At 72.0% G+C, this 56,758-nt stretch carries 47 protein-coding genes and 1 riboswitch (1 of these 48 cut by a window edge); of the genes, 23 read left to right on the top strand and 24 right to left on the bottom strand.

Translation table 11 applies throughout. From position 1 onward, the window contains the following. The 8 genes from HV824_RS01600 to HV824_RS01565 form a co-directional block, all read left to right on the top strand. Window positions 1-8,524, top strand: the 3' portion of a protein-coding gene (locus HV824_RS01600) for a flagellar hook-length control protein FliK (RefSeq protein ID WP_176422502.1). Its footprint begins 1,025 nt before the window's first position; the window shows 8,524 of its 9,549 coding nt (coding positions 1,026-9,549); the start codon falls outside the window, past its left edge; the stop codon is at window positions 8,522-8,524. A 20-nt stretch (window positions 8,525-8,544) separates the two neighbouring features. After that, complete coding sequence (locus HV824_RS01595; RefSeq protein ID WP_176408769.1) at window positions 8,545-9,150, top strand: hypothetical protein; 606 nt, start codon at window positions 8,545-8,547, stop codon at window positions 9,148-9,150. Then, complete coding sequence (queC, locus tag HV824_RS01590; protein ID WP_176418471.1) at window positions 9,150-9,842, top strand: 7-cyano-7-deazaguanine synthase QueC; 693 nt, start codon at window positions 9,150-9,152, stop codon at window positions 9,840-9,842. The genes HV824_RS01595 and queC overlap by 1 nt, the downstream gene beginning before the upstream one ends. Next, window positions 9,839-10,495, top strand: a complete 657-nt coding sequence (ddpX, locus tag HV824_RS01585; RefSeq protein ID WP_176422501.1) for a D-alanyl-D-alanine dipeptidase — start codon at window positions 9,839-9,841, stop codon at window positions 10,493-10,495. Before queC ends, ddpX begins: the two co-directional genes overlap by 4 nt. A 98-nt stretch (window positions 10,496-10,593) precedes the next feature. Continuing rightward, complete coding sequence (locus tag HV824_RS01580; RefSeq protein ID WP_255207669.1) at window positions 10,594-11,925, top strand: von Willebrand factor type A domain-containing protein; 1,332 nt, start codon at window positions 10,594-10,596, stop codon at window positions 11,923-11,925. A gap of 9 nt (window positions 11,926-11,934) precedes the next feature. After that, window positions 11,935-13,758, top strand: coding sequence for a HAMP domain-containing sensor histidine kinase (locus tag HV824_RS01575; protein ID WP_176418474.1), 1,824 nt, complete (start codon window positions 11,935-11,937; stop codon window positions 13,756-13,758). Then, window positions 13,755-14,456, top strand: a complete 702-nt coding sequence (locus HV824_RS01570) for a response regulator transcription factor (protein ID WP_176418475.1) — start codon at window positions 13,755-13,757, stop codon at window positions 14,454-14,456. Before HV824_RS01575 ends, HV824_RS01570 begins: the two co-directional genes overlap by 4 nt. Window positions 14,457-14,665: 209 nt before the next feature. Then, a complete protein-coding gene (locus tag HV824_RS01565; RefSeq protein WP_368738004.1) occupies window positions 14,666-16,159 on the top strand; it encodes a DUF1800 domain-containing protein in 1,494 nt (497 codons plus the stop codon). A gap of 65 nt (window positions 16,160-16,224) precedes the next feature. Here the strand turns inward: HV824_RS01565 and HV824_RS01560 are convergent, their stop codons facing one another. Genes HV824_RS01560 through HV824_RS01525 form a run of 8 tightly spaced genes read right to left on the bottom strand, consistent with a single transcriptional unit; the run spans window position 16,225 to window position 24,255 of the window. Beyond that, on the bottom strand, window positions 16,225-16,680 hold the full coding sequence (locus HV824_RS01560) for an acyl-CoA thioesterase (protein ID WP_176418477.1): 456 nt from the start codon (window positions 16,678-16,680) through the stop codon (window positions 16,225-16,227). A gap of 15 nt (window positions 16,681-16,695) precedes the next feature. Beyond that, window positions 16,696-17,031, bottom strand: a complete 336-nt coding sequence (locus tag HV824_RS01555) for a hypothetical protein (RefSeq protein ID WP_176422498.1) — start codon at window positions 17,029-17,031, stop codon at window positions 16,696-16,698. Further along, window positions 17,028-18,230 (bottom strand): thiolase family protein, encoded by a 1,203-nt coding sequence (locus HV824_RS01550; RefSeq protein ID WP_176422497.1) that lies wholly within the window; start codon window positions 18,228-18,230, stop codon window positions 17,028-17,030. The genes HV824_RS01555 and HV824_RS01550 overlap by 4 nt, the downstream gene beginning before the upstream one ends. A gap of 21 nt (window positions 18,231-18,251) precedes the next feature. Continuing rightward, entirely contained in the window at window positions 18,252-19,025 is a 774-nt protein-coding gene (locus HV824_RS01545) for a CoA-transferase subunit beta (RefSeq protein WP_255207668.1), read from the bottom strand. Beyond that, window positions 19,015-19,923, bottom strand: coding sequence for a CoA transferase subunit A (locus HV824_RS01540; RefSeq protein ID WP_176418480.1), 909 nt, complete (start codon window positions 19,921-19,923; stop codon window positions 19,015-19,017). Before HV824_RS01540 ends, HV824_RS01545 begins: the two co-directional genes overlap by 11 nt. Before the next feature lie 10 nt (window positions 19,924-19,933). Continuing rightward, on the bottom strand, window positions 19,934-21,313 hold the full coding sequence (locus HV824_RS01535) for an acetyl ornithine aminotransferase family protein (protein WP_176418481.1): 1,380 nt from the start codon (window positions 21,311-21,313) through the stop codon (window positions 19,934-19,936). Between the two features lie 21 nt (window positions 21,314-21,334). After that, complete coding sequence (locus tag HV824_RS01530; RefSeq protein WP_176418482.1) at window positions 21,335-22,894, bottom strand: aldehyde dehydrogenase family protein; 1,560 nt, start codon at window positions 22,892-22,894, stop codon at window positions 21,335-21,337. Beyond that, a complete protein-coding gene (locus HV824_RS01525; RefSeq protein ID WP_176422496.1) occupies window positions 22,891-24,255 on the bottom strand; it encodes an aspartate aminotransferase family protein in 1,365 nt (454 codons plus the stop codon). The genes HV824_RS01530 and HV824_RS01525 overlap by 4 nt, the downstream gene beginning before the upstream one ends. A 265-nt stretch (window positions 24,256-24,520) precedes the next feature. Then, window positions 24,521-24,732, bottom strand: a riboswitch (cobalamin riboswitch). A 255-nt stretch (window positions 24,733-24,987) separates the two neighbouring features. Between HV824_RS01525 and HV824_RS01520 the strand changes: the two genes are divergently transcribed. Then, a complete protein-coding gene (locus HV824_RS01520) occupies window positions 24,988-26,223 on the top strand; it encodes a DUF1501 domain-containing protein (RefSeq protein ID WP_176422495.1) in 1,236 nt (411 codons plus the stop codon). Window positions 26,224-26,369: 146 nt separating this feature from the next. Here HV824_RS01520 and HV824_RS01515 read toward each other — a convergent pair whose 3' ends face one another. Together HV824_RS01515 and HV824_RS01510 are read right to left on the bottom strand one after the other, a co-directional pair. Then, a complete protein-coding gene (locus tag HV824_RS01515; protein ID WP_176418485.1) occupies window positions 26,370-26,612 on the bottom strand; it encodes a mersacidin/lichenicidin family type 2 lantibiotic in 243 nt (80 codons plus the stop codon). Between the two features lie 85 nt (window positions 26,613-26,697). After that, complete coding sequence (locus HV824_RS01510) at window positions 26,698-29,895, bottom strand: type 2 lanthipeptide synthetase LanM family protein (RefSeq protein WP_368738003.1); 3,198 nt, start codon at window positions 29,893-29,895, stop codon at window positions 26,698-26,700. A 208-nt stretch (window positions 29,896-30,103) separates the two neighbouring features. Between HV824_RS01510 and HV824_RS01505 the strand changes: the two genes are divergently transcribed. From HV824_RS01505 to HV824_RS01485, 5 genes are all read left to right on the top strand, one after another. Continuing rightward, the gene (locus HV824_RS01505; protein ID WP_176422493.1) at window positions 30,104-30,913 is read left to right on the top strand and encodes an alpha/beta hydrolase; all 810 of its coding nucleotides are present in this window, start codon (window positions 30,104-30,106) and stop codon (window positions 30,911-30,913) included. Window positions 30,914-31,051: 138 nt separating this feature from the next. After that, the gene (locus HV824_RS01500; RefSeq protein ID WP_176408756.1) at window positions 31,052-31,306 is read left to right on the top strand and encodes a hypothetical protein; all 255 of its coding nucleotides are present in this window, start codon (window positions 31,052-31,054) and stop codon (window positions 31,304-31,306) included. A 96-nt stretch (window positions 31,307-31,402) separates the two neighbouring features. Further along, a complete protein-coding gene (locus HV824_RS01495) occupies window positions 31,403-32,287 on the top strand; it encodes an S-methyl-5'-thioadenosine phosphorylase (RefSeq protein ID WP_176418488.1) in 885 nt (294 codons plus the stop codon). Beyond that, window positions 32,284-33,390 (top strand): S-methyl-5-thioribose-1-phosphate isomerase, encoded by a 1,107-nt coding sequence (gene mtnA, locus HV824_RS01490; protein ID WP_176422492.1) that lies wholly within the window; start codon window positions 32,284-32,286, stop codon window positions 33,388-33,390. Before HV824_RS01495 ends, mtnA begins: the two co-directional genes overlap by 4 nt. After that, complete coding sequence (locus tag HV824_RS01485; protein WP_176422491.1) at window positions 33,387-34,058, top strand: class II aldolase/adducin family protein; 672 nt, start codon at window positions 33,387-33,389, stop codon at window positions 34,056-34,058. Before mtnA ends, HV824_RS01485 begins: the two co-directional genes overlap by 4 nt. On the opposite strand, the gene HV824_RS01480 is transcribed toward HV824_RS01485, so the two are convergent. Further along, window positions 34,012-34,872: a metallophosphoesterase gene (locus HV824_RS01480; RefSeq protein WP_255207666.1), complete on the bottom strand. Its 861-nt coding sequence runs from the start codon at window positions 34,870-34,872 to the stop codon at window positions 34,012-34,014. The genes HV824_RS01485 and HV824_RS01480 overlap by 47 nt on opposite strands. A 469-nt stretch (window positions 34,873-35,341) precedes the next feature. Then, the gene (locus HV824_RS01475; RefSeq protein ID WP_176418492.1) at window positions 35,342-35,875 is read right to left on the bottom strand and encodes an FHA domain-containing protein; all 534 of its coding nucleotides are present in this window, start codon (window positions 35,873-35,875) and stop codon (window positions 35,342-35,344) included. 63 nt (window positions 35,876-35,938) lie between these two features. Here HV824_RS01475 and HV824_RS01470 point away from each other — a divergent pair, with 63 nt between their 5' ends. Continuing rightward, the gene (locus HV824_RS01470) at window positions 35,939-36,121 is read left to right on the top strand and encodes a hypothetical protein (RefSeq protein WP_176418468.1); all 183 of its coding nucleotides are present in this window, start codon (window positions 35,939-35,941) and stop codon (window positions 36,119-36,121) included. A gap of 51 nt (window positions 36,122-36,172) precedes the next feature. On the opposite strand, the gene HV824_RS01465 is transcribed toward HV824_RS01470, so the two are convergent. The 3 genes from HV824_RS01465 to HV824_RS01455 form a co-directional block, all read right to left on the bottom strand. Beyond that, window positions 36,173-37,816 carry a long-chain fatty acid--CoA ligase gene (locus tag HV824_RS01465; RefSeq protein WP_176422490.1) on the bottom strand — a complete coding sequence of 548 codons (1,644 nt, stop codon included), beginning with the start codon at window positions 37,814-37,816 and terminating at the stop codon, window positions 36,173-36,175. 92 nt (window positions 37,817-37,908) lie between these two features. After that, the gene (locus HV824_RS01460) at window positions 37,909-38,946 is read right to left on the bottom strand and encodes a 6-phosphofructokinase (protein ID WP_176418494.1); all 1,038 of its coding nucleotides are present in this window, start codon (window positions 38,944-38,946) and stop codon (window positions 37,909-37,911) included. A gap of 78 nt (window positions 38,947-39,024) precedes the next feature. Then, window positions 39,025-40,452, bottom strand: a complete 1,428-nt coding sequence (locus HV824_RS01455; RefSeq protein WP_176422489.1) for an amidase — start codon at window positions 40,450-40,452, stop codon at window positions 39,025-39,027. 67 nt (window positions 40,453-40,519) lie between these two features. On the opposite strand from HV824_RS01455, the gene HV824_RS01450 reads away from it, so the two are divergent. The 3 genes from HV824_RS01450 to HV824_RS01440 all read left to right on the top strand — a co-directional run bounded on the left by HV824_RS01450 (window position 40,520) and on the right by HV824_RS01440 (window position 43,526). Beyond that, window positions 40,520-41,251, top strand: coding sequence for a glucosamine-6-phosphate deaminase (locus HV824_RS01450; RefSeq protein ID WP_176418496.1), 732 nt, complete (start codon window positions 40,520-40,522; stop codon window positions 41,249-41,251). 86 nt (window positions 41,252-41,337) lie between these two features. Further along, window positions 41,338-42,852, top strand: a complete 1,515-nt coding sequence (locus tag HV824_RS01445) for a M91 family zinc metallopeptidase (RefSeq protein ID WP_176418497.1) — start codon at window positions 41,338-41,340, stop codon at window positions 42,850-42,852. A gap of 119 nt (window positions 42,853-42,971) precedes the next feature. Continuing rightward, window positions 42,972-43,526 carry a hypothetical protein gene (locus HV824_RS01440; protein ID WP_176418498.1) on the top strand — a complete coding sequence of 185 codons (555 nt, stop codon included), beginning with the start codon at window positions 42,972-42,974 and terminating at the stop codon, window positions 43,524-43,526. Window positions 43,527-43,599: 73 nt separating this feature from the next. Here the strand turns inward: HV824_RS01440 and HV824_RS01435 are convergent, their stop codons facing one another. Continuing rightward, window positions 43,600-44,286, bottom strand: coding sequence for a lytic transglycosylase domain-containing protein (locus HV824_RS01435; RefSeq protein WP_217917010.1), 687 nt, complete (start codon window positions 44,284-44,286; stop codon window positions 43,600-43,602). Between the two features lie 43 nt (window positions 44,287-44,329). Beyond that, window positions 44,330-45,058 carry a TetR/AcrR family transcriptional regulator gene (locus HV824_RS01430; protein WP_176422487.1) on the bottom strand — a complete coding sequence of 243 codons (729 nt, stop codon included), beginning with the start codon at window positions 45,056-45,058 and terminating at the stop codon, window positions 44,330-44,332. 97 nt (window positions 45,059-45,155) lie between these two features. Here HV824_RS01430 and HV824_RS01425 point away from each other — a divergent pair, with 97 nt between their 5' ends. Beyond that, window positions 45,156-45,716 carry a hypothetical protein gene (locus tag HV824_RS01425; RefSeq protein WP_176418501.1) on the top strand — a complete coding sequence of 187 codons (561 nt, stop codon included), beginning with the start codon at window positions 45,156-45,158 and terminating at the stop codon, window positions 45,714-45,716. A 12-nt stretch (window positions 45,717-45,728) separates the two neighbouring features. Here HV824_RS01425 and HV824_RS01420 read toward each other — a convergent pair whose 3' ends face one another. From HV824_RS01420 to HV824_RS01410, 3 genes are all read right to left on the bottom strand, one after another. After that, on the bottom strand, window positions 45,729-46,274 hold the full coding sequence (locus HV824_RS01420; protein ID WP_176418502.1) for a hypothetical protein: 546 nt from the start codon (window positions 46,272-46,274) through the stop codon (window positions 45,729-45,731). 18 nt (window positions 46,275-46,292) lie between these two features. After that, on the bottom strand, window positions 46,293-46,922 hold the full coding sequence (locus tag HV824_RS01415; protein ID WP_176422486.1) for a hypothetical protein: 630 nt from the start codon (window positions 46,920-46,922) through the stop codon (window positions 46,293-46,295). Between the two features lie 142 nt (window positions 46,923-47,064). After that, window positions 47,065-48,444: a M28 family metallopeptidase gene (locus tag HV824_RS01410; protein ID WP_176418504.1), complete on the bottom strand. Its 1,380-nt coding sequence runs from the start codon at window positions 48,442-48,444 to the stop codon at window positions 47,065-47,067. Between the two features lie 233 nt (window positions 48,445-48,677). On the opposite strand from HV824_RS01410, the gene HV824_RS01405 reads away from it, so the two are divergent. From HV824_RS01405 to HV824_RS01395, 3 genes are all read left to right on the top strand, one after another. Beyond that, entirely contained in the window at window positions 48,678-49,373 is a 696-nt protein-coding gene (locus tag HV824_RS01405; RefSeq protein ID WP_255207665.1) for a carboxypeptidase-like regulatory domain-containing protein, read from the top strand. A gap of 1 nt (window position 49,374) precedes the next feature. After that, a complete protein-coding gene (locus tag HV824_RS01400; RefSeq protein WP_176422485.1) occupies window positions 49,375-49,827 on the top strand; it encodes a hypothetical protein in 453 nt (150 codons plus the stop codon). Between the two features lie 114 nt (window positions 49,828-49,941). Then, complete coding sequence (locus HV824_RS01395) at window positions 49,942-51,033, top strand: hypothetical protein (protein WP_176422484.1); 1,092 nt, start codon at window positions 49,942-49,944, stop codon at window positions 51,031-51,033. Window positions 51,034-51,043: 10 nt separating this feature from the next. On the opposite strand, the gene HV824_RS01390 is transcribed toward HV824_RS01395, so the two are convergent. From HV824_RS01390 to HV824_RS01380, 3 genes are all read right to left on the bottom strand, one after another. Then, window positions 51,044-51,502, bottom strand: coding sequence for an STAS/SEC14 domain-containing protein (locus HV824_RS01390; RefSeq protein ID WP_176418508.1), 459 nt, complete (start codon window positions 51,500-51,502; stop codon window positions 51,044-51,046). Window positions 51,503-51,656: 154 nt separating this feature from the next. After that, complete coding sequence (locus tag HV824_RS01385) at window positions 51,657-53,444, bottom strand: hypothetical protein (RefSeq protein WP_176422483.1); 1,788 nt, start codon at window positions 53,442-53,444, stop codon at window positions 51,657-51,659. 37 nt (window positions 53,445-53,481) lie between these two features. Next, window positions 53,482-53,847: a hypothetical protein gene (locus tag HV824_RS01380; protein WP_176418510.1), complete on the bottom strand. Its 366-nt coding sequence runs from the start codon at window positions 53,845-53,847 to the stop codon at window positions 53,482-53,484. Window positions 53,848-54,037: 190 nt separating this feature from the next. On the opposite strand from HV824_RS01380, the gene HV824_RS01375 reads away from it, so the two are divergent. Continuing rightward, entirely contained in the window at window positions 54,038-55,444 is a 1,407-nt protein-coding gene (locus HV824_RS01375; RefSeq protein WP_176422482.1) for an FAD-binding oxidoreductase, read from the top strand. Between the two features lie 12 nt (window positions 55,445-55,456). On the opposite strand, the gene serA is transcribed toward HV824_RS01375, so the two are convergent. Continuing rightward, window positions 55,457-56,710, bottom strand: a complete 1,254-nt coding sequence (gene serA, locus HV824_RS01370; protein WP_176418512.1) for a phosphoglycerate dehydrogenase — start codon at window positions 56,708-56,710, stop codon at window positions 55,457-55,459. Window positions 56,711-56,758: the final 48 nt, after the last annotated feature.

Below are 56,758 nucleotides of genomic sequence, written 5' to 3'. Positions count from 1 at the left end.
GCTGTGCGCGCTCGCGCGCCGGACCTCGGAGGAGGCCGCCGCCTTCTTCGCCGCCGAGGCCGCCGCTCGCTGCTCGCGCGACACCGCGCCGCAGGTGGCGGTGAAGGCGCTGCATGAATTGCTGGGGCTCAAGCCCGACCACCTGCCGTCCCTCAAGGCGCTGGCGCGTGCGTCGGACCAGGCCCGCGACAGGGCCGGCGCGGTGCGCGCCTATCGCCGGTTGGCGGCGCTCGCGCGCGACCCGGCCGAGGCCGCCGATGCGCACGTGCACCTGGCCCGGCTGTGCGCGCAGACGGAGGACGACATCGCCGGCGCGCGCCTGCACTGCGAGGCCGCGCTGCGGCTGGCGCCGGACCACCCGGACGCGCTGCTGCTGCTGGGCGAGCTGTGCCACCGCGGCGGTGAGCACCTGCGCGCGCTGAAGGCCCTGGACCGCCTGCGCGAGGTGGCCATGGGCCGCCACGAACTGGACCGGGTGGGGAATGCCGACCTGATGGCCGGCCGCGTGTGGGACGAAGGCCTGAAGCAGCCGGAGAACGCGCTGCTGCGCTTCCGCGAGGCGGTGTCGTTGCTTCCCGGTGAGCCGGAGCCGCTGTTCGCCGCCGCCCGCGTGGCGGAGGGGCTGGGCCGGTTGCAGGAGGCGCTGGCGGGCTACCAGCAGGCGCTGGAGCTGGCGGGGCCGGCGCCGCGCTCGGAGGAGGTGCGGCACGCCGCGCACGCCAGCCACCACGCCCTGGCGCGGCTGTACCGTACGCGGCTGGGTGACCCGGCGCGCGCTCGGGAGCACCTGGAGTCCGCGCTGGCGTTGGACCCGCGCGACGCGGTGGCGCTGGAGGAGCTGATTCCGTACTTCCGCGCCACCGGCCGCTCGCAGGAGCTGGCGGAGGCGCTGGAGAAGGCCGCGGCGCTCCAGGACGCGCCCGGCAAGCGCGCGGCGGCCTGGGCCGAGGCGGGCGAGCTGCACCGGGGCAAGCTGCAACAGCCGGAGAAGGCGGAGCGGCTGCTCCTGCTGGCGCTGGAGGCGGATGGCGACCACCGGCCCGCGCTGGAGTCGCTGCTGGCGCTGGCCGAGGCCCGGCGCGACGGCGCGCTGCTGACGCGGTGCCTGTCTTCGCTGGCGCGGCTCGCCACGGACCTGAAGGAGCGCGCGCAGAAGTACCGCCGCCTCGCGGTGGCCGCGCGCGACCTGGCCTTCGATTTGGACCTGGCCGTCCACGCGCTCCAGGAAGTGCTGCGCGCCGAGCCGGATGACCTGCCCGCGCTGGGTGAGCTGTGCGCCTTGCAGCGCAAGCGCGCCGACATGGCCGGACTGGCCGACGCGCTGGAGGTGCGCGCGCGGGTGGCCGAGGCCCAGGGCGACAAGCGGCTGGCGGCGGCGGCGCTGCGTGAGCTGGCTGGCGTGCTGGAGGCCCGGCTGGGCCGCGTGGGTGACGCGCTGGTGGCGCTGGAGAAGGCCGCGCGGCTGGCGCCGGACGCCGCGGTGCTGCTGGACCTGGCGGACCTGTCGCTGCGCTGCGAGCGCCCCGAGCATGCCCGTCGCGCGCTGGAGAGCTTGCTGTCCACGCTGCCGCGCACGGCGGCGCCGGAGAAGCTGGCGGACGTGCGCTCCCGGCTGGGCCGCGCGTGCGAGATGCTGGGCGATCGCGAAGGCGCCATCGCCGCCTACGCGCAGGCCTTCCCGCTGCGCCGGCTGGATGATGGCCTGGCCGCGCGCCTGGAGGCGCTCTACACGGAGGCCGGGGAGTCGCAGGCCCTGGCCGAGCTGTGGGCCAACCGTGCCCAGGCGCTGATGGGCGCCGACCGCGCCGAGGAGGCCGCGCCGCTGTTCCTCCAGAGCGCCCGCGCGCTGCTGGAGCGAGGGGAGAACGCCGCCGCGCTGATGCGCCTGACGGCCGCGCTGGAGGCGAGCCCCGAGGGCCCGCTGGCCGCCGAGGTGCTGGAGTCGCTGGCCGAGCTGGAGCTGGAGCGCGGCGAGAAGCTGGAGGCCGCGCGCCTGTACGCGCGCCGCGCCGCGCTGATGCCCGAGGCTCGCGCGGGCGCGAAGCTGCTGTTCCGCGCCTCGCTGCTCGCCGCGGGGACCAGCCGCGAGGAGGCCTTCCTCGCCGACGCGCTGGAGCGTGACGCGAGCTACGCGCCCGCGCGGCAGCGCCGGGGCGAGCTGCGCCTGCCCACCGATGCCCGCGCCGCGTTGGAGGACTTCGAGGCGGTGCTGGCCTTGCCGCCCGCGGACAGCGACGCGCCGCGTGAGAGCGAGCGCGTGGCCCTGACGCGCAAGGCCGCCACCGCCGCGGTGCGCGCGAGCCGCACGGATGCCGCCCGCCGCCTGCTGGCCGAGTACAGCGCGCGCGCGCCGGAAGACCTGGACGCCCGGGTGGAGCTGGCGTCGCTGCACCGCAAGGCGGGTGCGCGCGAGGCCCTGGCGGACCTGCTGGTGGAGCTGTGGCCGCGCCTGTCCGGCGAGCTCCGTCGCGCTGCTCGCCGCGAGCTGGCGGAGCTGTCGCTGGGCCTGGGGCGCGCCACCACCGCGGTGGACGCGCTGCGCAGCCTGCGCCTGGAGGAGCCGCACGACACCTGGGCGGCGCAGTCGTTGCTGGACCTGTTGCCGCCGCCCGGCACCGGCACGCCGGAGGAGGAGACGGAGCGGCTGGAGCTGCTGAGCACGCTGGTGGCCGCCGCCTCGGGCGAAGCGCGCGCGGAGCTGCTGGCCCGTCGCGCCGTGCTTCACCGCGCCGCGGGCCGGGCGTCCGCCGCGCGTGATGACTTCTCGGAAGCCGCGAAGGGCGCTCGTCGTCCCGCGGCGTTGCTGCTCGCGCTGACGGAGCTGGCGCGCGAGTCGGGCGACGAGGCCGCGGAGCTGGACGTGTGGCGCCGCGCGGTGTCCGTCGACGCCAACCTCGCCACCCGCGCTCGCGAGCGCCTGCTGGCCCTGTCCGCCACGCTGGTGGAGAAGGACGAGCGCGTCCTGGCGCGCGAGGCCCTGGGCGCGGCCATCGGGCTGGAGCTGTCCGCGGCGGAGCGGTGTGACGCCTTCTTCGCCCTCGCCGAGCTGGCGCGCCGTGAGGGCAAGCCGGAGGAGGAGGCCGCAGCGCTCGCCGAGGCGGCCCTGCAGGGCCCCGTGCCTCGCCGCGTGGAGGCGCTGCTGGCGCGCGCCGCGCTGCTGGAGTCCGGCGGCCGGATGGCGGACGCGGGGCAGAGCCTGGAGGCGGCGCTCGCGCTGGCACCCCGGCACTCGGGGGCCACCGCCGCGCTCCAGCGCGTGCTGCGGACCCGGGAGGACTGGGCCGCGCTGGCCGAGCTGCTCTCCACCGAGGCACCACATGTGGCGCCCGCCGAGGCGGCCGCGCTGTACGCCGAGCTGGCCAGCCTCTACCTGGACCGGCTGTCGCAGCCGGTGCCCGCCGAGGCCGCGCTGCGGCAGGCGCTGCGCCTGTCTCCATCCGACGCCGCTGTCCGCCGTCGCCTGGTCTCGCTGGTGGCGGAGCGTGGCGAGCTGCGTGAGGCCGCGGCGCTGCTGGAGACCGCGGCGGAGAGCGCCACCGCGCAGGACGCCGCGCTGCTGCTGCGCGAGGGCGCGGGTTACGCGCACGGCGCGCACGACCTGGACAAGGCGCTGAAGCTGGCGCGCAAGGCCCACTCGCTGGTCCCCGCGCAGGGGGCGGAGCTGGCGTCGCTGGCGGAGCTGCTCTACCTGCGCGGCGCGGTCATCGAGGCGCTGCCGCTGCAGGACGCACTGGCCGCCGCCGCGGACTTCCGGAGCGCGCCCGAGGCCGCGGAGTCCACGTGGCTGCGGCTGGCGGAGCTGGCCGAGCAGACCGGAGAGACGAAGCGCGCGGTGTCCGCGTACCGGAAGCTCCTCTCCGAGCGGCCGCTGTGCGAGCCTGCGGTGCTGCGCCTGGCCGCGTTGCTGGAGAAGGACGACCCGCGCGGCGCCTTCGAGGTGCGCGTCACCCACGCGCACGCCTTGGCGCCATCCGAGGACACCGTGCAGCGGCTCGTCGAGCTGTCGGCGCGGGCCCGCGAGGTGCTCGCGGACGCGGGCGTGGCGGCCTCGCTGCTGGCGCGCGCCGCGTCGCTGGCCACGGAGCCGCTGCCGCTGCGTCGCCGGCTGGCGGCGCTGCACCGGGAGACCGGCCGCACCTTGGAGCTGCTCGCCGAGCTGCGCGAGGTGGCCACCCTCAGCCTGGAGGCGGGGGACCCGGACGCGGCGCTCGAGGCCTATCAGGAAGAGGCCCGGCTCGCGGTCGACCTGGGCCGCGCGGACGACGCGCTGCGGGCGCTGGCGGATGCACGCGACCTGCTGGAGGCGCGGGGGCAGCCGTCCGAGGCCGCCGCGTGTGAGCGCTACCGGGCGAAGCTGCTGCGTGACGTGAAGCTGGACCCGGCCGGCGCCGAGGTCGCACTGGAGCGCGCCTTCGCCCTGGCCGTGGACCTGGGCACCGCGAAGCTGGGCGCGGCGCTGGCCGAGCGTCGCGATGACGCGGCGGCCGAGGCGCGTTGGCTGGAGCGCGCGCTGCCGCTGCTGGATGACGCGGGCGAGGCGGCGGCCATGTTGCTGCGGCTGGCGCGGCTGAACCTGGACGTGCTGTCGGACGTGGCGAAGGCCGAGGAGTTGCTGCGCTCGGCGCTGCGCAAGGACCGGGCGCTGACGGAGGCCGAGGGCCTGCTGGAGAAGCTCCTGGAGAGCGACGGCCGGCTGGCGGAGCTGGCGGCCTGGTACGAGGAGTGCGCGGAAGGCGAGCCCGACGCGGCCCGCCGCGCGGACCTGTTCCTGCGCGCCGCCGTGCTGTACCGCGACCGGGCAGGGCGCCCGGAGGCCGCCGCCGCGGCCTTCATCGCGGCGCGTGGCGCGCGCCCGGACGACCTGGAGCTCACCGCGCAGGCGGCGGAGCTGCTGCACGAGGTGAAGCGCCACGCGGACGCCGCGGAGTTCGACGCGGTGCTGCTGGAGGCGGACCCTTTCCGCGAGCCCGTCTTCGCCCGGCACCTCGCCTTCCTGGAGGAGGACGAGGACCATCAGGCGCTCGCGGAGCTGATGCTGCGCAGGGCGCAGCGCCAGGAGGCCGCGGGCGCCGCGGAGAGCTACCTGGCCGCCGCTCGGGCCTTCCGCGCCGCCGGTGCCCGCGAGCGGGCGCTGCTGTGCGAGGACCAGGCCTTCGAGCTGAGCCCCGCGAGCGCGGAGGCCTTCGAGCGCGTGCGTGAGCGCGCGTCCGGGGACGTGCGCCGGCTGGCGGACCTGCTGTCCCAGCGCGCCGCGGCCCTGTCCACGCCGGAGGCCTTGCCGCTGCTGCGCGAGCGCGCCTCGCGGCTGCTGGACGCGGGCGAGGCGCTGCTGGCCGCGGAGGCCTTCGACGAATACCTCTCCCTGGCGGGGGACGACGTGGACGCCCTGTCCGCGCGCGCCGAGCTGGCCGCGAAGGGCGGAGGTCCCGTCGCCGCGCGCCCCTACGACCGCCGCCTGCTGGACGTGGGCGGAGACGCGCTGCCGGTGCCGGTGCGCACGCGGACCTGGCTGCGGCTGGGCCATGCCTCGCTCGGCGCGGGCGCGTTCCACGACGCGGCGGATGCCTTCGAGGCCGTGGTGGCGCTGGAGCCGGAAGGCGAGCGCGGCCGTGAGGCCCTGTCGCTCCTGGCCGAGGTGCACTCGCGCACGGGCAACGCGCCGGGCCTCTACCGGGCGTCGCTCCAACTGGCGCGCCACGCGGAGGACGCCGCCACCGCCGAGGTGCTCTACCGCCGCGCGGCGGACCTCTTCGACGACCCGAAGGACGCCATCGACGCGCTGCTGCCGCTGGCGCGCCTGCGGCCCGCGGATGCGTCCGTCATCGACCGGGCCGTGGCGGGCCTGCACGCCCTGGGGCGTCATGGCGACCTGCTGGACGTGTACGCCTGGGGCGCGGAGGCGGCGGGTGGCCGTCGCGCCGCGGAGCTGCTGCTGGCCGCCGCGTCGGTGGCCTCCAGCTCGCTGGCGGATGAAGACGCGGCCTGGACGCTGACCCAGCGCGCCGCGGAGGCCGCGCCGGAGGACCTCACCGCCCTCCAGGCCCTGGCGACGGGCCTGCGTCAGCGGAGCGAGTCCACGCGGCTGCTGGAGGCGCTGGAGCGGCTGGTGCCGCGCGTCGAGGACGCCGACGAGGCCGCGGTGCTGCGGCTGGAGCTGGCCGCGCTCGCGCGTGACGCGGGCCGCGAGGACGTGGCGCGCGAGGCGCTGGAGGAAGTGGCCACGCGTGGCGCCTCGGGCGCGGGTTACGCGGACGCGCTGGAGGCCCTGGAGCCGCTGCTGAAGGACGCCCCCGCGCGCCGCGCCGAGGTGCAGGTGGCGCGCGCGGAGCTGGCCTCCGGCCGCGAGCGGCAGGTGCTGCTCATGGCCGCCGCGCGAGCCTTCGAATCCGCTGGCCAGCTGCCGGAGGCCCTGAAGGCGGCCAAGGCCGCGGCCTCGGTGGAGCCGGACGTCGACGCCGCCCTGCGGGTGGCCCACCTGTACCGCGCGTCGGGCGAGGCCCCTCGCGCGGCGCGGGCGCTGCTGCAGGCCGCGCGGCTGGCGGCGCCGGAGGAGCGCCCCCCGCTGCTGCTGGAGGCCGCGGGCCTCTGGGAGAAGGCGGGCGAGCACGGCGAGGCGCTGGAGGTGTTCGAGCGCATCGCCACCGAGGCGCCGGACATGCTCGCGCCCTCGGAGCTGGCCGAGCGCTTCGGCCGGCTGGGCGCCTTCGCCCGCGCGCTGGAAGTGGGCTTCGCGCCCGCCATGGCCTCGGGCGACCTGACCGACGCGCTGGCCATGGCCGCGCAGGCGGGCGACCCGGCGCGCACGCGTGAGGCGCTGTGGGCCCTGGCCGCGCTGCCGGACGCGGACCCCGCGCATGCTTCGGCCCTGGCGGATGGCCTGCGCGCGGAAGGCGACGCGGAGGGGTTGTTGGAGCTGGCGGGCCTGTCCGCCGCGCGTGACGCCGTGTTCGCGGTGGCGCTGCGCGACGAGGTGCTCCGCTCGGCGGCGGCCCCGGTGCTGCCTCGGCTGCGCGCGCTGGAAGAGCTGGCGCCCGAGCCGGGCTTCGCGGCCCGGCTGACGCTGTTGCTGCCCACCCTGGAGAAGCTCCCGGAGGCCTTGGCGGAGGCGGTGCTGGCGCAGGTGCATGCGCAGCCGGGCACGGCGCGGGTGGAAGCGCTGGCCATGGCGGCGGACGGCTGGCCCTCGCGGCGCAAGACGCTCTTGCGTGAGCGTTGCGCGCTGGAGCTGGAGCTGGGCCGCTACGAGGCCTGCGTGCGCACGCTGTCGCAGCTGGCCGGCGAAGAGCCGGACGCGGTGGCGCGGGCCGTCCTGCACCTGGAGCGCGGTGAGCTGCTCCTCAGCCCGCTGGAGCAGCTGCTCGAGGCGCGCGAGGCCTTCGAGCAGGCCCTGAAGGACGACCCCGCGCAGCTCCATTCCCTGCGGCACCTGCTGTCGCTGGTGGACCTGGGCGAGGAGCCCGCGGTCTTCGTGGCGCTGGTGGAGCGCCTGGAGCAGGCCGCGGGCGTGGAGTCCGGCAACACCTACCGCGAGCGGCTGGCGGACGCCTACGAGGCCCTGGGCATGGTGGCGGACGCGGCCGCGCAGCTCGAGCGGCTGCCGGCGACGGACGAGCGGCTGGCCCGCCGCGCGAGGCTGGCGGAGGAGCGCGGCCTCACCGGCGAGGCCCTGCGCCTGCGCGAGCGGCTCACCGACGAGCCCGCGGTGCTGGAGGCCATCCTCCGCGGCTACCTGGACGCGCAGCTGGTGTCGCCCGGAGCCCGGCTCGCCGCGCGCCTCTTCGACGCCGGCAAGCTGTCCCCCGAAGTCACCCGCATGGCCGCCGAGCACCTCTCCTCGGTGCCCGAGGGGGTGTCCCTGGCCGTCCGCATCTGGCCGCACCTGCTCCGGGAGCGCCCGCTGGACGTGGATGGGTGGACGCTCTACGCGGAGGCCCTGCGGGCCCTGGGCCGGACGGAGGACTCGCAGCGCGCGGACGGCGTGGGCGCGGCCCTGTCCTCCAGCGACGCGGCGGCGCCTCAGACCCCGGTGTCCTCGCTGACAGTGCCGTCGGGCTTCGAGCACCCGGTGCCCGTCGGCGCGGTGCCGGTGACGGCCGAGCGCCTGCCCCGGCTCGCCGCGGCGCTTCGTCCCGTCCTGGCTTCGCTGGGCGCGGGCGCGTTGCAGCTCATGGTGGACCCGGTGGGCGGGGTGGAGGCGTACCTGGCCAGCGGCGACGTGCTGGTGCTGGGCGCGGGCGCGCTGTCCTGCTTCGGCGCCTCCGAGCTGAGCTACCTGTGCGCGCTGGCGCTGGCGCTGGGTGAGGACGGCGTCAAGCTGGCCCGCCCTGGCCCGGTGCCGGGCATGGAAGCGGCGGCGGTGGAGGCCTTCCTCTCCGTGCCGGCCTCGCTGGCGGCGGGGCGCGTCCTGGCGCTGCTGGACCCGGAGGTGCGCGGAGGGGACCCGGCGCAGGTGGATGTAGGCGCCGTGCTTGCTCGCGGCGACACCTTCCGGGCGCTGGCCCTTTGCGTGCTGGACGTCGCCTAGCCGTGTAGCGTGGCGTCGCCATGCACGTGAAGCGTCTTGCTCTCGCCGCCCTGCCCGTCACGGCCGTCGCCGTGGCGATGGCCTGCTATTCCGAACCCGTGTACCCGGGTGACCAGGTGCTCGGTTCGTTCCAGTTCGAGGCCCGGCTGGACGCCGCGCGCACCACGTGTGACGCCTCGGTGCCGGACTTCGCGCAAACCAACGACGCCGGCGTGTTCCTCTTCGAGGGCACCTTCTCGCGCGACACGGACGCGGGCACGGGCTACTTCACCGTGCAGGGCTACTCGCGCGACGCGGGCTATGAGGGGCAGGTGGCCACGTCCACGCTGAAGGCCGTCGCGCCCCGCGCGTCCTGTGGCACGGGCTGCGAGGACTCCGCCATCGAGGAGACGCTGCGGGTGACGCTCTTCAGCGACAGCCAGGCGCGGAGCCTCAGCCGTGACTGCCGCCAGTTCGACGGCGGCATCCCCGACGGCTCGGTGCCGGGCCCCACGGAGAATGGCTACGACGTGTCGCTGGCGTGCGGCTCCCTCACGGACATCTTCTTGCCGGGGACCCGCAACTGCAATTGCCAGCCGTCCACCTGCACCACGGTGTACACCGTGCAGGGAGCGCGGAGGGATTGATGGTGAAGCGTGCGGTGGTGTTGATTTCGGGCGGGCTGGATTCGACGACGTGCCTGGCCATGGCCAAGGCGAAGGGGTTCGAGCCCGTCTGCCTGGCGGTGGCCTACGGACAGCGGCACGCGGTGGAGCTGGAGCAGGCGAAGAAGGTCGCCGCCGCCATGGGCGTGACGGACTTCCGGGTGGTGTCCATCGACCTGCGGCAGGTGGGCGGCTCCGCGCTGACAGCGGACATCGAGGTGCCCAAGGACCGGCCCGCCGATGAGCTGAGCCACGGCATCCCCGTGACGTACGTGCCGGCGCGCAACGCGCTGTTCCTCTCGCTGGCGCTGGGGCTGGCGGAGGTGGTGGGCAGCACGGACATCTATATCGGCGTCAACGCGGTGGACTACAGCGGCTATCCGGACTGCCGCCCGGAGTTCATCCAGTCCTTTGAGTCAATGGCCAACCTGGCCACCAAGGCGGGCGTGGAGGGGGCGCGCTTCACCGTGCACGCGCCGCTGTCCGGCCTGACGAAGGCGGACATCATCCGCGAAGGCGTGAAGCTGGGCGTGGACTACGGCCTGACGCACTCCTGCTACGACCCGGACACCCAGGGCCGCGCCTGCGGGCGCTGTGACAGCTGCGTGCTGCGCAAGAAGGGCTTCGAGGAAGCCGGCGTGCCGGACCCCACGCGCTACACGGAGGCCGCGTGACGCCGCGCCTGGGCTGGGGCGTGGTGGTGGCGCTGGGCCTGTCGTCCGGGCCCGCGCTGGCCAACGACGCGGGGACGTCGAAGGCCACGGCGACGCCGAAGGCCGCGGCCTCCCTGGTGGACGCCACCACGGTGGTGCCGGACCTGGTCGTGGACCTGCGCTACGCGACGGCGGACAACTTCATGAAGCGGAAGGTGTACCCGGACACGGCGCGCTGCCTGCTGCTGCCCGAGTCGGCCGAGCGCCTGAGGAAGGCCGCGGACGTGCTGCGTGCCCAGGGCTACCGGCTGAAGGTGTACGACTGCTACCGGCCGCGCGCGGTGCAGTACCAGATGTGGGAAATCATGCCGGTGCCCGGCTACGTCGCCAACCCGCGCACCGGCTCCAACCACAACCGGGGCGGGGCGGTGGACCTCACGCTGACGACGCTGGAGGGCCAGGAGGTGGAGATGCCTACTCCCTTCGACACCTTCAGCCGCGCCGCGCACCACGGATACGAGGGCGGCACCCAGGCGTCGCGCAAGCACCGCGAAGTCCTGCGCGAGGCCATGGAAGGCGCGGGCTTCAAGCGCAACCGCATGGAGTGGTGGCACTACGATTTGCCGGACGCGAAGAAGCGCCCCGTGCTGGACGTGCCCTTCTCCTCGCCATGACATGATGAAACCATGATGAACGGAGGGCCCGCCTGCGGCACGCTGCAGGCACCTCCCCAGGGTGAGCACGGCGTGCGTGGCCCGGGATGGCACCCACGATGAAGCCCACCCTCTTCGATGCCCTCTGTGTCGTCCTCCTGCTGCTGTCCGCGCCAGCGCTGGCGGCCGGAGGACTCTCCGGCACCGTCGTGCGTGCCAGCGACAAAAGCCCCATCCCGGAGGTGCGCGTCATCGCGACCTCGCCCGCGCTGACGGAGGCCCGCTCCACGGTGACGGACGCGCAGGGCGGCTTCCGCTTTCCCCAACTGGCGGAGGGCGTCTACTCACTCCGCTTCGAGAAAGAGTCCTTCCAGGAGCTCAGCCGGACGGACCTCGCGGTGAAGGCCGGGCAGGAGGCCCGCGTGGACGTGGCGCTCCTGGCGGCGATGCGGACGCGCCCCGCCGTGCTGGCTCCCGCGCAGCCGGACGATGACCGCGAGCGCGCACCCGGTTGGACGTTGCAACACCTGCCCGTGCTCGTGCCGGACGGGGCGCGGCAGAGCGTCTATCGCGCGTCGCCAGGCAAGCCGGGCTCCGGCGTCGAGACGCGGGGCTTCGGGGTGAACCCCACCATCGACACGGAGGAGTCGCGCGTCTCGGAGTTCCCCGTGGCCGTGGACACCCGCGCCTATGCGGTGGCGCGTGACTACCTGTCTCGTGACGTCTTCCCCGCGGAAGGCGTGGTGCGGACGGAGGCCTTCATCAACAGCTTCAACTCGGGGGACGAAGGCGAGCCGTACGGCCCCTTCCTGCTCTACGTCGAAGGCTTCCCTTCGCCGGGCCGCAAGGGCTACCACGTGGTGCGAATCACCGTGAAGGCCCGCGAGCCGGTCCGCGAGGTCGGCGTCCAGGTGGAGTTCAATCGGCAGGCCGTCGCCCGCTACCGCCTGCTGGGCTACGAGTACCTGTCTCCGAACCCGGAGCCGCGCGACCCAGGCGACGAGGTGGAGCTCTTCCCACTGGCCGCCGGCCAGGCCGTCACCGTCATCCACGAGGTGAAGCTGCACGGGCCCTCCATCGCCTTCGGGATGCTCCGGGTGCGCTACGAGCAGGGCGATTCCAGCAACTGGCGCCGGGTGCAGATGATGATGCCCTCCAGCACGTTGCGCTCTGACTACGCCCGGGCCGCGGCGTCCACGCGCCTGGCCTACGTGGCCTCCGCGTTCGCGGAGAAGCTGCGAGCCTCCTTCTGGACGCGCGCCCTGGACTGGCCCCGGCTGCTGGCGCTGTGGGAAGGCCTCGGTGAGCCGCTGCGAGCCCGCGAGGACGTGGCGCGGCTGGGGGCGCTCATCCGCAAGGCCCAGGCGCTGGACACGCGCAAGGAGCGCTTCGAGCGCCTCATGCCCGGCGGAAGCTCGGACTTCGACGACGTGCCCTCCCTGGGAAACTGAGCCGCTCCGATGCTCCGCCGGTTGCTGCCCACCCTCATCGCGCTCCTGCTGGGCTTCGCCGGGCTGGCCTGGGGCCTGGGCTCGCTCCAGCGCATCTTCGCCACCGAGCGGGATGACGCGCAGGCCTCGCTCGACTCCCGCCGGGAGGCCCTGGAGCAGTACGCGCGTGCCTCCCTGGCGCAGTTCCTGCGAGACAGGCTGGAAGCGGCGCGCCCCGCGCTGGAGGCCGCCGCGTTGGATCCGCTCGCCCCGGCAACCGGGCTCTATCTGCGCGAGCGCGGCACGCAGTTGCTGCCCCGGCTGGCCCTCCACGACGGCGGCGAGGACACGCCCGCGAAAGGGCGTTACGCGGGCCTGCGCGCGGGTACGGAGCGGGCGGACGAGGCGGAGGACCCCTGGGCGGAGCGGCTCGCGCTGATTCGCGAGGTGGACCGGGCGCTGGCACGCGGCGACCGCCGTGCGTCCACCGTGGCGTTGATGGCGCTGCTCCAGCACCGCTCGCAGTACGTGCTGGCCTCCACGCGCGACGTGCCGGGCTTGCTGGTGGTGCTGGAGTCACTGGCGGAGCGAGGCGACCCCGTGCCCCAGTTGATGCACGCGCTGGTGCGTGACGGACTGGCGGACGGACGCAGCGGGCGCCTGGATGGATTGCAGCGGCTGCTCCTGCTGCGCCGCGCGCGCTTCACGAAGGAGGACTTCGACTTCCTGCGCGAGCGCATCGTGGCGCTCTCCACGAAGGCGGGCGTGCCGGTGGCGGACTTCGAGGCCCGCGCCGCCGAGCTCGCGTCCGAACCGCTGCCGTTGCCCAAGACGCTTCCAGGCCCCGCGCTGGTGCGCGCGGGGTGGTACCTGGAGCCTCGCGGCGGCAACCACGTCCGGGGCGTGGCGGTGGACTCGGGCGCGCTGCTCCAGTCGCTGACGCGGGAGATGCGCGAGCGCGGGTTGCTGGAGGCGGACGGCCAGGTGCGGCTGTTGGCGGACGCGGAGGTGCTGCCGCTGGCTGCCCTGCCGTTGTCGGTGGACACGCCGGAGTGGGCGCGGGCCCAGGGCGCGCTGGCGCGGCGCTACCGCTTGAAGACAGGCATGGTGGCCGCGTGCGCGGTGCTGGCGCTGGGCATCGCCGCGCTGGCCTTCGTGGCCCAGCACCGCAAGCTGCGCTTCGTGGAGCTGAAGAGCGACTTCGTGGCCACCGTGTCGCACGAGCTGCGCACGCCGCTGGCCTCCATCCGGCTGCTGGCGGAGACGCTGGAGTGGCGGCTGGCGGAGGGCACGGACGCGCGCGACTACCCGGCGCGCATCGTCCGCGAGGCGGACGGCCTGGGCTTCCTGGTGGAGAACCTGCTGTCCTTCAACCGCATCGACAAGGGGCGCTGGGTGCCGAAGCTGGAGCCGGTGCGCCTGGATGAGTTGGTGGGCCTGCTGCGGCGGGATTTGGAGTCCTGGTCCAAGGTGCCCGTGGAGCTGGACGCGGACGTGGGGGAGCGCTCCCTGCGCGCGGACGGACAGCTCCTGCGACTGCTGCTCTCCAATCTGGCGCGCAATGCCTGTGCCTACAACACCCGCAGCCCGGTGCGCCTGCGCATCGAGGCGCTGGAAGACGGCCGCGTGCGCTTCTCCGACAACGGCGTGGGCATTCCCCAGGCGCAGTGGGAGCGCGCCTTCGAGGAGTTCGTGCGCCTGCCCGGCCAGGGACACGATGCGCCCGGCAGTGGCCTGGGGCTGGCCCTGTGCCGCCGCATCATGCGCGTGCACGGCGGCACCCTGCGCGTGGCGGCCTCCAGCCCGGAAGGCACCACCTTCGAGCTTCGCTTTCCTCATCCGGTGACGACATGACCTCATCCGTTCCGGCGCTCCTCCTGGTGGAGGACGACGCCAACCTGCGGCTCGCGCTGCGCGACAACCTGGAGAACCAGGGGGGCTACGCGGTGGAGGAGGCCACCTGCGTGCGCGAGGCGCGCGAGCACCTGGGCCGGCGCGACTTCCAGCTCATCCTCCTGGACGTCATGCTGCCGGATGGTGACGGCTACACGCTGTGCCGCGCGCTGCGCGAAGAAGGCGTGACGACGCCCGTCCTGATGCTCACCGCGCGCACCCTGGAGGATGACGTGGTGCGGGGCTTCGAGTCGGGCGCGCAGGACTACCTGGGCAAGCCCTACCGGCTCCGAGAGCTGCTGGCGCGCGTGGGCGCGCTGGTGCGCCGCTCCGGCGCGGCCCCGGTGAAGGGCCTGCGCTTCGCGGGCTATCGGATGGACCTGGACCGCCGGAAGGTGGAGACGCCGGCGGGAGCCCCGGTGGAGCTGACGCGGACGGAGTTCGACCTGCTCGCGCTCCTGGTGCGCGAGCGTGAGCGCGTCCTGCGACGCGACGAAATCCTGGACGCGGTGTGGGGCAGGGAAGTCGTCGTGGACCCGCACACCGTGGACAACTTCGTCTCCAGCCTGAAGAAGAAGCTGGGCTGGAACAGCACGTCCCGCTTCGCCATCCAGACGGTGCGAGGCGTGGGGTACCGGATGGAAGTCGAAGCGGCCTGACGTCAGCGCAGCGGGCTGTGGCGCACAGCGCGTTTGGCGCCAGGAAAGCGTCATTTGACTTCGCGCCCACTGCTCACCGCGTAACTTGTGGCGCCATGCGGGGTTCTTCCTTCGTCATGCGTCGATTGCCTGTCGGATTCCTGGCGGCCGTCCTGCTCTCATGTGCGAGCGGTCCGCACTCCAATGCTTCGGCGGCGCCGGGGCCCGTCGTGGCCAGCCCTGCCTTCGACGAGGCGCGCGCGGTTCATGTCCTGCGACGGATGGCCTTTGGACCTTCGCCACAGTCCCTGGCGGACCTGCGGCGCCTGGGCGTGGAGGGCTGGATGGAGACGCAGCTCTCCCGTCCCGGAGCGCCGCTGCCACCCCGTCTGGAGGCGAAGCTCCAGACGCTGCCCACATTGACGATGTCCATGGCGGACCTGGTGCGGGAGTACCCGCCGAAGCGCCAGCGGGAGGCGGCCTTGAAGGACGGGCGTACGCCGCTGCGCCCCGCCCTCATCGGCCTGGAGCAATCCGCGGCGAAGCTGCTGCGGGCGGTGGAGAGCCCCAACCAGCTCGAAGAGGTGCTGGTGGACTTCTGGTTCAACCACTTCAACGTGTCCGCGGACAAAGGCGCGACGCGGTGGATGGTGACGGCCTACGAGCGCGATGCCATCCGCCCGAACGTCTTCGGCAACTTCCGGGACCTGCTGGGCGCCACGGCCCGCCATCCGGCGATGCTCTTCTACCTGGACAACTGGCGCAGCGTCCGTGACGGCATGCCCGCGCGCCTGACGCGAGAGCCCGAAGCGTCGAAGCCGGGCCTCAACGAGAACTACGCGCGCGAGCTGCTGGAGCTGCACACGTTGGGCGTGGAGGGCGGCTACACGCAGCAGGACGTGCGTGAGGTGGCCCGCTGCTTCACGGGCTGGAGCATCCGAGCGCCGCGCAAGGCCCCTGCGTTCTTCTTCCGGCGCCGGGCGCATGACGCGGACGACAAGCAGGTGCTGGGGCAGCGCATCCCCGGACGGCGGAGCCTGGCGGACGGGGAGCAGGTGTTGGACCTGCTGGCGAGGCACCCCGCCACCGCGCGTCACCTCGCCAGCAAGCTGGCGCGGCGCTTCGTCTCGGACACGCCGCCGCCGGCGCTGGTGGAGCGGGTGGCGAAGGTGTTCCTCGACTCGGACGGGGACCTGCCCACCGTGTACCGCGCGCTCTTCCAGTCCCCGGAGTTCTGGGCCCCCGAGGCGCGGGCCGTGAAGGTGAAGACGCCCTTCGAGTTCGTGGTGTCCGCGCTGCGCGCCACCGAAGCGGAGGTGACGGTGCGCCCCCGGCTGGTGCAGTCCCTGGCGAAGATGGGCGAGCCGCTCTTCCGGGCGCCAGCGCCCACGGGCTTTCCGGAAGGGGCCGCGCCGTGGGTGAACAGCGGCTCCCTGGTGGCCCGGCTCAACTTCAGCCTGGAGTTGGTGTCCGGGCGGATGCCGGGGACGGAGGTGGCGCTGAAGACCTTGGCCACGCCGCCCGAGCCCACCGAGCGCGCCTGGGTGGACGCGCTGGGCCAGGCGCTGCTGGGCGCGCCACCGTCCGAGGAGACGCGGGCGACCATCCTCGACGCGCTGTCGAAGCGCGCCGAGGCCGCCAGCGCCGTGGGAGAGAAGCGCCCCGTGGACGTCCCGCTCATCGCCGGGTTGTTGCTGGGCTCGCCGGAGTTCCAGAAGCAGTAGCGGAGGCGCTCCACGCCGTGACACACCGCTGGAGCGCGCCCGCTCCGCCACCGGGGCCGCCAGCGTCACGGAGCGGGCGCGGCGTGCTCCAGCGCCGCGGTCGCCGGAGGCAGCAACGGCGGCACGCCCGTGGGCTTCCCGTGCGCGTCGAGCGCGACGAGCACGAAGCGGCCCCGCGTCCCGAGCTGCCGGTCCCCGGTGAGCAGGTCCTCCGCGTAGAGGTCCACCTCCACCGTCATCGACGTGCGGCCCGTGGCGACGATGCGGGTCTCCAGCTCCACGAGCTGGCCCTGCCGCACGGGGACGTGGAAGTCGACCCGCTCGCTGCTGGCGGTGACGACGGTGCGCCGTGCGTAGCGAGAAGCCCCGATGAAGGCGGCCTTGTCCATGAGGGCCAGGGCCTGACCGCCGAAGAGGGTGCCGTAGTGGTTCGTCTGCTCCGGGAAGACCATCTCGATGAGGCTGACCTCGGTGATGCGGCCCGCTTCGATGCGCTGCTTGGGGGAGGGTTCGGCTGTCATTCAGGGTCCTGGGGTTCAGCGGGAAGGAAGGTGGCGGCGTGGGCCATCCGGACTGTCTCGTGGAATGAGCCGCAGCAGGCCGGGGCGCGTGCCCACGAGCAGCCGCCGCGCATCCCAGCTCCACACGTCCGTGGTGTGGGGCGGCGGTGGCCCGCCGAAGGTCGGCAGCTCGGTCCAGGGCAGGTCCGTCAGCAGCTCGCCATGACGTGACAGCACGTCGGCGAGCGCGTCCAGCGAGTCGATGACGCCCGCTTCGGGGCCGGGGCCCGTGAGGTGGTAGCCCCAGGCGCGGGGCGTGGCCTCCGTGTCGAGGAAGATGCGGAGCGCGCCGCTCGAGGCGTGCGCGCTCATGAGCCACGCTCCAGCGTCATCGCGAGCCCCTGGCCCACGCCCACGCAGAGCGTCGCCAGTCCACGCCGGGCATCCTGTCGCTTCATCGCATGCACCAGCGTGGTGACGATGCGCGCGCCGCTGGCGCCCAGTGGGTGCCCCAGGGCGATGCCGCCGCCATGGACGTTGACGCACTCCGGTGGCAACGCCAGTTCCTGGAGGCAGGCGAGCGCCTGCGCGGCGAACGCCTCGTTCAGCTCCACCAGGTCCACGGCCTCCACGGCCCAACCCGCGCGCTCCAGCGCCTTGCGCGACGCGGGCACGGGCCCGATGCCCATGGCGCGAGGGTCCACGCCCGCGCTCGCGCTGCTCACGTAGCGCGCCAGCGGCGTGGCCCTGGCGGCGCGCAGGGCCTTCCCGCTCATCAGCAGCACCGCGGACGCGCCGTCATTGAAAGTGGAGGCGTTGCCCGCCGTCACGCTGCCGCCCTGACGGAACGCCGGCTTCAGCGCGGTCAGCCGCTCCAGGGAGGTGTCCGCGCGGGGCCCTTCATCCGTGTCCACGCGCAGGGCCGCGCCCTTGCCTTGTGGCGCCTCCACGGGGACGAGCTCGTTCGCGAAGCAGCCCGCCGCCTGGGCCGCCACGGCCTTGCGGTGGGAGGCGAGCGCGAAGCCGTCCTGCGCCTCGCGGGAGATGCCGTACTGCGCCGCCACGTTCTCCGCCGTCTCGCCCATCTGCTCCAGCGGGAAGCGGGCCGCCAGACGCGGGTTGGGGTAGCGCCAGCCCAGCGCGGTGTCCCACGCCTCCCACTTGCCGGACGGGAAGCCCTCCTCGGGCTTGGGCATGGACCACGGCGCGCGCGTCATGGACTCCACGCCGCCCGCGAGCACGAGGTCGGCCTCGCCCACCTGAATCATGCGGCAGCCCTGGATGATGGCCTCCAGGCCGCTGGCGCACAGCCGGTTGACGGTGACGCCGGGGACCGCGTCGGGCAGCCCGGCCAAGAGCAGCGCCATCCGCGCCACGTTGCGGTTGTCCTCGCCCGCCTGGTTGGCGCAGCCGAGGAACACCTCGTCCACCCTCGCGCCGTCCAGGGCGTTTCGCTGGAGCAGCGCGCGGAGGACGTGGGCGGCCAGGTCATCCGGCCGGACACCCTTGAGGGCGCCTCGGAACCGGCCAATGGGAGTACGAACCGCGTCGACGATGAAGGCGTCGTTCATGAGGGCTCCGTGGGTCGTTCGCTAGAGGTAGAGACGCTTCGGGTCGAGCTTCTCGCGCAGCAGGCGCAGCACGGACATGTCTGGCTCGGCCGCCATCCGCGGGGACTCGGCGACGCGCAGGGGCCAGCCACACGCGGCGCGCACCTGGTCCACCGTCACGCCGGCGTACACCTCGGCGAGCACCGCCTCGCCGGTGGCGTCGAAGTCGAGCACGCCCAGGTCGGTGATGATGCGGGTGGGGCCTCCGCCGGGCATGCCCAGCTCCGCGCGGCGCTTCCCATGGATGCGGTGGCCCGGGCTGGTGATGAAGTCGCACCTCTCCACGAAGGTGCGCTTGCTCATCCGCATGACGATGAGCAGCCGCCGCGCGTGGACGGCGATTTCACACGCCCCGCCACTGCCGGGCAGCCGCACCTTGGGGTTCGCGTAGTCGCCGATGACGGTGGTGTTGATGTTCCCCCAGCGGTCCACCTGCGCGCCGCCGAGGAAGCCCACCTCGATGAGCCCGCGCTGGAGCATGCACTGGAAGATGTCCGCCTGCCCGACGACGGCCAGCGAGTCCGTCACCAGCGACGGGTCGCCGATGGACACGGGCAGCCGCTCCGGAATGGCGCCCACCGCGCCGGATTCGTAAATCATGAAGAGGCCCGGGGCGTGCGTCTCCCGCGCCAGGTTGCACGCGAGGTTGGGCAGGCCAATGCCCACGAAGACGACGTCCGCGTCCCGCAGTTCCTGCGCGGCGCGATAGGCCATCCGCTCGGAGGCGGTGGGCGTCGCTGGAAGCTCAGTAGCCATAGTCCACCCCCTCGCAGACGCGCGCCTTCGCACGCAGCTTGTCGAGCAGCCCGGTTTCGAGCCGCGCGAGATAGCCCTGCCGGTCCTTCACGCCGTGGACGAACTCCTCCAGCCACGCGCGGTAGGTCTCCGGCTGTCGGGAGATGTCCTCCCACTTCACGTAGAAGTCGTTGTCCCGGTCATGGAAGCCCTGCACGAAGCTGGGATGGCAGCCCCACGGCTCGTGCACCACGTGGCTGACGATGATGCCGGGCACGAGCGTGCGGTTGGGGTCCTTGCGGATGCGCTCGGTGGAGACAAGCTCCTCCGCGACGACAATCACCTTCTTCGCGGCGAAGGCCACCTCCTTCTGGGAGCCCAGCAGGCCCCACACCTGCGCGTTCCCTTCCAGGTCGGCGCGCTGGCAGTGGATGATGGCCACGTCCGGCCGGAGCGCGGGGACGGCGGCCAGCTCCTGCCCGGTAAAGGGGCAAGTCACGGTCTTGATGGACGGATTCACGCGGGCGATGTCGCCACCGGCGTAGTTGTTCAGCGGCCAGAAGGGCAGGCCCGCGCTGCCCGCGAGCAGGCGGGACAGCAGTCCGAAGTGGGAATACTCCTCCAGCTCCAGGCGCTCGGGTGACGACGCCTCGCTGCGCCGGCGCAGCGCGTGGAGGCTGCCCACGCCCGGGTTGCCCGCCCAACTGAAGACGAGCTTGCGCACCGCGCCCGCCTCGATGAGCTGGTCATAGACGAGGTCCGGCGTGAGGCGGATGGCCGTGAGGTCCCGGCGTCCCTGGCGGATGATTTCATGGCCCGCCGCGAAGCAGATGAGGTGCGTGAAGCCATCAATGACCAACGAGCTGCCGTCCTTCACGGACTCGGCGATGGCTTCCTTCATGGAGCAGCGCTTGTTCATCGCTCGGGCCTCAGCGCTTCACGCCCGCCGCTGCGGGCTGGGGAAGAGGGGGCGCACGCGGGAGGGCCAGCTCCGTCAGGCACTCCTCGAGGACGCGCAGCATCACGTCCACCTCGTGCCGGCCCACGACGAGCGGCGGCGCGAAGCGGATGGTGGACTTGCCGCACGACAGCAGCAGCAGGCCCTTGCGGAAGGCGCGCTGCTCCAGCTCCGCCACGTAGGCGCTGGCGGGCTCGCGCGTCGCCGGGTCCACGAACTCCGCGCCCACCATGAGGCCCACGCCCCGGACGTCGCCAATGACGGGCCAGCGAGCCTGGAGCGCGCGCAGGCCGCGCAGCAGGTGCTCGCCCGTGTCGCGCACGGAGTCGAGCAGCCCCGCTACCACGTCCAGCGTGGCCAGCCCCGCCGCGCAGCACACGGGGTTTCCGCCGTAGGTGCTGCCGTGCGAGCCGCGCGGCCACGTCATCACCGACTCACGGGCGATGATGGCGCCCAGCGGCATGCCAGAGGCGATGCCCTTGGCCGACAGGAGGATGTCCGGCATCACCCCGAAGTGCTCCGCCGCGAACATCTTCCCCGTGCGGCCGATGCCAGACTGCACCTCGTCGAAGACGAGCAGGATGCCGTGGGCATCGCAGATTCGGCGCAGGTGCTGGAGGAACGACGCCGGCGGGATGACGTAGCCGCCTTCACCCAGGATGGGCTCCACGAAGATGGCGGCCACCTCGCGCGGGTCCACGTGGTTGACGAACCACTCCCGCTCCAGCAGCAGCGCCGGGTTGCACGCGTCGCCGCACGCGTTGGGCGCGCAGCCGTTGGGACAGCGGTACGGGTTCGCGTAGGGGAGGTGGATGACGCCGGGCAGCAGCGGCCCGAAGAAGGCGCGCTGGGTGACCTTGGAGGAGTTGAGGGAGATGGCGCCAAGGGTGCGGCCGTGGAAGCCGCCCTGGAAGGCCACCACGTACTGGCGGCGCGTGTGGTGCCGCGCCAGCTTGAGCGCGCCCTCCACCGCCTCGGTGCCGGAGTTCGTCAGGAAGACGCGCTTGGGACCCATCTCCGGCAGGTAGCTGGCGAGCCGCTCGCAGAGCCGGGAGAAGGTGTCGTAGTAGAAGTCGGTGCCGCAGATGTGCAGGAAGCGGTCGGCGGCCTCGTGGATGGCCTTCACCACGGTGGGGTGCGAGTGGCCGGTGGACGCCACGGCGATGCCCGCCATGAAGTCGAGGAAGCGGTTGCCGTCGACGTCGTACACCCACGGCCCCTCGCCGCGCTGGACGACCAGCGGATACTCCTTGATGTACGAGGGGGAGCTGTAGCGCTGGTCCACCGCGATGATGGCCTGCGCGTTCGGCCCCGGTGGAGCCACCTTCACTTCGGGATAGAGCTGGGTCATGGAGATTTCCTCGCGGGGGTTTCAGCCCATCCGGGTCTGCGCCTGCTCGCGCATGAACTGGGCGACGTAGTAGGGACCGCAGCCGCCCTTGCCGGACGCGCCGCTGCCCTTCCATCCACAGAACGACTGCACACCGGGCCACGCACCCGTTGTCGCGCCCGTGCGGCGGTTGGCGTAGAGGACGCCGGCCTCGGCTTCGGCCATGAAGCGCTCCACGTCCGCGGCGTCGCGGCTGAAGATGCCGGCGGTGAGGCCGTACTCGCAGTCGTTCGCCATCCGCAGGGCTTCATCCAGCGTGCTGAAGCCCGTCACGCCGACGAAGGGCAGGAACAGCTCGTCCCGCATCAGCCGGTGGCCGTGCGACAGCGCCGCCACGGTGGGGGCGACGAAGTGGCCCTTGGCGAGCGCGCCCTCCAGCCGCAGCCGCTCTCCGCCCGCGATGATGGCGCCGTCCCGGCGCGCCTCGTCCACCGCGCGCTCGAAGCGCCGCACCGCCGCCGTGTTGATGACGGGACCGGTGAACACGGACGCCAGCGCCGGGTCGCCCACCACCGCTTCCCGGGCCTTCTTCGCCAGCCCATCGGTGAAGTCGTTCAGCAGCGCCTCGTGCACGTAGATGCGGGACAGCGCGCTGCACTTCTGGCCCGACAGGCCGAAGGCGGAGCGGAAGCAGCCGTCGATGGCGGCCTCCAGGTCCGCGTCGCGGCAGACGATGGCCGGGTTCTTCCCACCCAGTTCCAGGAAGCACGGCCGCACGCGGCCGGTGGACATCACCTGGTGGAGATTCATCCCCACGGCCTTGCTGCCGGTGAACGACACGCCGTCCACGCCAGGGTGCCGCACCAGCGCCGCGCCCAGCGCCTCCCCTTCGCCGTGCACCACCTGGAAGACACCCGGGGGCAGGCCCGCGTCCGCGAGCGCCTGGTACAGGCCCTCCGCGCACCAGGGGGCCTCTTCGCTGGGCTTGAGGATGACGGTGTTGCCACCCAGGAGCGCGCCTCCGCTCATCCCCGCCGCGAGCGCCAGCGGGAAGTTGAAGGGCGAGATGACGGCGAAGACCCCGTAGGGCCGCAGGACGCTGCGCGTGTCCTCGTCGGGCGACAGGCGCGCCATGGGACGGACGAAGCCCTCCGCCTGCTCCAGTTGGCTGGCGTAGTAGCGCAGCAGGTCCGCGGACTCCTCCACGTCACCCAGCGACTCCAGCCGGCTCTTGCCCACCTCCAACGTCATCCGCGCCGACAGCTCCAGGCTGCGCTCGGAGATGAGGTCCGCGGCCCGGCGGAGGATGCGCACTCGCTCCTCCCAGGCCGTGGCGCCCCAGCCTCGCTGGGCCACTCGCGCCACGCGCACCACCCGGTCCAACTCGCTGACGGGCGTGCGGTGGAAGGTGGCGAGCAGCTCGTCCGGCCTCGCCGGGTTGCGGCGCTCCAGGAGGTCTCCGCTCCGCCAGGCCTCGCCGGCAATCCACGACGGCAGCGCTTCGCCCAGGCGCCCCCGCACGGTGTTGAGCGCCTCGTCGAAGCGCGCGTGCAGTGTGGACATGTCGGCGTCCAGCACCGAATAGGTGATGCGGAAACTCATGGCTCCCTCCGGAAGTAGTGGTTGATGCCCTGCGCGAGCGTGTCGACCAGCGCGTCGACCTCGGCCTCGGTGATGACCAGCGGGGGGCCCAGCATCAGCAGGTCCCCGTTCGTTCCGTCCGCGTGGCCGGTGTTGGACCAGAGGACGAGGCCGCGCTCGAACAGCTCGGCCATCAGCCCCTCCACCACCTTGCGCGAACGAGGGAAGGGGCGGCGGCTGTCGAGGTCCTCCACGAACTCGACGCCCGCCATCAGGCCCACGCCCTGCACCGAGCCCACATGGGGCAGGGGCCGCAGCGTCTCGCGCAGGCGCCGCTGGAGGTGGGCGCCCACGCGCGCGGCGTGCGCCACCAGGCCGTGCCGTTCGTAGTAGTCGAGTACCGCCAGCCCGGCCGCCGTCATCGCCGGGGCCTGGAGGTAGGTCTGCGCGTGCATGAAGCCGCCGGAGCCCTGCCGCAGCTCCTCCAGGTGCGCCTGCCGCACGAGCACCGCGCTCAGCGGCGCGTAGCCCCCGCTGATGCCCTTGCCGAGCACCAGCAGGTCCGGGGTGAAGTCGAACAACTCACTGGCGAAGAAGCGCCCGGTGCGACCGCAGCCGCACATGACCTCATCGGCGATGGTGAGGATGCCGTACTGCCTGCACAGCGCGCTCACGCGCTCGAAGTAGTCCGGCGGCGGAGGGGAGGCTCCGGCCGAGGAGCCAATCACCGGCTCCGCGATGAAGGCGGCGATGGTGTCCGGGCCCTCGCGGAGGAGCGCCTCCTCCATCAGCCGCGCGTAGTGCGCCGCGCCGTCGCGTTCGTAGTCTTCCAGGCCGGAGCGGTACGGGTAGGGCGCGGGCGTGGTGACGACCTCCGCCAGCATGGGGCCGAAGAACTGCTTGTAGTGGGGACGCCCCGACAGGGAGAGGGCGTAGAGCGTGTTGCCGTGGTAGCCGGGCACGCGCGCAATGACCTTCGTGCGCTGGGGCTGCCCGCGCGCCACGCAGAGCTGCCGGGCGAACTTCACCGCGGCCTCCACCGCTTCGGAGCCCGAGCCCAGGAACGCGGCGCGCTCCAGTCCCGCGGGCGCCAGCGCGCACAGGCGGGTGGCGAGTTGCTCCGTCACCTCGGTGGTGAAGTGGGTGCCGTTGACGTAGGCGACGCGCAGCAGTTGTTCACGGATGCGGTCCACCACCTCGCGGTTGCCGTGGCCCACGCTGGCCACGAGCGCGCCCGCCGAGGCGTCCAGGTAGCGCTTGCCTGTGGCGTCGAAGAGGTGGACACCCCGGCCGTGGGTCACCACGGGGAAGTCGCGCGCGAGGTCGCGCAGCAGCACATTCCCTTGCGGGTAGCGCACGCCCTGCCTGCCTTCGTCCCGCATCGTCCGTCCTCCACGCAGCGCGGACGACCGAGGTCGCCCGACAGGGCTCCCGCGTGGAAGAAGGGTTGTCACGATGCGCGGGTCGGCGCACACCAGGCCCCGGAGGAGCCCACGGACCGACCTTCGCCCCCACGGGCGACTGGACACACGAGCGGGGTTGGGTCGGAAAAGCCGAGGCGCGCGCGAAGACTGGCTGGAGGCTCCAGCGCTGCTCGGACCTTCCGGCCGTCCCACGCGGCTCCAGGTCGAAACCGTCCGTGGATTTCTCCCACGGGCGGATGCGGGCAGGTCTTCGGGCTCGTGAGCACTCCGGCCGGAGCCGGATTCCTACTGCTCGTCGCTTCCCAGCTCCCAGAGGGAGCCAGTGCGTGTGACGAGGTTCGTTCTCACCTACCGCTGCGGGGCAGCCCCGGATTCACACCGGGTTCCCTTTTAAGCCCAGGCCGAGGCCCAGGCACCAACATGGGGCGGTATGTACTGTCGGCCTTCTTGGACTGTCAAGGCAGGCTCGCGAACATGGACAGGTTCCGTCTTGAAGCGGGCGCGCATCCGACATCAAGGTTCGCGCCGCGCGCTCGATGGCGTCGGCGATGCGGAACGAACGTGGCACATCCAGACGCAGGTCCGCTCTTGCGCGCCGTGCCCGTAACTTCTGTCCCGCCCCGGTGTTGAATGAGGGGGGCCCTGCCAACTGGGGGCTCCCGTGCCTGGCTCACCGGAGGCGAAGACGCGATGAACCCACTGCTGACCCGTCGTCATCTGCTGCGCGCTCTGGGGTCGACGGCGGTGGGGCTTGCGTGGGCTCCGGGCTCCCTGGGACGGGCGCTCGCGTCCAGCCAGCTCGCCTCCACGCGAGGCACGCTGGTGACTGTCTTCCTGCGTGGCGGCGCGGACGGGCTCTCCCTGGTGCCTCCGGTGGAGGATGCCGCGTATCACCGGGCACGTCCCACGCTGGCGTTGAAGGCGCATGGCCCGGACGCCGCGCTGAAGTTGTCAGGGCCCTTTGGCCTGCATCCCAGGCTCGAAGCGTTGATGCCGCTGTGGCGTGATGGCCGGCTGGCGGTGCTGCACGGCGTGGGATTGCCGGCGCCGGTCCGCTCACACTTCGACGCGCAGGACTTCGTTGAATCCGGAACGCCGGGGCGCAAGTCGACACCGGATGGCTGGCTCAACCGCGCGCTGGACGAAGAAGAGGGCGTCGCGCTGCGCGCCGTGGCGTTGCAGCCCACACTGCCCCGGGCGCTGTTCGGAGACGCGGGGGCGGTGGCCATGGGGCGGCTGGAGGAGTTCCGGCTGAGGGGCGGGCGCAGAGGTGAGGAGGCCACCCGAGGCTTCAATGCGCTCTACGCGGGCGCCGTGGACGAGGCGCTGCGGACGACGGGCCAGGACGCTTTCGAGGCGATGTCGCTGTTGGACGAGGCGCGGCTGGCGAAGCGCGCTTCGCGTGCGGCGGTGGAGTATCCGAAGGGGCAGCTCGGACAGCGGCTGCGCGACATCGCGCGGCTCATCCACGGCGAGGTGGGGCTGGAGGTGGCGGCGACGGAGCTGGGAGGCTGGGACACGCATGCGGCTCAGGGCGCCGCGACGGGGGCGTTCGCCAACCGCTGCCAGGAGCTCGGAGGCGCGCTCGCGGCCTTCGCGCAGGACCTGGGGGCTCGGCTGGAGCAGGTGACGGTGGTGGTGCTCACGGAGTTCGGCCGCACGGTGCGGGAGAACGGCAGTCGTGGCACGGACCACGGCGTGGGCAGCGCGATGCTGGTGCTGGGAGGCGGCGTGAGGGGCGGCAAGGTGTACGGGCGCTTTGAGTCGCTGGAGGCGGAGCGCTTGCAGGACGGGCGCGATGTGCCCGCCTGGACGGACGTGCGCGCGCCATTGGCGGAAGTCCTGCGCGCCTGTCGGCCCGGTGTGGCGCTCCAGAAGGTATTTCCTGGCTTCATGTCGCCCCCGGGGTTGGGCCTGTTCGGATAGGCGCTGCGCTCATCTGTCGGCGCGTCACATCACCTCCGTCCGGGACAGACAGGGGAGCGGCCTTCCGCCGCCGCTCCCCCGCCCGAACACGTCCGCATTCACGTCGAGCCGCCACGGCCCTTCCGCGTCAGCTCATGTCCCGTCGCTCAGCGGCAGCAGGCAGACATCCCGCAGGCCGTATAGAGGCAGGTGAGCTCGTTGGGCGTGGGGGTGGCGGGGCAGGTGGCCTCGGCATCGCCGCCGGTGATGAACGCCAGCGTCGCATCCTCCAGCTCCATGACGGACGCGGGGCTGGCCGGAAGCGCGGCGCGCTCCGCGTCGGAGAGGCTGTCGTAGTAGTCGGCGTCACGCCAGGCGCGGAGGATGTGGTTCTTGTCGCTGTGGCTCATGGTGCTGCTCCTCTTGGGTTGTTGGGGGACTGCCTACGGACCGCCAACCCTCGCGGTGCCGGAGTTCGTCGGGAACGAAGCTGCGTCACGAGACGGGAGGCGCCAGGGAGAGCAGGTCCGCCACTCGCTCCGGCGCCGCGAGCCGCAACAATCCGTGGGCGATGCCCGCGAGCCCCACCATCAGTCCCGGTGTCTCGATGCTGTCGGGCAGGCCATGCAGATAGCCGTGTGACTCGATGCCCTGGAGGATGCCGCCCGCGAGCTGGTAGGTGCGCCGCAGCAGCGTGTCATCGTGCAGCGCGCGCGAGGCCTCCAGCAGGAAGAGCACGTTGCCCAGGTCGCCATGACACAGGCCATGGTTGTAGCCGAGGCCCCCGGTGAGCGTGGCCCGGACCGCCGCTGCGATTTCCTCACGCACCCGGTGGTCATCGAGCATGGGCAGTCCGGAGATGCGCGCCAACCCGATGCCGGGTGCGCCGTTGCACCAGCCACACATGAAGGCAGGTCCATCACCGCCGTGCAGGCCTGCGTCGGCGCGCAGGTCGGGCCAGTCGCCGGCCTCGGGCGAGAACCTGCCACGCTCATACGCCAGTGCCTCCATCGCCGCGGTGTGGAAGCGGGGCTCTCCCGTGGCGGAGGCCAGCCGCAGCAGCGCCAGCGCGATGCCCGCTGCGCCATGTGCCAGTCCGCACAGCGCCAGTCCGCCGGTCGCGGGTGAAAGCCAGCCCAGGCCCTGGGATTGGGGCGTGGCCGTCAGGAGCAGCTGCTCCCCACAGACGCGCGCGAGCCGTGACGCACGCTCGGATGGATGCTGCCCCACGAGCGTCAGCAGTCCGAACAGGGCGCCCGCGCAGCCACCCCCCAGGTCCAGGTGCTCGTCCTGTTCCACGAGAGGGGCAATGACATCAACGAAGGACTCGGCGGTCTCGAACAGCGCGCGCTCCCCCCACAGCGCCCCCAGGTGCGTCAGCGCGTAGAGGATGCCGCCCCAGCCATTGAGGATGCCCACTCCGCGGACCTGCGCTGGCGCGGTCTCCAGACGCCACGTCAGGTGACGCAGGGCGCCCCGGGCCGCCTGCGTGAAGCGCGCTTCCTCCGTCAGGGCACCGAGCTGCGCCAGCACCAGCGCGATGCCTGAGAGCCCCTGGTAGAAGTCCGTCCCCACCTGGACGAGCCGCCACTCCTTCGCGTCGGACATCTCGAGCGACAGCCAGTGGGAATGCCCCGCGCCCGAGAACGACAGGACCGCCAGTTGCTCTCCCACGCGTCGTGCCGCCGCCAACAGTGCGTCGGGATGCGCGGGTTCGGGCGTGTCGCGGAACGGATAGCGGGGGCGCGTGCCCGGGCTCGCCGCCATCCGGGCCCGGTCGAGCGCGCTTCGCAGCAAGGCGAGCTGCCGCTCGTGGTCCTCCGGTGACAGCCCCACAAGGCGTCGTCGCGCCCGCTCCAGTCCTGAGTCGTCGAAGAAGTCGGGCAGCCGGCGGCCCGTGCCCGACCACAGGTCCTTCGAGCCGGGCAGGGCGGTGAAGCGGGGGATGTCGCCGCGCTGCAGTTCCTCCTGCTCGAAGGGGATGAGGGCCGCCAGGTATGGGCGCTCCTTCACGGCCAGCCAGAGGTGGTCGAAGAAGCGCTGCCGGTCCAGCGCATCCCCCAGCGCATGGGGATGCATGCTCTCGTGCAGCAGGGCGTCGTAGCTGGCCGTGCCACGAAAGAGCACCCGCACGGGCGCGTGTTCGAAAGCCGCGAGCGGTCCTCCAGGGGCGAGCAGCGCCTCCCGGTGCTCGGCGAGCAGCCGGTACAGGGAGGAGAACCCCTGCGCGAGCGCGTCCGCCTGCACCGCCACGGAGACGTCCTGTCCCTCCATTCGAGGACGGTTCGCCGCGCCTGGAATCTCCATCCGCCGCCGCTCGAAGCGGAGCTGGTCCGTGCCGTGCGCCGTCGCCACCAGGTAGCCCAGTGGCGTGAGCTGTCCCTCGTTGGCACCCAGGGCGCTGAAGTCCACCTCCGTGCCGTCCTTCGCGCGCCAGGCAGGTTGGGGCAGCAGCCCGCTCTTGAGCACCGTGCCGTTCAGCACCGCGCCGGGTTGCATCTCCACGTCCCGCATGGAGGCCGCGAGCGTGTGTGGATGGAAGAGCGTCTCCAGGTCCACCAGGACGGGGTGCTCGCCCGCCGCGATGAGGTTTTCGTAATGGATGTCGGTGACGTCCAGCGCGTAGAGCAGCGCGACGAGCGCGCCCTGCCGAAGATGGAAGCGCCGCACCTCCTCGGCCGACTGGCAGGGCGCGGCCTCCACGTACTCCATCCATCCGTAGCCGTCCGAGGAGAGGACCTCGACCGTGCGCAGCGGAGGCGTGAGGCCGCGCGCGTTCAGCCAGGAGACGAGTTGCTGGAAGGTGGCCTCCGCTGCGAGCGGGCGCGGCTTGTAGACGAGCCGCAGCCCCGAGGCGAAGCGGAGCAGGAAGACGGTGCGGCCACCTCGGTGCGAATCTGACAGACCACCCTGGGCCTCCACCAGCGGGCCGGGAGGAGCGCCGCCGTGGAAGCGATGCCACAGCGTGGAGGCGTCCCGGGCCAGCCGCTGCATCAGCTCCACGCCCGTGGCTTCCCACGCGGCGATGGAGTCCACGGCTTGCCGCGCGAGCACCGGGTAGCGGTGGAGGATGTCCAGCGCCACGTCGCGGCGCCGGAGTTGCTGGGCGAAGTGCTGGAAGCGTGCTTCGGGCGTGTCTCCCTGGAGCCGTCCTTCGAGCTGAGCGATGCGCAGCTCCACCGCGAGCGTCCGTCCCAGCAAGGGCATCAACGTCCGTGGAAGCGGCGCGAGCAACAGGCGAGCCGTGTGCGCCGGCTCGAACGGCGCTTCGGGCGAGTCCCGCAGGCAGGTGCCCAGGGCGGAGACGAGCCGTGCGTGCGCTTCGTGGACGAGTGGCTCGACCAGGCAGAGCAGGGCCGCGCCCGGTGGCGTGGGCTCCGGCCAGGAGAAGGGTGGCGATTTCTCCGACGTGTAAGCCTGCTCGATGGCACGTTGCCACGGTGGCGGCGCTTCCATGCGTGCCTGCAGCGCCTCCGCGGGTTCTCCCAGGAGGGTGTACAGCTCCGCTTCCGCCAGCCCCGAGGCGCGCAGGCGCTGGGTCCAGAGCGAGTCCCGCGTAAGGGGCTCTTGTTTGCGCCAGCGCTCCAGTCTGCGCTGCGCGCGTGCCGCGTCCACCGCGTCCGGAGTGCCGCACAGCCTGAGCGATGGCAGCCGCTCCTCCAGGGCATGGCCCAGCACCCAATGAGACGTCACGCCTTCTCCCATCCAGGCGGCGGCCTGGGGCGTCCGAGTCGTCCTGTGGTCTGTCTGTGATAGCGCCTTCAATCGCTATCGTGGCATTGCCGCCGGGCCGAGCGCCAGGGGGCCTGGTCGGCTGCGGTGGGGATGACTGGTATTGCCCACTGCGAGCGTGACGCCATCCGCTGTCGCGCTGCGTCGCGAACTGCGGCACACTGGGTCAATGCCCCGGCTGCGCCGCATGCTCATCCTCCTCCTGGCCACCCTCGGTTCAAGCTACCTCGTGTTGTGTGTGGCGATGTTCGCGCTGCAGCGCTCCCTGCTCTACCCGGCCCCCAAGGGCACGCCGCCGCTGGCAGAAGGCGACGGCTTCAGCCGCCTGCCGCTGGAGGGAGGCTTGTACGTGGACCTGTTCCACCTGCCGGCGCCTCCGGGCGCGCCCACGGTGGTGCACTTCCATGGCAACGGGGAGCAGGTGCTGACGCAACTGGGCCTGGGCCGCTTGATGCGAGCGAGGGGGCTGGGCTTCCTCACCGTCGAATACCCGGGCTATGGCGCGTCGCCGGGGCGCCCCACCGAGGAGGGTATCTACGCCGCGGCGGACGCGGCGCTCGCGTGGCTGCGCGCGAAGGGCGTCACGGCGCAGCAGACGGTGCTCAGTGGCCGCAGCCTGGGGACGGGCGTGGCGGTGGAGATGGCGCGGCGGGGGCACGGCGCCCGGGTCATGCTCGTGAGTCCGTACACGTCCATCCCGGACCTCGGGGCCACGGCCTTTCCCTTCCTGCCCGTCCGCCTGCTGGCCCGGGACCGGTATGACACCGCGTCCAAGGCCGCCGCCTTGAAGCTCCCCGTGCTCATCATCCACGGCGAGGAGGACACCCTCATCCCCGTGGACATGGGGCGCCGGCTGGGCACGCTCTTCCCCCAGGCCGTGGTGGAGACGGTGGCCGGGGCGGGGCACAACGATGTCCTCGAAGACGCTGGAAAGGTTTACAGACATCGGATGGCGTCATTCGCGCTGGGAGAACCATGAACGGCGGAGCTCGCTGGACTTGACGCTGTTTGTCATTGTCTCCGACCGGACAGCGAATCGTGGGTGTCTGGCTTCATTGGGAGCCGGGTGGGAGACTGGTGCGCGCTTCAGCTCCTCCTCGACTGCAAGGAAATTCCCATGCGAAACGTCATGTCCGTGGTGGTGTCGTTGAGTGCCTCGCTCCTGTTGGCCTGCGGGCCCGTCCCGGAGACTGGCGAAGACGACGCGCTCTCGGAGGAAGCTGCCACCCGGACCGACTCCCTGTCCTGGCGGGATGCTCCCGTCTGTGGTGACGGCGTGTGCTGCATGGAGCGGATGTCGGAGTGTCCTTCCGACTGCCCGAACGGAGATGGCGGGCTGGGCGGCACGGTTTGTTACATCAACCCCTATTGAGCACAGGGCGCTCCGGCTTGCCCAAGGCCACCGCGACTCCTACGCTCCCTGCCGCCGGCGCGGTCCTTGTGCCGGCGTCCACCGGGAGCCCGCCGCATGTCAAACCCCACCGCACCCGTCATCGGCATCATTGGCGGCAGTGGCCTGTACCAGATCGATGGCCTGACGGACGTCGAATGGAAGAAGGTGACGTCCCCCTTCGGTGAGCCTTCGGACGCGCTGTGCTTCGGCACGCTGGGAGGGCACCGCGTCGTCTTCCTTCCGCGTCACGGTCGAGGCCACCGGCTGGCGCCGACGGACATCAACTTCCGCGCGAACATCGACGCGCTCAAGCGCAGCGGGGTGACGGACCTGCTGTCGCTGTCCGCCGTGGGGGGCCTGCGCGAGGAATACCCACCGGGCACCTTCGTCGTCGTGGACCAGTTCATCGACCGGACCTTCGCCCGGGACAAGAGCTTCTTCGGCACGGGGCTGGTGGCGCACGTCTCCATGGCGAAGCCGGTGTGCTCGCGGCTGGGGGACGCGGTGATTTCCGCGTGCGAGGGCCTGGGCGTCGTCGCGCGCCGGGGCGGCACGTACCTGGCCATGGAGGGGCCGCAGTTCTCCTCCATCGCGGAGAGCCACCTGTACCGGAGCTGGGGCTGTGACGTCATTGGCATGACGAACATGCCGGAGGCCAAGCTCGCGAGGGAGGCGGAGCTCTGTTACGCGACGGTGGCCATGGTCACCGACTTCGACTGCTGGCATCCGGACCATGACGCCGTCACGGTGGACCAGGTCGTCTCCGTGCTGCTGGGCAACGCGGGCAAGGCGAAGGGGCTGGTGAAGAACGTGGTGCCGCTGCTCGGGGCACACACCGGCCCCTGTGCCCAGGGCTGCCACAAGGCGCTGGACCACGCCATCATCACCGCGCCCCCGGCCTGGGACGCTGGCATGGTGGAGAAGCTGTCCGCGGTGGCGGGCCGGGTGCTGCGCCGATGAAGGTCCATGGCAAGCCGATGCGCTCCATCTGGCTGGCGCCGGACGCACAGGCGGCGGAGGCCATTGACCAGACGCGGCTGCCACATACGCTCGTCACCGTGCGGCTGACGACGTTGGATGAAGCCGCCCATGCCATCCGGAGCATGCAGGTGCGCGGCGCGCCCCTCATCGGTGCCACCGCGGCCTATGGTGTCTGGCTGGCTTTGCGCGTGGATGCCTCGGACGGCGCGCTGGAGCACGCGCTCGCGGTGCTGCGGGGCACGCGGCCCACGGCCGTGAACCTGCACTGGGCCCTGGACGACATGCGCCGGCGCCTGGCGCCGCTGCCTCCCGCTGAGCGAGTGGCTTCCGCGCTTCGCCGCGCCGAGGCCATCAGCGACGAGGACGTGGCCATCAACCGCGCCATCGGTGCGCACGGCCTGAAGCTCCTGGAGGCGGCCTGGGCGCGCAAGGGCCGCCAGGGCCGGCTGGAGGTGCTCACGCACTGCAACGCCGGCTGGCTGGCCACGGTGGACTTCGGCACCGCGCTCTCGCCCATCTACCAGGCGCACGACGCGGGCATCCCCGTGCATGTCTGGGTGGACGAGACGCGCCCGCGCAACCAGGGCGCGCAGCTCACGGCCTGGGAGCTGGGGCAGCACGGCGTCCCGCACACCGTCATCGCGGACAACGTGGGGGGCCACCTGATGCAGCACGGACAGGTGGACCTGTGCATCGTCGGCACGGACCGCACCACGGCCCAGGGCGACGTGGCGAACAAGATTGGCACCTACCTCAAGGCGCTGGCGGCAAAGGACAACGGCGTGCCCTTCTACGTGGCGCTGCCCTCGCCCACCCTCGACTGGACGCTGCGGGACGGGGTGCGTGAGATTCCGATTGAGCAGCGCGATGGCGCGGAGCTGAGCGACGTCACCGGACGGTTGGCGTCGGGCGAGGTGGCCACGGTGCGGATTACCCCCGAGGGGAGCCCCGCCGCCAACTACGCCTTCGACGTGACGCCCGCGAGGCTGGTGACGGCGCTCATCACCGAGCGCGGCGTGTGCCCGGCTTCGCACGAAGGGCTGCTGTCGCTCTTCCCGGAGCGGCGCGGGAGGACGGAATGAGCGGTGCGTGTGAGCACCTCGCCCTGCGCGAGTCGATGATTGCCACCGCGCGGCGGATGAACGCGTCCGCGCTCAACCAGGGCACCTCCGGCAACCTGAGCGTGCGCGTGGAGGACGGCTTCCTGCTGACGCCCACCGGCATGGACTACGACGCGCTGGTGCCGGAGGACCTGGTCCTGATGCGCTTCGATGGCAGCCACGAGGGCCGCCGGAGTCCGTCGTCGGAGTGGCAGCTCCACTTGGACATCCTGGCCGCGCGGCCGGAGGTGGGCGCGGTGCTGCATGCGCACTCGATGTTCTGCACCACGCTGGCGTGCCTGCACCGGGACATTCCCGCCTTCCACTACATGGTGTCCGCGGCGGGCGGCACGGACGTGCGCTGCGCGCCCTACGCCACGTTCGGCACCGCGGAGCTCGCGGCCCACGTGCTGGGCGCGCTGGAGGGCCGCAAGGCCTGCCTGATGGCGAACCACGGCATGGTGGCCCTGGGCAGGGACCTCCCGGCGGCCTTCAAGCTGGCCGTGGAGGTGGAGACGCTGGCCGCCATGTACTGGCGGGCGCTCCACGTGGGTGAGCCGGTGCTGCTGGACGGCGCGGAGATGGCGCGCGTACTGGAGAAGTTCAAGACGTACGGCCAGCAGCCGACGCCCCCGTCGCGCGAAGGGTGAGGACCGTCACCTCCGTCGGCACGCCGATGCGGAAGGGCAGCCAGTGCCCCGTTCCGCCGGACACGTAGAGCTGGTGGTCGCCGTGGCGGTAGCGGCCCAGCATGTACTTGAAGGCGAACCAGAAGGCCGGGACACCCAGGAAGGCCACCTGTCCGCCGTGGGTGTGGCCGGCCAGCGTCAGCCGGGCGCCGCGCTCGGCCGCGAGCGGGAAGAAGTCCGGGTGGTGCGTCAGGCACAGCACCACCTCTTCGGGCGCCACGTCCCGGAAGCTGGCCTCCGCGGACTGCTGCATGCGCTCCGCCTTCACGCGGTGACTGCGGCCGGACATCGGGTAGTCCACGCCCACCACGCGCACGCGCTGGCCGGCGTGCTCGAAGGCGTGGGACGCGTCCACCAGCAGGCGCACGGGGCCGCCGCGCGCCTCCACGTCGGCGTAGGCCTGGCGGATGGCCCCCAGGCCGCGCCAGTGCTCGTGGTTGCCCAGGATGGCGAGCATGCCGTGGCGGGCCGCGCACTCCGAAAGCGCCGCCATGGTGCCGTCGAGCTGGTCCAGGTCGTCGATGAGGTCCCCGGTCATCACCTGGAGGTCCACCTTGGCGTCGTTCATCGCCCGCACGGCGCTCTGCAGGTACTGGGTGTCGATGAAGGTGCCGACGTGGACGTCCGTAATCTGCCCGATGCGGAACCCGTCCATCGCCGGGGGCAGGCCGGGGAGGTGGATGTCGACTTCGCGGACGGAGAACTGCGTGTAGCCATTGGCGAGCCCCACCGAGCTCGTCCCGGCCGCCAGCAGCGGCACCGCGCCCGAAGCCAATCCCGCCCCTCCGGTGAACCTGGCGCGCCGATGAGGACCAGCATGATGATGGCGACGGACCAGCCCACGGAGAAGACGCGCAGGGCCGCATCCCCCACGGGGAGCTGCGCGTGCCGTCCGGCCACCGCGGAGTAGAGCCACGCCGCCAGGGACAGGAAGGTCCCCAGGGCGAAGACGCCCAGGCGCCACTTCCGGAGCAGGCCGGGCCACAGGGACCGGAGCACGGCCCAGGCGCCGACGTTGAAGACGAGGAGGAACAGCAGCCTGCCCATTTACGGTGCTCCCTTGGCGTGGAGGGGGGCAGTCATAGCCGGGGAGGGCGACATGCGCCGCAGGAAGTGGCTGAGGGACAGGGGCAGGGCAGTCATCTGGCGGGCGTGTGGGGAATCAGGCGGTGGAGGGGCCCGCTGCCGGGCCGTCCCCTGGATGGCCCCTCTACGCTTGGAGTGGGTGTCCCATTCCTCAGCGCTCAGTCCCGGCCGGGGCTGGCCATCCGCAGGTGGGCGTGGAGCGTCTCGGTGCGCAGGTAGAGGAACTGGGCATCGCCGAAGGCCAGGGCATCGCCGTCGTTGAGCATCGGCTCCTGGTCCGGCCCCAGCGAGGACGCGTTGACCCAGGTGCCATTCATGGAGCCCCCGTCACGCACCGAGCAGTCACCTGCCTGGGCGTGCCACCTCAGCGTCGCGTGGTGCTTGGACACGGACGGGTCGGGCACCACCAGGGAGCAGCCTTCGATGCGCCCCACCGTGAACGCCTGTCCCTCCGCCTCCGGCCGGAGGAAGTGGACCTCCAGGGTATCGAACCCGCGCAGCATGACGAGCAGCCGGTCCACGAGCCGTGTCCGGTGGGCCATGCCCACGGTGCGTGCCTCGCCGAGCCGCATGGCCACCTGTTGGAAGACGGGCTCGGGAGGCTGTTGGACCAGCACGACGCGGCCGGATGCTTCGAGGAAGGCCTCCAGGGTTGCCAGGGCGAACGGGCGCAGTTGCTTGACGGACGGCATGGTGCCCGCACCTTAAACCGCGTTGCGCGAAGTTGGCGCCGGACTGCGTCCTTCCCCCGTGGAGTGTCCACCGTCTGTCGGGGGCCGCCGCTGCCTGGAACGTTCGCGGACCTGCCGGCCGCCGACAATCCCGTTCACGAGGGCGTGCGCCGGGACGATGACGGACGCGAACAGGTGGATCGCTTCCTGCGTCCGGACGGGCAGGTGGAGGTCACCTGCGACGGCATCTGCCTGGGTGGCAACTAGCACCCAGGCAGGCGCTTGCTCCGCAGATGCGCGAGGCGGCTTCGGCGCGGCCTACGTCGCCGCGTCCGGCTTCAGGTTCTTGAGCAGGTGGTCGCCGTAGTCCTCACGCAGCTTCGTCTTGAGGAACTTGCCGGTGGACGTGCGTGGCACCTGCGGGACGAAGACATAGTCATCCGGCAGCCACATCTTCGCGAAATGGCCCGCCAGGTGCGCGGTCAGCTCCTCCTTCGTGACGTGCAGTCCATCCTTCAGTGCCACCGCGGCCAGCGGGCGCTCATCCCACTTCGGGTGCTTCCCGGCGAAGACGGCCGCCTCCAGCACCGCCGGGTGCGCCATCAGCGCGTTCTCCAGCGCCACGGACGAAATCCACTCCCCTCCCGACTTGATGACGTCCTTGCTCCGGTCGCAGATGCGCACGTAGCCCTGCGCGTCGATGGTCACCACGTCGCCCGTCTTGAACCAGCCGTCCTTCGTGAAGCGGTCCTCGCCCTCGTCGCTGAAGTAGGACGACGCGACCCAGGGCCCCCGGACCTCCAGCTCGCCCATCGTCTCCCCATCCCAGGGCAGCAGCGTGCCGTCGTCGCTGGCGACGCGCGTCTCCACGAAGGGCAGCGCGAACCCCTGAGACGCCCGCGCCGAGGACTTCACCTCATGCGTCGCCTGCCGCAGCGGCCCCTTGAGCTTCGCCATCGTTCCGACGGGGCTCATCTCCGTCATGCCCCACGCGTGGACCACTTCCAGGCCGTGCCGCTGCTGGAAGCCCTCAATCAGCGACGGAGGCGCCGCCGAGCCACCAATCAGCATGGACCGCATGCTGCTCAGGTCCCACTTGTTCGGCGACTGGTCCAGCAGCGCCAGGATGCCAATCCAGATGGTGGGCACGCCGCCCGCCATGGTGACCTTCTCCGCCGCCATCAAGTCCAGCAGGGAGGCCGGGTCCAGGTGCGGTCCCGGGAACACCAGCTTCGCGCCGGTGAGCACGGCGTCGAAGGCCAGCCCCCACGCGGCGGCGTGGAACATGGGCACCACCGGCATCACCGCGTCCGCCTCGCGCATGCCCGTCACGTCCGTCATGCAACACGCCAGGGCGTGCAGCACGGTGGAGCGGTGGCTGTAGAGCACGCCCTTCGGATTGCCCGTGGTGCCTGACGTGTAGCAGAGCATCGACGCGGAGTTCTCATCGAGCCGGGGAAAGTCGAAGTCCGGGGACTCGGCCGCCAGCAGCGCTTCGTAGTCCAGCGTCCCCTCCGGCGCGGGGCCCGCGTCCGGCACCACGATGACGTGGCGGATGCCAGGCACCGCGTCCTTGAACTTCTCGAACAGCGGCAGCAGCGAGCGGTCCACCACCACCACGGAGTCCTCCGCGTGCCGCGCGATGTAGCCCAGGTCGTTGGGGTGCAGGCGCAGGTTGAGCGTGTGCACCACCGCGCCCATGCACGGCACGCCGTAGTACACCTCCAGGTGCCGGTAGTGGTTCCAGCTCAACGTGGCCACCCGGTCCCCCGCCTTCACGCCCAGCCGCGTCAGCGCGTTGGCCAGCCGGCACGTGCGCGCGTGAAAGTCCGCGTACGTGTAGCGGTGCAGCGACTTGTCCGGGTTGCGGCTGACGATTTCCGAGCGCGGGTAGAACGTCCGCGCGCGCTCCAGCAGGTGGCTCAGCGTGAGCGGGAAATCCATCATGCGGCCTGGCAGCATCGGCACCCTTCCTTGTGGACGGCGTGAGGAAGGGCTGATGCTAGCGGAGCGCGGACCCCTGCTTCATCCGCGTCCCGCGATGCCGCGTCGCGTCAGCCGAAGAAGACCTGGGCGACCTCGAAGAACTCCTGCGGGACGCGCTTGAGCTCGCGGGTGGCGTCGGCCAGGTCCACGCTGATGATGTCGTTGCCTCGCAGCGCGGCCATCTTCCCGAACTCGCCGCGGGCCACCATGTCGCAGGCGTGGACGCCGTAGCGGGTGGCGAGCACGCGGTCATGCGGGGTGGGCGCGCCGCCGCGCTGGATGTGGCCCAGCACGGACACGCGCGTCTCGAAGCCGGTGCGCCGCTCGATTTCCTGCGCCAGGATGGTGCCCACGCCGCCCAGCCGCGGCCTGCCTGCCTCGTCCAGCGAGCCGCTGGTGACGAGCTGCTCCTGCTGGTCCGCGGACAGCTTGATGCGCGTGCCCTCCGCCACCACGACGATGGAGAAGGTGCGCCCGCCCGCGTGGCGGCGCTGGATGTGCTCGGCCACCTTCGGCAGGTCGGCGGGAATCTCCGGCACCAGGATGACGTCCGCGCCGCCGGCGATGCCCGCGTAGGTGGCAATCCAGCCCACGTGACGGCCCATCACCTCGCAGACGATGACGCGCTTGTGCGACTCCGCGGTGGAGTGCAGCCGGTCAATGGCCTCGGTGGCGATGGAGACGGCCGTGTCGAAGCCGAAGGTGAAGTCCGTGGCGTTGATGTCGTTGTCGATGGTCTTGGGCACACCGACGATGCGCAGCCCTTCCTGCGACATGCGCGTGGCGGCCGACAGCGTGCCTTCACCGCCAATGGCGATGACGGCGTGGATGCCGTTGCGTTCAATGGCGCGCTTGACGCGCTCCAGCCCGTTTTCGACCTTGAACGGGTTGACGCGCGAGGTGCCGAGGATGGTGCCGCCCCGGTGGAGGATGCCGGACGTGGTTTCACGCGTGAGGCGGAAGTGGCTGTCCTCCAACAACCCCTTCCAACCATCGCGGAGGCCCATCATCTCGAAGCCGTGGGCGTTGGCGCGGCGGACGACGGCGCGGATGACGGCGTTCAGGCCGGGGCAGTCGCCCCCGCCGGTGAGCACGGCGACTTTCATGGAAACGTTCTATCGCGCCCGGCGCCAGACGCGATGTCCAAGTTTGCCCGAGCGCTCACCCGGGGACCTTCCAGCCGTCTACCCGAACACCGGGGGATTCCGCCGGGCCCAGGGGCGGGCCGCCTCCAGCTGGGCCGCGAGCCGGAACAAGGTGGCTTCATCTCCGAAGCGCCCCATGAACTGAACGCCCACGGGCAGGCCGTCCGCGCTCCAGTGGAGCGGCACGCTCATGGCGGGCAGCCCCGCGGTGTTGGCCAGCGGGCAGTAGGACGCGAAGGCGGCCGCGCGGAGCAGCGGCGCCAGGGGCTCACCCGGTGGCGAGGTGAACGTGCCCAGCGGCGGCGGGAGCTCGTTGAGGGTGGGCATCAGCCAGACGTCCACGTCGTCGAAGTGACGGAGCGCGGCGCGGCTGTGGCGCTGCAGCTCCGCGCTGGCGCGCAGATAGGCGGACAGGCCCTGGTCCAGGCCGTATTGGTAGAGCGCCCAGGTGAAGGGCTCGAAGTGCGCAGCCTCCGGGCTGCGTCCCAGCCGCTCGGCCAGCGCGTCGATGCCGAAGACGACGCCCGCGGTCCACACAGTGATGAAGTGTTGGCCCACCGCGTCATCGCCGGGCACTTCCAGGCTGCCCTCGTCCACGATGTGGCCCAGGTCCTCCAGCAGCCGGGCCGCGGCGTGGATGGCGGCCAGGCACTCCGGGTGGATGGCGGCGCCCATGGCGTTGCGCACGGCCACGCGGATGCGCAGGCGGCCCGGGGGCGTGTTGACCTCCTGGGTATAGGGGCGGGCCTTGGCCGGGGCCTGGTACGGCGTCCCGGCGTCCGCGCCGCAGGTGACGTCGAGCAGCGCCGCGCTGTCTCGAACGGAGCGGGTGAGGGCGTGCTCGGTGACGAGCCAGTGATAGGCGTCCGCGATGTCGCCGCCAAGGGGGTTGCGGCCTCGGGTGGGCTTGAGGCCGAAGAGGCCGCAGGCGGCGGCGGGGATGCGGATGGAGCCGCCGCTGTCCGTCGCGTGGGCGAAGGGCACCATGCCGCTGGCCACCGCCGCCGCCGCGCCGCCGCTGGCCCCGCCCGGAGCGCGCGAGGTGTCCCAGGGGTTGAGGCAGGGCCCGTGCAACGCGCCCTCCGTGGTGGGCAGCAGGCCCATCTCCGGCGTGTTCGTCTTGCCCAGCACCACCAGGCCGCTGCGCCGGTGGCGCTTCACCAGCTCACTGTCCTGGTCCGGAACGTGGCCCTTCCCGAAGCGCGAGCCGTGGGTGAGCGGGTGCCCCTCCTGGGCCGTGAGCAGGTCCTGGAGCAGGAAGGGGACGCCGGTGAAGGGCCCCGGGGGCAGGGTCCCCCGGGCACGCTCGCGCGCCTGGTCGAACTGCGTCTGGACGACCGCGTTGAGTGTCGGGTTGTGGCGCTCGATGCGGGCAATGGCCGCATCCACGAGCTCGAGCGGCGTGGCCTCCCGGCGCCGGACGAGCTCCGCCTGTGCCGTCGCGTCGAGACTGACAAAGGGGTCCATGTCCCCGACTCTGTCATGTTTCACGCGGCCTGGAAGCGCACCCGGCGCATGCCTATGTTTCAGGTCCATGCACATCCGCGTCTTTGATTCCGAGCGGGAGGCCGCCGCCGCGTGTGCCCGGCGAATCGCCCGAGCGGTGGAGGCACGCCCCTCCCTGGTGCTGGGGCTCCCCACGGGGCGCACGCCGCTCAACGTGTACCGGGAGCTGGTGGAATTGTTCACACGCGACGGTCCGGACTGGACCCAGGTCCGCACCTTCAATCTGGATGAGTTTCTGGGTGTGTCAACGGACGACGCGGGCAGCTTCCGCGCCTACATGGAGCGGCACCTCTTCCAGCACGTCAACCTGTCGCCCGCGCACATCCACTTCCTGGACGGCGCCGTGGAGGACGCGGAGGCGGAGTGCGCGCGCTACGAGGCCCGGCTGGCCGAAGCGGGCGGGCTGGACCTGGTGCTGCTGGGGCTCGGTTCGAACGGGCACCTGGCCTTCAACGAGCCGGCGGACGGGCTGCGCGCGCGGTGTCACCGGACGCGGCTGAGCCGCCAGACGCGCGAGGCCAACCTCATGCTCTTCGGGGAGGACCCGTCGCGTGTGCCCATGGAGGCGCTCACGTTGGGCATGGCCAGCATCGCCCAGGCACGGCAGGCGCTGCTGCTGGCCTTCGGCGAGGCCAAGGCGGAGGCGGTGCGTGGCATGGCGGAGGGCCCCGTGTCCTCCCGGTGCCCCGCGTCGTTCCTCCAGCTCCACCCGGACGTCGAGGTGTGGCTGGACCCGGCGGCGGCCCGCGCGCTGTCCTGAAGAAACTTCAGGAAGTGAACGTGCGATAACCTTCGAGAGGCCCATCCCAGGGCCCCGCAGCCCTCCATTCCCCCTGGAGCAGCGTCATGTCCTCGATTGGAAGCGCCGGTTCCCGTCCCTCGTCGTCCTCCCAGAGCCGGACGGTGGAGCCCAAGGTGGCGCAGAAGGCCCCCGCCGAGGCCAGGCCGGCGCCTTCGGGCAACGCCGTGAAGGACGCGGTCGCCGGGCGCTTTCGTGACGGCTTCGACGCCGCGCCGCGCGGGGCGGCCCCCCAGCGCAAGCCGGTGCTGTCGGAGGTGGGCGGCTTCATCGAGAGCGCGGGGCAGCGGCCGGAAGCCCTGGCTTCGAGCACGCTTCCCCCGACGACTCGGGCGGCGGCGCCCACGGTGTCCACCGACGCGGCGGGGCGCACCGTGGTGGACCTCTCCAGCGGCAACGACACGGCCACCGTCTCCCAGACGGCGGACGGCGGGCTCCAGGTGCGCTCGGGCGGCAACACGGTGACGCTCACCGCGGAGCAGGCACGGACGGCCATCATCCGAGGCGGTGACGGCAACGACACCATCACCGTGGATGCCAGCGTCACCCAGGACGTCCGCATCGAAGGCGGCGCGGGCGACGACACGCTGGTGGGCGGCGCGGGCAATGACAGGCTGGACGGCGGCGCGGGCTCCGACATCATCCGGGGCGGCGCGGGCAACGACGCGCTGCGCGGCGCGGACGGCGACGACTACCTGGATGGCGGCGCGGGGGATGACCGGATGTACGGCGGCGCGGGCCGGGACGTGATGTACGGCCTGGACGGCGAGGACCGCATGTCCGGCGGCGCGGGGCGTGACTACCTGGACGGCGGCGCGGGCAATGACTTCGTGTCGGGTGGCGACGGCGATGACCAGGTCCTCGGCGGCCGTGGGGACGACGCGCTGGTGGGCGGCCGTGGCAATGACGCGGTTGCCGGTGGCCTGGGCCAGGACACCGTCCGCGGCGGCGCGGGCGACGACAAGCTCTACGTCCAGGACGACGACGACGTGCGAAACCTGGAGGCCGGTGACACGCGGCAGGTGGTGGACATGTCCGGCGCGGACACGCTGGGCAGCTCCGTGTCGGTGACGGGCAGCGCGGACTTCACGGCGCGCACGCAGTCGGACCTGGACGCGCTGCGCTCGCTGCCGGAGGGGCAGGCGCTGCTGGCCCGGCTGGACGGCAGCGGCCGCTCGACGACCATCCGCGAGACGAACCGCGGCAACACGGCCGGCGCCACGAACTTCAACGATGGCTACATGAGCGCGGATGGGACGCCGGGCCCCGGCACCGACTCCCAGGTGAACTACAACCCCTCCCGCATCTCGATTGGCGGCGAGGAGTGGATGAACCGGCCGCCCGTGGTGGGCCTCTTCCACGAGCTGATTCACGCCTCGGACTTCGTCACGGGCACGCTGCCGCCTGGCTCGACGGATGGCGTCATCAACGTGGAGCAGTCCACGGTGGGCCTGCCGTATGACCATGACGGCGACCCGAGCACGCCCCGCATCGAGGCGGACCGCTCCACGGAGAACGACCTCCGCGACGAGCTGAACCTGCCGACCCGTCCGCGCTACTGAGCCTTTGGCGAAGGTGACGCATGCGCGCACCCGGGTGGATAGGATGGGGCCTGGGCGCCGCGTTGCTGCTCGGCTGTGTCCGAGCGGCCGCGGGCCCCGTGGAGAGCGGGAGGACACGCGTGGCTGAGGCGGACGTGGAGCTGAAGGTGAAGCCGGTGGAGCGCACCGCGGAGGCGCTGGTGCTCTCCTACGAGGTGCACAACCGCGGCGCGCGAGCGCTCTGGCTCGTGGAGGGCCTGTACGACGAGAGCCCCTCCGGCCAGCGCCAGCTCGCGCCAGAGAAGGCCTACGTGGCGCTGGGGGGCGGCGGCGAGGTGGTGGTGTCGCGGATGCTCCTGCCCTTGCCGGAGAACCTGCTCGTGGAGGCGCCGGAGGTGCCCGCCGTGCACCGCGTGGATGCGGGGCAGACGGTGCGCCGGCGCGTGGTGCTGCCGCTGCCGCTGACGGCGTGGTCGCCGTATGACACCGGGCCGTCGGAGACGCTCCCGCTCGACGCGGTGAAGGCGCTGCGCCTGCGCGTGGGCTACGTGCCGGACGCGCCGGAGCTGAAGCGTCACGCGGCGCGCGACTCCCAGGGCACGGCCTACGAGGTGCCGGAGTTCGGCCAGACGCGCACCGCGCAGCGCGTGCTCGAAAGCGCGCCGCTGCCTGTGCCCACGGGGGCGGCGAAGTAGGCCGTTGCCGCCGCCGCGCTCGTGGGGCCAGCGGGAGCTGCGCCTGGACGCGGGCGCCATCCCGCGTCGCGGCTCAGCTCCGCCCGTTCGCCACGGGCGCCGCGGACCGCTTCGGCTCCTTCGCCGCGGAGGCCGGGGCCTTCGTGCGTGCCGGCGCCGTGGGCTTCGGCTTCGCCACGGGCTTCACCTTCCGGGGCGGAGGCGGGCGCGTCAGCTCCCACGCCGCGAGCACCTTGGGCACGTAGAACTCCGTCTCCCCATTGCGCGGCACGCGGCCATTCACCGCGCCTGGGCCCGCGTTGTACGCGGCAACCGCGAGCCGCACGTCACCGAAGCGCCGCAGCTGCTGGGCCAGATAGCGCGCGCTGCCGTCAATCGCCGGCGCCGGGTCGAACGGGTCCTTCACGCCCAGCATGGCGGCGGTGCCGGGCATCAGCTGTCCGGGCCCCATGGCGCCCGCCGGGGAGATGCGGTGCACGCGCGTCTCCGACTCCACCTGCACCAGCGCGCGCAGCAGCCCCGCCGGAAGGCGGTGCTTGCGCTCCGCCGCGTCGATGACGGGCTCCAGCGGCGCGTGTCCCTCCACCAGGCACGAAGGCCGGTGCTCCAGGTACGCGCGCAGCGCGCCCGCCTTGGCCTCCAGGAAGGAGAAGGACAGCGGCGACACGAAGCTGCCACCCAGCCATGCCACCGCGACGTTGAGCAGCACCACCGGGGCCAGCGCGCACGGCAGCCACCACGCCCAACCGGGCACCGTCATCCCCGCACGCCGTGCCGCCCGCTTGCGTCCCACCCCTCCACCCTTAGGGGCGCTTGGGGCCCCCGTCCAGCTTCCGGCGCCCGGGGCGGGGCTCCGGGGGCAGGCGCAGCCCGTCCAGCACCAGCGTGGTGAGCGCGTCCGGAAGCTCCAGCGGGTTGCCGATGTCCTCCTCGCTCAGCACCGCCAGCAGCAGCCGCTCCACGGCGCCCACCACCGCCAGCCCGCTCACCGCCGGACGGATGGGGCGCAAGAGCCCGCTGGTGTGCGCCTTCTGCGTGATGTCCACCGCGTGCCGCGCCACCAGCCGCGCCAGCTCCGCCACCTTCGTTCGCGCCCCCACGGCGGGCCCCCGGGACTCCTGGAGGTAGAGCCGCACCACGCCCGGGTACTGGAGGAGCGCGCTGGCAATCACCGCCGCCACCGCGCGGTACGCGTCGAACATGGCCTCCACGTTGCGCGCCTCCGCCAGGGCGTGGCCGCACGTCTCCAGCCCCGCCAGCAGCTCGCGGCGCACCGGCGCCAGCAGGCCGTCCACCAGCGCCGCCTTGTCGTCGAAGTACCGGTAGAACGTCCCCTTGGCCACCCCGGTCGCCTGGGTGATGTCGTCAATGGTGACGCCCTCCAGGCCCCGCTCCAGGAACAGCTTCAGCGCGGCGGCCTCCAGCGCCTGGGCCCGCTCCCGCCGGTGGGCCTCGCGGCGGCCTCCAGGCCGGGCGGGCGGCTTGTCCGTCTCCTGGGCGTCATCCGCCCGCGTGCCATCCCGGCTCGCCATCGCCGTGCGCTCCCGTCCGTTGCGTGATAGAAAAAGAGTGACCAGATAGTCATTATGGGCAGCGAAGCGCCGGCCGCGCGCTTCGCCGGAGGCGAGCATGATCGGCATCCCCCTGGGCTGGGTTTACTCCAATTTCGGTGAATGGGTCCTTCACAGGTCCGTCCTGCACGGCCTGGGGAAGAACCGGAAGAGCTTCTGGAGCTTCCACTGGCACGAGCACCACCAGAAGTCGCGGCGCCACGAGATGGTGGATGACCAGTACATGCGCTCGCTGTGGAGCTGGTCGGCGCAGACCAAGGAGCTGATGGGGCTGGCGGTGCTGGCGCTGGCCCACGCGCCGCTGTTGCCGGTGGCGCCCTTCTTCGTGGGGACGGTGTGGGCCTGCGCGGCGAACTACTACTTCGTCCACCGGCGCGCGCACCTGGACCCGAAGTGGGCGCGCGAGCACCTGCCGTGGCACTACGACCACCACATGGGCAAGGACCAGAACGCGAACTGGTGCGTGACGCACCCCTTCTTCGACCTGGTCCTGGGCACGCGGCGCGAGTTCCTCAACGTGCAGCCGCCCGCGTCCAGACAGCCCGCGCCCGTCGAGCCGCCGGTGCCGGCGCCCGTGGAGGCCCGGAAGCGCGCGGCGGCGGCCTCCGGGCTCCGTTAGCGGCGGGCGGCCTCAGAACACCAGGTCGAAGTAGTTGGCGTGCGCCTTCACGCCCGCGCAGGCGCGCACCGCGGCGGTCCAGTCCTCGGAGGGCAGCGTGCCCCGGGCGTCGAAGATGAACTCGAGCTCGGGCTCCCGGGCCAGGTCCAGGAGGTCCACCGTGCCGGTGCTGGTGAGCTGAATGGTGCGCGTGGGCGCGGTGCTGGTGCGCGTGTACTCACCGATGACGTGGGCGTCGTTGGAGCCCGGCTGGCGCACGGAGACGCTGGCGCGCTCCACGCCGCTCAGGTCCGTGTCGGCCGTCACCTCGAAGAGGCGCAGCCGGAGCTCGGTTTCGATGTCCGTCTCCTCGGGCAGCGGGTCGGCGAAGTCGCCCAGCGGGAAGGTGAAGCTCCGCTCCACGTTGACGGTGAGCGGCAGCGCCGCGGGGAAGGACAGGTCGCGCTCCGTCTTGCAGATCTCCTCGGCCTCGGCCTCGATGAAGAAGAGGGAGTCGCAGCCGGTGGTGAGCAGCGCCAGGCTGGAGAGCAGCAGGATGCGGAAGGAAGTCGTTCGCATGGTTTGGAAGCTCCTGGCTCAGAAGAAGTAGAGGATGAAGCCCAGCTTCACGGAGGGCATGGTGGCGCGCACGGACAGGTTCCTCGCGGTGACGTCCGGGTCATCCGTGGCGTCCTGGAGCAGGGCGCTCGCGTCGTCCACGCCCATGTCCACGTAGCTGAGGCCCAGGTGCAGGAAGAAGTTGAAGCGGCTGGCCGCGCCCACCTCCAGGCCCACGCTGCCGGTGACGTAGTTGTACGTCACGTCGCGGATGGCCTCGCTGGCGCGGCTGGGGCTGGCGCCCAGCCAGTCCACCACCTCGTTGTAGTCCGAGCCGAAGTAGTGCCCCGCCTCCACGTTGAAGGACGGCGCCAGGAAGGTCTGCATCGGCAGGATGCTCAAGCCGCCGCGCAAGCCGAAGCTGAGCGTGTTGGTGGTGGGGCCCGCTTGCAGACGCAGCCACGGCAGCGGCCGCAGCACCGCGGACAGGCCCACGCCGTGCGGCGCGCCCGCGTCCAGCATGAGGCCGAAGCGGTGGGGGGTGTCCGACCCCTCCTGCGCCAGGGCCGGTGTCGCGGCCCCCAGGCCCAGGGCGCACGCGAGCGCCGCGCCGTGCCGTGCCAGGGGGAAGGTCCTTCGTCGTCTCGTCGAGGATGTCGCCATCGTCATGTCGTGTTCCAGCGTGTTCCGGCCCGGTGGCCATCATTCGCGCGACCGGGCGGAAAAAGAAGCGGCGTCAGGGAAAATGACGGCGGGAGACTGCCGCTTCCGCGCTGGTATCCGACATTGGCGGCCCAGGGCCGCCGGTAATTCAGGGCTCTGTCGTCCGATTGGCGGCGAGCCCGATGACGTTGACCATCAGGTCCTTGATGCGGCGCGGCTTCTCGCCGCCGTTGTCGCGGAGGATGAGGTCGATGTCGTCGTCGGCCCGGTGGTACTCGGGGATGAGGTCTCCGCCGCCGTTGGGGTTGGACAGGCCTTCGAACATGAAGAGGACGTCCTCGCCCTTGCGCCCGAAGGACGCGCCGTCCTGCCGGTCCCGGAACACGTTGATGTCCTGGTTGATGCGGTCGAACGGGTCGTCGAGCTCCGCGTTCGCCTGCGCCAGCACTTCCCGGAAGTAGTTGGGCTGGCCCCGGGAGTCGGTGTCCACCACGGACAGGCGCTGGTCATCCCAGCGGCCCACCATGTCCACGTTGATGACGCCGGCAATCTCCTCCATGCCGAGCCCCGGAATCGGGTGGTCCACGAAGTACTGCGAGCCCACCAGGCCCTTCTCCTCGGCGCCCGTCCACAGGAAGAGCACGGAGCGGTCCAGCTCGCCGCGCTTCGCCGCCTCCGCCAGCTCCGGCACCGCCGCCATCAGCACCGCGCTGCCGGAGGCGTTGTCGTCCGCGCCGTTGAGGACGTTGCCGCGCCGGTCCACGCCGTCGTGGTCCAGGTGCGCCATCACCACGATGACCTCGTCCTTGTTCGGCCCCGAGCCCTCCAGCAGCGCCAGGGTGTTCACCGCCTGCCCGGACGCGGAGGCCAGCTGGCGCAGCTCCTCCACGCCGCGCTGCGCTCCCTCGCGCGGCGGCGTCAGGGGCAGGCCGCGCGCGTCCATCGACTTCTCGTACTTCTGGTTGAGCAGCGCGAGCGTCTCCTTGGGCATGTCGTCGTCGAGGTAGAAGCCGCCCTCGAACAGCTCGTGGCCGTAGGTGTTCGGCGTGTGGACGTGCTCGCCTGACTCGCCGCGCACCCCGGGCCGGCCCGCGAACGAGTACACGTCGAAGCGCTGCTCGAAGGCGTTGTCCGGGTTGCTCGTGTTGGGGCCGACGAGGCCGTACTTCTGCACATGCTGCTGCACGTACAGCGACGCGGCGTCCAGCCCGGCCGACGGGCTGTCGCGGCCCTGGAGCGCGTCCGAGGACAGATACTCGATGTGCGTCATCGGGTCCGAGTCCACCGCGACGCTGTCCACCTCCGGCTCCGGCGCGGGCTCCACCGGCGCGGTGGGCGGCGGTGTGGGCACGGTGCACACGAGCGGCCGGGGCGCGCGGGCCGACGACTCGAAGCGGTCCGCGTTCCAGCCGGGAGGCGCGCTGGTGGGCTTCGCCGGGGGCTCGGAGGCCCGGGCGTCCTTCGCCACGGCGGCGCGCGGCGCAAGGGAGGGGAGAGGACGCGGGCTGTCGCTGACTTTCGTGGCCATGGTGGAGGAATCCCGGTGCGCGTGGGGGTGGCGCGTCCTGGAATTATCCGTCTCAGCCGTCCGGGAGTTGTGTGCCTTCTTTTCCCCTGTGATTGCCGGGGCTTGTTGAAGGCCGGACGTCGCTCCGCCCCGCCGGTCAATTCCAGCACCTGGAAGCCGGTGACACGTTGCAAGTCCGGAAAGCACCGGGCTGCGAGTGGCCCGGGTCGACCGGCCCAGGACGGGGGGTCCGGATGATCGACGAAGTCGATCAACGTTTGAAGGCGTGGGTGGGCCGCATTGCTGGCGATGTCCCGGTGTTCCTGGGCGTGCCGGACCGCGAATCGCTCGAGCGAGGCGTCTGTCTGTACCTGCTGGAGCTGGGGCCCGCGCCTTCGCCCCGGAGCGGGGGCGGGGGGCGCGTGCCGCTGCAGATTTCGGTCTGCTACCTCATCACCGCCGGGGCGGAGTCCCCGGAGCGGGCGCACCGGCTGCTGGGTGAGCTCGTCTTCGCGGCCATGGAGGAGGCGGACTTCGAGGTGGAGCTCACGCCGGTGCCCACCACGGTGTGGGCCGGGCTGAGGACCGCGCCGCGTCCTTGTTTCCGCCTGCGTGTCCCGGTGCGGCGGGAGCGCGCGCTGCCCGTCGTCCACCGGGTGCTCTTCCCCGCCACGCCCCTGGCCACGCCGACGCCCGCGGAGGCGCTGCTGGGCTGTGTCGTCGGGCCGGGCGACGTTCCGATTCCGGGCGCGCTCGTCGAGCTGCCCACGCTGAGGCTCACCACGCGCACGGATGCCAAGGGCTGCTTCCGTTTTCCCAGCGTGCCCCCCGTGGCCACGCTGGGCCGGCTGGAAGTGCGCGCCAAGGGTGAGCTGCTCGAATTGGGCCCGGAGGTGCTCGCGGCAGAGCCCCAGCCGCTGCTCATCCGCCTGCCGCTGAAGGAGGAGTGACATGCCGCAACGCCACCTGTCCCCTGTCACCGCCGAGGAGACGCAGGGTGCCACCGCGCCGAATCCTGCTCACGGGGCGCTGGAGACGTCCTGGATTGATGAATGGGGCATGACGCCCGGGGCGTCCGTCTCCGGTGCGCCTGATGCGTGGCGCGTGGGTCCCGTGGCGTCCATCCCCGGAGTCTCCGAGGCGTGGGGGGCGGGGCTGGAGGAGACGGTCTCCGCCGTGCTCGACGCGTGGGACTCAGGGCAGGTGTCCATTGTCCCCGCCGCGCTCGACGCGTGGGGCCCGGGGCCGGAGCCGACTGAGGCGTGGGGCGTGGGGCCAGGGCTGTTCGCGGCCCATGCGCTGAGCCCGGTGGCTCGGGGCCTCCGGGCGGCCACGTCGGAGGCCTGGGAGCGCGGCGAGCCTCCTCCCGTGGCCACCGAAGAAACGCGACGTCGAGGCGGATGATGGAACGGACAGCCTTTCGCGGCAGGCCGGGCGACGGGGGGGACCGCCGGGCTTGAGGCGGGAGCGCTGGCCTGACGCGCTCAATGCCGAACGGTCCTCCAAGAGAGCAGGTCGATGTCTCGCGTCTTCGATGTTTCCGCAATCACGGACACCCTTCGTCTGTCCCCGAAAGGGGCAGGGGAGGCCGTCTTCCACGTCATCAACGCCTCGCGTGCTGCCGTGCGCGCGCGCCTCTCGGTGGTGCCTGACGCGGGCGCCCGGCGCGAGTGGCTCGTCCTCGAAGGCGAGCCCCAGCGCGACTTTCCTCCGACGGGCGCGCAGCGCGTCGTCGTCCGGGTCCACGTGCCAGCGGGGACACCACCGGGCCACTTCGCCTTCCACCTGCGAGTGGAGGACCGCGACGCTCCCGACGCGCGGTTCGCGCAGGGGCCCGCCGTCACCGTCGAGGTGGTCTCCTCGCCGCCCGCCCGAAGGGCGTTCCCCATGAACTGGGCCGTCGTGGCGGTGGGGACGTTCATCCTGCTCGGGACGATGGCCTCCCTGCTCGCCGCGGACAGGGCGCGGCAGCCCGGCCCTGGGGCGCCCTGTCCGGATGGGCATTGTGACAAGGGGCTGACGTGCGCGAAGCAGCTCGACGGGGGCGTGTGCCTGGCCTCTCAAGGCCAGCCCTGCGAGGCGGGCTCCCAGTGCATCACCGGCTTCTGTGAGCCCGGCGTGGGCTGCACGGTGCCGCTGGGGAAGGACTGCGCCGCGCCGGAGGACTGCCCGGGCGCGCTGACGTGCGCCGACGTGCTGGGCTCATCCGTCTGTCTCCTCAAGCCGGAAGAGGCCTGTGAGAATGACCGCGACTGCGCCAGCTTCTTCTGCACCCCGGAGCGCAAATGCAACCGCGACGACGGACGCTGTGACAGCAACGCCGAATGTCAGTCGCCCACGCAGTGTGGCGCGACGAAGCTGTGCCAGCTCCCGGATGGACAGCCGTGCATGCGGCACGAGGCCTGCCTCTCCGGTTACTGCTCGGAGACCTGTCAGGTGTCGCCAGAGTCCTTCCAGTGCGAGTCACCGTGCCCCGCGTACACCGCCTGTGTGTCGGGGAGCTGCATCCCCGTGGACGGCGAGCTCCTCAACCAGAACATGCTGCTGACGGCGCCCCGCATCCTCAAGGGCATCCGGGAGCTGCGCATCCAGCAGGGCACCCGGCCGTAGCCGGTGCGTGTCACCGCGGCGCCGGCCGCACCGCCTCGCCAATGTCCACCAGCCGCCGCACCTGCGCTTCGCTCAAGCCCAGGTGCCGCGCGGCGCCCGGGAGGTCCCCCGGGACAAAGGCGCGCATGGCCCGGGGACTGAACCAGTTGAAGAGCGTCACGACGCCGCGGACCAGCGAGGACTCGGTGAACACCGCCGTGGGCGGAATGACGTAGTCCTTGGGCACCTGGTTGAGCGCCTGTTGCCGCTGGGTGGCGCTGGGCCCGGGCCCTTCGGCCAGGACGAGCTGCGCGGTGGCCGTGTCCCAGTGACGGGCGATGAGCTCGCAGTAGCGCGCCCAGTCGTCGGGGGCCGGTGGCTGCGCGTTGTGCGCCACCACCAGCACCGTGCCGACAGTTGCCAGCCCCAACGTCCGGCTCCGCACCACGTCCTGGATGTCGGGCGCGTCGAGCTGGACGGGAGCTGTCATCGACGCGTCTCTCCGTTGGGGGGCGACCATGCCGGAGTGTTCCTCCCCATGGCCTCGAGCGCAACCAGCATTCCTTGAAATAATTGTTAATCCGGCTCCGGAGGTGGCGCTGGAGTGCCAGGGAGGAGCGGCCCTCCGCTGGCGCAGCCGGCGCCTAGTCGAGGATGAGCTCCACCATCAGGTCATCCTCGAGGTCCTCCTGGATGGACGCGTCCGAGTCGTCCACGTCGTCGCCCTTGAGAGAGAATCCAGGGGGCGTCTGTCCGCCGATGCAGGGAATCATGCGGGGCGAGGTCCCCACACCGTCGCCATCCGCGTCCGGGTACAGCACTGCCCAACGGAAGCGCGCGGCGTCCGTGTCATCGCAGTCGTTGCCGGTGGCCTGGGTGAAGTAGGGCTGGGGCAGTGACGTACCGGTGCACACGGCCCCTACTTCGGGCTGGGTGTGTCCATCCGCGTCCCGGTCCACATGCGCGTAGGCCACCTGGTGCCAGCGCGCCGCGTCTTCCGCCGCGCAGTCCGTCCCCTGGGCCGACCACGGCGCGGGCACCGTGCCATCCGTGCACAGCGCGACGGCGTCCCCGGCGCCTACTCCGTCTCCGTCCGCGTCCGCCCACGCCTGGGTGGTGGTGTGGATGCGCGAGTCCGCGTCATCGCAGTCGTTCCCACGGGGCAGGGTGGCGTAGCCGGCCGGAAGTGTCGCACCTGCGCACAGCGTGCCTGCTTCGGGCTGGGTGAAGCCGTCCCCATCCGCGTCCCGATGCGCGTAGGCCAGGTCCTGCCAGCGCGAGGCCTCCACCGCGTCACAGTCCGTGTCCACCGCGGAGAAGCCCTGGGGCATCGAGCGGCCCGCGCAGACACTCTGCCGGGCGCCCGCGCCAACGCCGTCACCATCCGCGTCCGGGAACACGCTCCAGCTCACCATGCGGCTGGCGTCGCGGTCGTCGCAGTCGTTCCGCGTGGGCCATTCGGCGTGGCCCAGGGGGAGCTGCGTGCCGCTGCACACCACGCCCTGCTCCGGGACGGTGTCGCCGTCGCCATCCGCGTCCCGATGCGCATACGCGCGCCACTGCCACCGCGTGCGGTCCTCCGGCGCGCAGTCCTCCGCGTCCAGTGCGTAGCCGGGTGGGGCCGTGCGGCCCGTGCACTGCGTCCGAGGCTCGCCGCTGCCGAAGCCATCTCCATCCGCGTCCGCGTAGACGGTGCGCTCCGTCCAGCGCGCGGCGTTCGCGTCATCGCAGTCCAGCCCGTTGGCGCTCAGGGAATAGCCCTGGGGCAGCCGGTCGAGGCCGCACAGCCTGCCTTCCTCCGGCACCGTGAAGCCATCCCCGTCCGCGTCCCGGTGGGAGTACGTGAGCCAGTGGGCGCGGAGGAGGTCGTCGGGCGCGCAGTCTCCGTTCACCGCCACATGGCCTGGAGGCGGCCGTCTTCCGGCGCAGTGGGACACGGGCTCGCCGCTGCCCACGCCGTCCCCGTCCGCGTCCGTCCACGCCCAGGCGGCCTCCGAGACGCGCGCGTCATGGTCATCACAGTCCGGCGGGCCGGCCTCCGCGCGGTAGCCCACGAGCGTGTCGCCCACGCACATCGTCAGCGGGCCCTCGCCGGTCGCGCCGTCGCCGTCCAGGTCGGGATAGAGCCCGGTCTGCTCGCGCCAGAGGGACGCAGTGTCGGGGGCGCAGTCACCGCCTTGAGGGCTCAGGCCCGCGGGGAGCCGCTGGCCCACGCAGCTCTGGATGGAGGGGCCCGCGCCCACGCCATCCAGGTCCGCGTCCACATGGCCCGCCAGGAAGCGCCAGCGCGTGCCATCGCCGGGCGCGCAGTCCAGGGCGTCGACGACACCATCACCGTCCGAGTCCTGCTCCGGGCTGTCGCCATCCGCGCAGCCCGCCAACGTCACCATGGCCAGCGTCAACGCCAGCCACGCCCGTCCATTCGTCCCCATGGAAGCCGTCCGTTCCGTCAGCGTGTCCGTGGGGCGTTCAGGGGAGGCGGGTCAGCATGCAGGTGGTTGCCTGGAGGGAGGAAGGCATCTCGACGGTGAGGCGGAAGCGCCCCGGTCGGGTCATCAGGAGCAGCGCCATCCGGTCACACCGAGCACCAAAGCCCTGCTGGGATTCGTAGTTCCCGCCTGACGACCAGAAGCGGATGGTCCGGGGGGTCGCCTCTCCCTCCAGGATTCCCGTCACCTCGAAGCCACCACCGAGGGAGTAGCCCAGGAGCGCATCCACGGTCGTGAAGACGTAGGACGTGCCGTATTCGGCCTCCTCCGCCAGCGCGGAAGGAGCCAGGGCCAGGGCGGCGACAACGGAAGCGGTCCGGACAAGACGCGAGAACGACGGGAACATGGAGGCTTTCCTCTGAAGCGGGCACGGGGATGGCGGAGCTCCGCCCATGGCCCATGCCCTATACGCACCCACCCTGGTTTCTTGGTTGGCGCGCCGCGGGTCGTTCCAACTGGAACCCTTCCGCCGACGCCCGACACCCGCCCCGTGCTGCACCTTGTCACAGGCGGGCGGCTGCAATACGCCTAGAGGCATGTCCACCGCCGCGCTCCCCGCCGACTTCCTCCAGGCCATCACCGAGGGCTTCCCCGCCGACTTCCTCACCCGGGAGCCAGGGGACCTCCAGGAGTACGGCCGCGACTGGACGCGCGTCTACACGCCCGCCCCCGCCGCCGTGGCGCTCCCTCGGGCGACGGACGAGGTCGCCCGGCTGCTCGCCCTGTGCCACCAGCACCACATCGCCGTGGTGCCCTCCGGCGGGCGCACGGGACTTGCCGGTGGCGCGGTGGCGGCCCGGGGCGAGCTCGTCTTGTCGCTCCAGCGCATGACGCGGATGGGGCCGGTGGACCTGCTCGGCAACACGGTGCGCGTACAGGCGGGCGCGGTGACGGAGGCCGTCCACCACCACTGCGCGGAGCACGGCCTCACCTGGCCCGTGGACTTCGCCTCCAAGGGCTCCAGCACGGTGGGCGGCAACATCGCCACCAACGCGGGCGGGGTGAAGGTCATCCGCTACGGCCTCACGCGCCAGTGGGTGCTGGGGCTCCAGGTCGTCACGGCCCAGGGGGAGGTGCTGGAGCTCAACGGCGCGCTGGAGAAGAACAACACCGGCACGGACCTGCGCCAGCTCTTCATCGGCAGCGAGGGCACCCTGGGCGTCATCACCGAGGCCACCCTCAAGCTCACCCCGCTCCCCGGCCCGCAGGACGTGTTCCTCTTCGCGGTGCCGGACGTGGCCGCGGTGCTGCGCCTGTTCCGCGACGCGCGTCGGCAGAACGCCTTCAGCATCTCCGCCTACGAGTTCTTCACCGACAGGTGCATGGCGCGCCTGGGCCGCCACCGCAAGCTGCGCCCGCCCTTCGAGACGCCCAGCGCGTGCTACGTGCTGCTGGAGGCGGAGGCGAAGGACGCCGCGGCGGTGGAAGGCTGGCTGGGCTCGCTGTTCGAGCGCGAGCTGGTGACGGACGGCGTCCAGGCCCAGGGCGCGGCGCAGGCGGCGGAGCTGTGGGCGCTGCGCGAGGGCATCAGTGAGAGCCTCTCCGCCACCGGCCTGCCGCACAAGAACGACATCTCCCTGCCGGTGGCCGGGCTGGAGGCCTTCTGCGCGGAGCTGGAGGCCCTCTTCAGCGCGCGCTACCCGGGCTGGGAAATCTGCCTCTTCGGCCACATTGGCGACGGCAACCTGCACGTCAACGTGATGAAGCCGGACGCCATGGACAAGGCGGAGTTCCTGGCCCACGCGAAGCAAGCGGACCCCACGATGTTCGCGCTGGTGCGCAAGCACGGCGGGAGCATCTCCGCCGAGCACGGCGTCGGCCTGCTGAAGAAGGACTATCTGGACTACTCACGCGCGCCCGCGGAGCTGGCCCTGCTGCGCACCCTCAAGCGGGCGCTGGACCCGCGAGGCATCCTCAACCCGGGCAAGGTCGTGGATGCCTGAGGGCGCCGGACGTCAGGACAGGATGCGCGTCTTGATGTCCGTCTCCAGCCCGGCGATGGCCTCGCACACCGGGGTGGACACATCCTGGTCCAGGTCCATCAGCAGGTAGCCGATGTTGGCGTCCGTGCTGAGCACCTGGGCGTGGATGTTGGCGTTGAGGTCGGAGACGATGCGGTTGATGTCGCGCAGCACGCCCGGGATGTTGCGGTGCACGTTGAGGATGCGGTGCGTGCCCGGGATGAGCGGCGCCTCGATGTGCGGGAAGTTGACCGCGCCCGTGCTGGCGCCCGACTTGAAGTACTTCAGCAGGCTGGTGGCCACCTCCTTGCCGATGGAGGCCTGGGCCTCCTCCGTGGACCCGCCGATGTGCGGCGTCAGGACGACGTTGGGCAGGCCCTGGAGCGCGGTGACGAAGCCGTCCGAGTTGCTCTCCGGCTCCTCCGGGTAGACGTCCACCGCGGCACCGCCCACGTGCTTGGACTGGAGCGCCCGCGCCAGCGCGTCGATGTCCACCACCGTGCCGCGGCTGGCGTTGATGAGGCAGGCGCCCTTCTTCATCTGGGCAATCTGCTCGGCGCCCATCATCAGGTGCGTGGTGGGCAGCGCGGGGACGTGGAGGGTGACGAAGTCGGAGGCGCCGAGCAGCTCCTCCAGCGTGACGGCCGGCTGCGCGTTGCCCAGCGGCAGCTTGGTCATCACGTCGAAGTAGAGGACGCGCATGCCCAGCGCCTCGGCGATGATGCCCAGCTGCGAGCCGATGTGGCCATAGCCGATGATGCCCAGCGTCTTGCCGCGCACCTCATGGCTGCCCGTGGCCACCTTGCGCCACTGGCCCGTGTGGACCTCCCGGCTGCGGTCGAAGAGCTGCCGCGTCAGGACGATGACCTCCGCAATCACCATCTCCGCCACGCTGCGCGTGTTGCTGAAGGGCGCGTTGAAGACGGGGATGCCGTGTGTGTTGGCGGACGTCAGGTCCACCTGGTTGGTGCCGATGCAGAAGGCGCCAATGGCCAGCAGGTCCTCCGCGTGCGCCAGCGCCGCGAGCGGCACCGTCGTCTTGCTGCGGATGCCCACCAGGTGCACCCCCTTCAGCCGCTCCGCCAGTTCGTCCGGCTTGAGGGCGGACGAGACGCGCTCCACCTGGAAGCCCTCCGCGGCCAGCATCTCCCCCGCGGACGGGTGGATGTTCTCCAGCAGCAGGGCTCGGAAGGGGCCGTCACTGCTGATGGCGCGCGTCGGAGAGGGCGGGAACCGGGGAGTGCTCATGGCGCCTTGCGTTAGACCTGGAGTCCGGGGCTGTCAAGGGTGGGGTGG

The sequence above is a fragment of the Myxococcus sp. AM009 genome, assembly GCF_013372605.1.
GTDB classification, from domain to species: Bacteria; Myxococcota; Myxococcia; order Myxococcales; family Myxococcaceae; genus Myxococcus; species Myxococcus vastator.
This window is presented reverse-complemented; position numbering and strand designations above follow the sequence as displayed.

Bases quoted from the DNA above. Each gene is read 5' to 3' on its own strand.
- HV824_RS01555 (WP_176422498.1), bottom strand. From the start codon at position 17,031: ATGAGCGCGCACGCCTCGAGCGGCGCGCTCCGCATCTTCCTCGACACG.
- HV824_RS01465 (WP_176422490.1), bottom strand. From the start codon at position 37,816: ATGCTGCCAGGCCGCATGATGGATTTCCCGCTCACGCTGAGCCACCTG.
- HV824_RS01430 (WP_176422487.1), bottom strand. From the start codon at position 45,058: ATGGCGAGCCGGGATGGCACGCGGGCGGATGACGCCCAGGAGACGGAC.
- HV824_RS01495 (WP_176418488.1), top strand. From the start codon at position 31,403: ATGTCAAACCCCACCGCACCCGTCATCGGCATCATTGGCGGCAGTGGC.
- HV824_RS01545 (WP_255207668.1), bottom strand. From the start codon at position 19,025: ATGGCTACTGAGCTTCCAGCGACGCCCACCGCCTCCGAGCGGATGGCC.
- HV824_RS01455 (WP_176422489.1), bottom strand. From the start codon at position 40,452: ATGGACCCCTTTGTCAGTCTCGACGCGACGGCACAGGCGGAGCTCGTC.
- HV824_RS01540 (WP_176418480.1), bottom strand. From the start codon at position 19,923: ATGAACAAGCGCTGCTCCATGAAGGAAGCCATCGCCGAGTCCGTGAAG.
- HV824_RS01520 (WP_176422495.1), top strand. From the start codon at position 24,988: ATGAACCCACTGCTGACCCGTCGTCATCTGCTGCGCGCTCTGGGGTCG.
- HV824_RS01485 (WP_176422491.1), top strand. From the start codon at position 33,387: ATGAGCGGTGCGTGTGAGCACCTCGCCCTGCGCGAGTCGATGATTGCC.
- HV824_RS01535 (WP_176418481.1), bottom strand. From the start codon at position 21,313: ATGACCCAGCTCTATCCCGAAGTGAAGGTGGCTCCACCGGGGCCGAAC.
- HV824_RS01525 (WP_176422496.1), bottom strand. From the start codon at position 24,255: ATGCGGGACGAAGGCAGGCAGGGCGTGCGCTACCCGCAAGGGAATGTG.
- HV824_RS01415 (WP_176422486.1), bottom strand. From the start codon at position 46,922: ATGACGATGGCGACATCCTCGACGAGACGACGAAGGACCTTCCCCCTG.
- HV824_RS01530 (WP_176418482.1), bottom strand. From the start codon at position 22,894: ATGAGTTTCCGCATCACCTATTCGGTGCTGGACGCCGACATGTCCACA.
- HV824_RS01560 (WP_176418477.1), bottom strand. From the start codon at position 16,680: ATGACAGCCGAACCCTCCCCCAAGCAGCGCATCGAAGCGGGCCGCATC.
- HV824_RS01410 (WP_176418504.1), bottom strand. From the start codon at position 48,444: ATGGCCACGAAAGTCAGCGACAGCCCGCGTCCTCTCCCCTCCCTTGCG.
- mtnA (WP_176422492.1), top strand. From the start codon at position 32,284: ATGAAGGTCCATGGCAAGCCGATGCGCTCCATCTGGCTGGCGCCGGAC.
- HV824_RS01460 (WP_176418494.1), bottom strand. From the start codon at position 38,946: ATGAAAGTCGCCGTGCTCACCGGCGGGGGCGACTGCCCCGGCCTGAAC.
- HV824_RS01450 (WP_176418496.1), top strand. From the start codon at position 40,520: ATGCACATCCGCGTCTTTGATTCCGAGCGGGAGGCCGCCGCCGCGTGT.
- HV824_RS01445 (WP_176418497.1), top strand. From the start codon at position 41,338: ATGTCCTCGATTGGAAGCGCCGGTTCCCGTCCCTCGTCGTCCTCCCAG.
- HV824_RS01420 (WP_176418502.1), bottom strand. From the start codon at position 46,274: ATGCGAACGACTTCCTTCCGCATCCTGCTGCTCTCCAGCCTGGCGCTG.
- HV824_RS01380 (WP_176418510.1), bottom strand. From the start codon at position 53,847: ATGTTCCCGTCGTTCTCGCGTCTTGTCCGGACCGCTTCCGTTGTCGCC.
- HV824_RS01515 (WP_176418485.1), bottom strand. From the start codon at position 26,612: ATGAGCCACAGCGACAAGAACCACATCCTCCGCGCCTGGCGTGACGCC.
- HV824_RS01505 (WP_176422493.1), top strand. From the start codon at position 30,104: ATGCCCCGGCTGCGCCGCATGCTCATCCTCCTCCTGGCCACCCTCGGT.
- HV824_RS01400 (WP_176422485.1), top strand. From the start codon at position 49,375: ATGCCGCAACGCCACCTGTCCCCTGTCACCGCCGAGGAGACGCAGGGT.
- HV824_RS01395 (WP_176422484.1), top strand. From the start codon at position 49,942: ATGTCTCGCGTCTTCGATGTTTCCGCAATCACGGACACCCTTCGTCTG.
- HV824_RS01435 (WP_217917010.1), bottom strand. From the start codon at position 44,286: ATGACGGTGCCCGGTTGGGCGTGGTGGCTGCCGTGCGCGCTGGCCCCG.
- HV824_RS01405 (WP_255207665.1), top strand. From the start codon at position 48,678: ATGATCGACGAAGTCGATCAACGTTTGAAGGCGTGGGTGGGCCGCATT.
- HV824_RS01500 (WP_176408756.1), top strand. From the start codon at position 31,052: ATGCGAAACGTCATGTCCGTGGTGGTGTCGTTGAGTGCCTCGCTCCTG.
- HV824_RS01570 (WP_176418475.1), top strand. From the start codon at position 13,755: ATGACCTCATCCGTTCCGGCGCTCCTCCTGGTGGAGGACGACGCCAAC.
- HV824_RS01385 (WP_176422483.1), bottom strand. From the start codon at position 53,444: ATGGGGACGAATGGACGGGCGTGGCTGGCGTTGACGCTGGCCATGGTG.
- serA (WP_176418512.1), bottom strand. From the start codon at position 56,710: ATGAGCACTCCCCGGTTCCCGCCCTCTCCGACGCGCGCCATCAGCAGT.
- HV824_RS01375 (WP_176422482.1), top strand. From the start codon at position 54,038: ATGTCCACCGCCGCGCTCCCCGCCGACTTCCTCCAGGCCATCACCGAG.
- HV824_RS01390 (WP_176418508.1), bottom strand. From the start codon at position 51,502: ATGACAGCTCCCGTCCAGCTCGACGCGCCCGACATCCAGGACGTGGTG.
- HV824_RS01575 (WP_176418474.1), top strand. From the start codon at position 11,935: ATGCTCCGCCGGTTGCTGCCCACCCTCATCGCGCTCCTGCTGGGCTTC.
- HV824_RS01425 (WP_176418501.1), top strand. From the start codon at position 45,156: ATGATCGGCATCCCCCTGGGCTGGGTTTACTCCAATTTCGGTGAATGG.
- queC (WP_176418471.1), top strand. From the start codon at position 9,150: ATGGTGAAGCGTGCGGTGGTGTTGATTTCGGGCGGGCTGGATTCGACG.
- HV824_RS01550 (WP_176422497.1), bottom strand. From the start codon at position 18,230: ATGAACGACGCCTTCATCGTCGACGCGGTTCGTACTCCCATTGGCCGG.
- HV824_RS01475 (WP_176418492.1), bottom strand. From the start codon at position 35,875: ATGCCGTCCGTCAAGCAACTGCGCCCGTTCGCCCTGGCAACCCTGGAG.
- HV824_RS01580 (WP_255207669.1), top strand. From the start codon at position 10,594: ATGAAGCCCACCCTCTTCGATGCCCTCTGTGTCGTCCTCCTGCTGCTG.
- HV824_RS01595 (WP_176408769.1), top strand. From the start codon at position 8,545: ATGCACGTGAAGCGTCTTGCTCTCGCCGCCCTGCCCGTCACGGCCGTC.